At 38.2% G+C, this 57,671-nt stretch carries 54 protein-coding genes and 1 pseudogene (1 of these 55 running past the window's edge); 26 read left to right on the plus strand and 29 right to left on the minus strand.

Going from position 1 to position 57,671, the window contains the following annotated elements; all coding sequences use genetic code 11:
- Nucleotides 1-223: 223 nt before the first annotated feature.
- The 7 genes from IQ236_RS05580 to psb32 all read right to left on the minus strand — a co-directional run bounded on the left by IQ236_RS05580 (nucleotide 224) and on the right by psb32 (nucleotide 6,429).
- On the minus strand, nucleotides 224-832 hold the full coding sequence (locus tag IQ236_RS05580; protein ID WP_193868345.1) for a DedA family protein: 609 nt from the start codon (nucleotides 830-832) through the stop codon (nucleotides 224-226).
- 123 nt (nucleotides 833-955) lie between these two features.
- Nucleotides 956-2,233, minus strand: a complete 1,278-nt coding sequence (gene ahcY, locus IQ236_RS05585; RefSeq protein ID WP_193868346.1) for an adenosylhomocysteinase — start codon at nucleotides 2,231-2,233, stop codon at nucleotides 956-958.
- Between the two features lie 206 nt (nucleotides 2,234-2,439).
- Complete coding sequence (locus IQ236_RS05590) at nucleotides 2,440-3,348, minus strand: DNA cytosine methyltransferase (protein WP_193868347.1); 909 nt, start codon at nucleotides 3,346-3,348, stop codon at nucleotides 2,440-2,442.
- Between the two features lie 2 nt (nucleotides 3,349-3,350).
- The gene (locus tag IQ236_RS05595; RefSeq protein ID WP_193868348.1) at nucleotides 3,351-3,956 is read right to left on the minus strand and encodes an SRPBCC family protein; all 606 of its coding nucleotides are present in this window, start codon (nucleotides 3,954-3,956) and stop codon (nucleotides 3,351-3,353) included.
- Nucleotides 3,957-4,111: 155 nt separating this feature from the next.
- Nucleotides 4,112-4,420: a hypothetical protein gene (locus IQ236_RS05600; RefSeq protein WP_193868349.1), complete on the minus strand. Its 309-nt coding sequence runs from the start codon at nucleotides 4,418-4,420 to the stop codon at nucleotides 4,112-4,114.
- Nucleotides 4,421-4,558: 138 nt separating this feature from the next.
- A complete protein-coding gene (gene obgE / locus IQ236_RS05605; RefSeq protein WP_193868350.1) occupies nucleotides 4,559-5,596 on the minus strand; it encodes a GTPase ObgE in 1,038 nt (345 codons plus the stop codon).
- 110 nt (nucleotides 5,597-5,706) lie between these two features.
- Nucleotides 5,707-6,429 (minus strand): photosystem II repair protein Psb32, encoded by a 723-nt coding sequence (psb32, locus tag IQ236_RS05610; RefSeq protein ID WP_193868351.1) that lies wholly within the window; start codon nucleotides 6,427-6,429, stop codon nucleotides 5,707-5,709.
- A 122-nt stretch (nucleotides 6,430-6,551) separates the two neighbouring features.
- Between psb32 and IQ236_RS05615 the strand changes: the two genes are divergently transcribed.
- The 5 genes from IQ236_RS05615 to dcm all read left to right on the plus strand — a co-directional run bounded on the left by IQ236_RS05615 (nucleotide 6,552) and on the right by dcm (nucleotide 11,547).
- On the plus strand, nucleotides 6,552-8,216 hold the full coding sequence (locus IQ236_RS05615; protein ID WP_193868352.1) for an ABC transporter ATP-binding protein: 1,665 nt from the start codon (nucleotides 6,552-6,554) through the stop codon (nucleotides 8,214-8,216).
- Between the two features lie 3 nt (nucleotides 8,217-8,219).
- Entirely contained in the window at nucleotides 8,220-9,371 is a 1,152-nt protein-coding gene (locus IQ236_RS05620; RefSeq protein WP_193868353.1) for an FAD-dependent oxidoreductase, read from the plus strand.
- Between the two features lie 140 nt (nucleotides 9,372-9,511).
- A complete protein-coding gene (locus tag IQ236_RS05625) occupies nucleotides 9,512-9,880 on the plus strand; it encodes a hypothetical protein (RefSeq protein ID WP_193868354.1) in 369 nt (122 codons plus the stop codon).
- Nucleotides 9,867-10,265, plus strand: coding sequence for a DpnII family type II restriction endonuclease (locus tag IQ236_RS05630; protein WP_228041440.1), 399 nt, complete (start codon nucleotides 9,867-9,869; stop codon nucleotides 10,263-10,265). Before IQ236_RS05625 ends, IQ236_RS05630 begins: the two co-directional genes overlap by 14 nt.
- A 7-nt stretch (nucleotides 10,266-10,272) precedes the next feature.
- Nucleotides 10,273-11,547: a DNA (cytosine-5-)-methyltransferase gene (gene dcm / locus IQ236_RS05635; protein ID WP_193868355.1), complete on the plus strand. Its 1,275-nt coding sequence runs from the start codon at nucleotides 10,273-10,275 to the stop codon at nucleotides 11,545-11,547.
- 182 nt (nucleotides 11,548-11,729) lie between these two features.
- Here the strand turns inward: dcm and galE are convergent, their stop codons facing one another.
- The 5 genes from galE to petB all read right to left on the minus strand — a co-directional run bounded on the left by galE (nucleotide 11,730) and on the right by petB (nucleotide 15,991).
- Nucleotides 11,730-12,728 (minus strand): UDP-glucose 4-epimerase GalE, encoded by a 999-nt coding sequence (gene galE, locus IQ236_RS05640; RefSeq protein ID WP_193868356.1) that lies wholly within the window; start codon nucleotides 12,726-12,728, stop codon nucleotides 11,730-11,732.
- Between the two features lie 32 nt (nucleotides 12,729-12,760).
- Nucleotides 12,761-13,141 (minus strand): hypothetical protein, encoded by a 381-nt coding sequence (locus tag IQ236_RS05645; RefSeq protein WP_193868357.1) that lies wholly within the window; start codon nucleotides 13,139-13,141, stop codon nucleotides 12,761-12,763.
- Nucleotides 13,142-13,223: 82 nt separating this feature from the next.
- Nucleotides 13,224-14,414 (minus strand): glycosyltransferase, encoded by a 1,191-nt coding sequence (locus tag IQ236_RS05650; RefSeq protein WP_193868358.1) that lies wholly within the window; start codon nucleotides 14,412-14,414, stop codon nucleotides 13,224-13,226.
- Between the two features lie 242 nt (nucleotides 14,415-14,656).
- Nucleotides 14,657-15,136, minus strand: coding sequence for a cytochrome b6-f complex subunit IV (gene petD, locus IQ236_RS05655; RefSeq protein WP_190518089.1), 480 nt, complete (start codon nucleotides 15,134-15,136; stop codon nucleotides 14,657-14,659).
- A 186-nt stretch (nucleotides 15,137-15,322) separates the two neighbouring features.
- Nucleotides 15,323-15,991: a cytochrome b6 gene (gene petB, locus IQ236_RS05660; RefSeq protein WP_190518091.1), complete on the minus strand. Its 669-nt coding sequence runs from the start codon at nucleotides 15,989-15,991 to the stop codon at nucleotides 15,323-15,325.
- 499 nt (nucleotides 15,992-16,490) lie between these two features.
- Between petB and ctpA the strand changes: the two genes are divergently transcribed.
- The 6 genes from ctpA (at nucleotide 16,491) to IQ236_RS05690 (ending at nucleotide 22,574) form a co-directional block, all read left to right on the plus strand.
- Nucleotides 16,491-17,729 carry a carboxyl-terminal processing protease CtpA gene (gene ctpA / locus IQ236_RS05665; protein WP_193868359.1) on the plus strand — a complete coding sequence of 413 codons (1,239 nt, stop codon included), beginning with the start codon at nucleotides 16,491-16,493 and terminating at the stop codon, nucleotides 17,727-17,729.
- A gap of 78 nt (nucleotides 17,730-17,807) precedes the next feature.
- Complete coding sequence (locus tag IQ236_RS05670; RefSeq protein WP_193868360.1) at nucleotides 17,808-19,247, plus strand: dihydrolipoyl dehydrogenase family protein; 1,440 nt, start codon at nucleotides 17,808-17,810, stop codon at nucleotides 19,245-19,247.
- A 119-nt stretch (nucleotides 19,248-19,366) separates the two neighbouring features.
- Nucleotides 19,367-19,843: a pentapeptide repeat-containing protein gene (locus IQ236_RS05675; protein ID WP_228041441.1), complete on the plus strand. Its 477-nt coding sequence runs from the start codon at nucleotides 19,367-19,369 to the stop codon at nucleotides 19,841-19,843.
- Nucleotides 19,844-19,930: 87 nt separating this feature from the next.
- Nucleotides 19,931-20,581, plus strand: coding sequence for an HAD family hydrolase (locus IQ236_RS05680; protein ID WP_193868362.1), 651 nt, complete (start codon nucleotides 19,931-19,933; stop codon nucleotides 20,579-20,581).
- 29 nt (nucleotides 20,582-20,610) lie between these two features.
- Entirely contained in the window at nucleotides 20,611-21,726 is a 1,116-nt protein-coding gene (locus tag IQ236_RS05685; RefSeq protein WP_193868363.1) for an AAA family ATPase, read from the plus strand.
- Nucleotides 21,717-22,574 (plus strand): hypothetical protein, encoded by an 858-nt coding sequence (locus IQ236_RS05690; protein ID WP_193868364.1) that lies wholly within the window; start codon nucleotides 21,717-21,719, stop codon nucleotides 22,572-22,574. The genes IQ236_RS05685 and IQ236_RS05690 overlap by 10 nt, the downstream gene beginning before the upstream one ends.
- On the opposite strand, the gene IQ236_RS05695 is transcribed toward IQ236_RS05690, so the two are convergent.
- The 5 genes from IQ236_RS05695 to ureE all read right to left on the minus strand — a co-directional run bounded on the left by IQ236_RS05695 (nucleotide 22,564) and on the right by ureE (nucleotide 29,332).
- Nucleotides 22,564-24,528 carry an adenylate/guanylate cyclase domain-containing protein gene (locus tag IQ236_RS05695; RefSeq protein WP_193868365.1) on the minus strand — a complete coding sequence of 655 codons (1,965 nt, stop codon included), beginning with the start codon at nucleotides 24,526-24,528 and terminating at the stop codon, nucleotides 22,564-22,566. The two genes, IQ236_RS05690 and IQ236_RS05695, sit on opposite strands and share 11 nt — an antisense overlap.
- Nucleotides 24,529-24,642: 114 nt before the next feature.
- Complete coding sequence (locus tag IQ236_RS05700; protein ID WP_193868366.1) at nucleotides 24,643-28,380, minus strand: MHYT domain-containing protein; 3,738 nt, start codon at nucleotides 28,378-28,380, stop codon at nucleotides 24,643-24,645.
- On the minus strand, nucleotides 28,377-28,583 hold the full coding sequence (locus tag IQ236_RS05705) for a hypothetical protein (protein ID WP_193868367.1): 207 nt from the start codon (nucleotides 28,581-28,583) through the stop codon (nucleotides 28,377-28,379). The genes IQ236_RS05700 and IQ236_RS05705 overlap by 4 nt, the downstream gene beginning before the upstream one ends.
- Nucleotides 28,538-28,687 carry a hypothetical protein gene (locus IQ236_RS28425; RefSeq protein ID WP_456107200.1) on the minus strand — a complete coding sequence of 50 codons (150 nt, stop codon included), beginning with the start codon at nucleotides 28,685-28,687 and terminating at the stop codon, nucleotides 28,538-28,540. The genes IQ236_RS05705 and IQ236_RS28425 overlap by 46 nt, the downstream gene beginning before the upstream one ends.
- Before the next feature lie 201 nt (nucleotides 28,688-28,888).
- Nucleotides 28,889-29,332 (minus strand): urease accessory protein UreE, encoded by a 444-nt coding sequence (gene ureE, locus IQ236_RS05710; protein WP_193868368.1) that lies wholly within the window; start codon nucleotides 29,330-29,332, stop codon nucleotides 28,889-28,891.
- 129 nt (nucleotides 29,333-29,461) lie between these two features.
- Between ureE and IQ236_RS05715 the strand changes: the two genes are divergently transcribed.
- The 6 genes from IQ236_RS05715 to IQ236_RS05740 all read left to right on the plus strand — a co-directional run bounded on the left by IQ236_RS05715 (nucleotide 29,462) and on the right by IQ236_RS05740 (nucleotide 35,492).
- Nucleotides 29,462-30,139, plus strand: coding sequence for a response regulator transcription factor (locus IQ236_RS05715; RefSeq protein ID WP_193868369.1), 678 nt, complete (start codon nucleotides 29,462-29,464; stop codon nucleotides 30,137-30,139).
- Nucleotides 30,105-31,469: a sensor histidine kinase gene (locus IQ236_RS05720; RefSeq protein WP_190518116.1), complete on the plus strand. Its 1,365-nt coding sequence runs from the start codon at nucleotides 30,105-30,107 to the stop codon at nucleotides 31,467-31,469. Before IQ236_RS05715 ends, IQ236_RS05720 begins: the two co-directional genes overlap by 35 nt.
- A 237-nt stretch (nucleotides 31,470-31,706) precedes the next feature.
- Entirely contained in the window at nucleotides 31,707-32,150 is a 444-nt protein-coding gene (locus tag IQ236_RS05725; protein ID WP_190518117.1) for a hypothetical protein, read from the plus strand.
- Between the two features lie 481 nt (nucleotides 32,151-32,631).
- The gene (locus IQ236_RS05730; protein WP_193868370.1) at nucleotides 32,632-33,342 is read left to right on the plus strand and encodes a hypothetical protein; all 711 of its coding nucleotides are present in this window, start codon (nucleotides 32,632-32,634) and stop codon (nucleotides 33,340-33,342) included.
- 132 nt (nucleotides 33,343-33,474) lie between these two features.
- The gene (gene bioU, locus IQ236_RS05735) at nucleotides 33,475-34,488 is read left to right on the plus strand and encodes a (S)-8-amino-7-oxononanoate synthase BioU (RefSeq protein ID WP_228041442.1); all 1,014 of its coding nucleotides are present in this window, start codon (nucleotides 33,475-33,477) and stop codon (nucleotides 34,486-34,488) included.
- A gap of 491 nt (nucleotides 34,489-34,979) precedes the next feature.
- Entirely contained in the window at nucleotides 34,980-35,492 is a 513-nt protein-coding gene (locus IQ236_RS05740) for a DUF3122 domain-containing protein (RefSeq protein WP_228041443.1), read from the plus strand.
- A gap of 13 nt (nucleotides 35,493-35,505) precedes the next feature.
- Here the strand turns inward: IQ236_RS05740 and IQ236_RS05745 are convergent, their stop codons facing one another.
- The 8 genes and pseudogenes from IQ236_RS05745 to IQ236_RS05780 form a co-directional block, all read right to left on the minus strand.
- Nucleotides 35,506-35,838, minus strand: coding sequence for a hypothetical protein (locus tag IQ236_RS05745; protein WP_193868371.1), 333 nt, complete (start codon nucleotides 35,836-35,838; stop codon nucleotides 35,506-35,508).
- 153 nt (nucleotides 35,839-35,991) lie between these two features.
- A complete protein-coding gene (locus IQ236_RS05750; RefSeq protein WP_193868372.1) occupies nucleotides 35,992-37,068 on the minus strand; it encodes a coiled-coil domain-containing protein in 1,077 nt (358 codons plus the stop codon).
- A 79-nt stretch (nucleotides 37,069-37,147) separates the two neighbouring features.
- Entirely contained in the window at nucleotides 37,148-38,149 is a 1,002-nt protein-coding gene (locus IQ236_RS05755; RefSeq protein ID WP_193868373.1) for a coiled-coil domain-containing protein, read from the minus strand.
- Nucleotides 38,150-38,212: 63 nt separating this feature from the next.
- Nucleotides 38,213-38,578 (minus strand): hypothetical protein, encoded by a 366-nt coding sequence (locus tag IQ236_RS05760; protein ID WP_193868374.1) that lies wholly within the window; start codon nucleotides 38,576-38,578, stop codon nucleotides 38,213-38,215.
- 162 nt (nucleotides 38,579-38,740) lie between these two features.
- Nucleotides 38,741-39,295 (minus strand): annotated as a pseudogene (locus IQ236_RS05765) (hypothetical protein); the annotation flags it as partial.
- Nucleotides 39,296-39,397: 102 nt separating this feature from the next.
- Nucleotides 39,398-41,116, minus strand: coding sequence for a group II intron reverse transcriptase/maturase (gene ltrA, locus IQ236_RS05770; RefSeq protein WP_193868446.1), 1,719 nt, complete (start codon nucleotides 41,114-41,116; stop codon nucleotides 39,398-39,400).
- 587 nt (nucleotides 41,117-41,703) lie between these two features.
- Entirely contained in the window at nucleotides 41,704-41,865 is a 162-nt protein-coding gene (locus tag IQ236_RS05775; RefSeq protein ID WP_193868451.1) for a hypothetical protein, read from the minus strand.
- 107 nt (nucleotides 41,866-41,972) lie between these two features.
- Nucleotides 41,973-42,233 (minus strand): hypothetical protein, encoded by a 261-nt coding sequence (locus tag IQ236_RS05780; protein WP_190518129.1) that lies wholly within the window; start codon nucleotides 42,231-42,233, stop codon nucleotides 41,973-41,975.
- Nucleotides 42,234-42,551: 318 nt separating this feature from the next.
- Here IQ236_RS05780 and IQ236_RS05785 point away from each other — a divergent pair, with 318 nt between their 5' ends.
- From IQ236_RS05785 to IQ236_RS05800, 4 genes are all read left to right on the plus strand, one after another.
- A complete protein-coding gene (locus IQ236_RS05785) occupies nucleotides 42,552-42,890 on the plus strand; it encodes a helix-turn-helix domain-containing protein (RefSeq protein ID WP_190518131.1) in 339 nt (112 codons plus the stop codon).
- A complete protein-coding gene (locus IQ236_RS05790) occupies nucleotides 42,891-43,526 on the plus strand; it encodes an ImmA/IrrE family metallo-endopeptidase (RefSeq protein WP_190518138.1) in 636 nt (211 codons plus the stop codon). It begins immediately after the preceding gene.
- 149 nt (nucleotides 43,527-43,675) lie between these two features.
- Nucleotides 43,676-43,981: a hypothetical protein gene (locus IQ236_RS05795; RefSeq protein WP_193868375.1), complete on the plus strand. Its 306-nt coding sequence runs from the start codon at nucleotides 43,676-43,678 to the stop codon at nucleotides 43,979-43,981.
- Nucleotides 43,982-44,015: 34 nt separating this feature from the next.
- Nucleotides 44,016-44,231, plus strand: a complete 216-nt coding sequence (locus IQ236_RS05800; RefSeq protein ID WP_193868376.1) for a type II toxin-antitoxin system HicB family antitoxin — start codon at nucleotides 44,016-44,018, stop codon at nucleotides 44,229-44,231.
- On the opposite strand, the gene IQ236_RS05805 is transcribed toward IQ236_RS05800, so the two are convergent.
- Nucleotides 44,197-44,622: a DUF29 family protein gene (locus tag IQ236_RS05805; protein WP_193868377.1), complete on the minus strand. Its 426-nt coding sequence runs from the start codon at nucleotides 44,620-44,622 to the stop codon at nucleotides 44,197-44,199. The two genes, IQ236_RS05800 and IQ236_RS05805, sit on opposite strands and share 35 nt — an antisense overlap.
- A 20-nt stretch (nucleotides 44,623-44,642) precedes the next feature.
- Nucleotides 44,643-45,182, minus strand: coding sequence for a peptidoglycan-binding domain-containing protein (locus IQ236_RS05810; RefSeq protein WP_193868378.1), 540 nt, complete (start codon nucleotides 45,180-45,182; stop codon nucleotides 44,643-44,645).
- 151 nt (nucleotides 45,183-45,333) lie between these two features.
- On the opposite strand from IQ236_RS05810, the gene IQ236_RS05815 reads away from it, so the two are divergent.
- Both IQ236_RS05815 and IQ236_RS05820 read left to right on the plus strand, forming a co-directional pair.
- Nucleotides 45,334-46,557, plus strand: coding sequence for a DUF1501 domain-containing protein (locus tag IQ236_RS05815; RefSeq protein WP_193868379.1), 1,224 nt, complete (start codon nucleotides 45,334-45,336; stop codon nucleotides 46,555-46,557).
- A 96-nt stretch (nucleotides 46,558-46,653) separates the two neighbouring features.
- On the plus strand, nucleotides 46,654-47,874 hold the full coding sequence (locus tag IQ236_RS05820) for a glycoside hydrolase family 10 protein (protein WP_193868380.1): 1,221 nt from the start codon (nucleotides 46,654-46,656) through the stop codon (nucleotides 47,872-47,874).
- A gap of 39 nt (nucleotides 47,875-47,913) precedes the next feature.
- Here IQ236_RS05820 and IQ236_RS05825 read toward each other — a convergent pair whose 3' ends face one another.
- The gene (locus IQ236_RS05825; RefSeq protein WP_193868381.1) at nucleotides 47,914-50,439 is read right to left on the minus strand and encodes a GAF domain-containing protein; all 2,526 of its coding nucleotides are present in this window, start codon (nucleotides 50,437-50,439) and stop codon (nucleotides 47,914-47,916) included.
- Nucleotides 50,440-50,667: 228 nt separating this feature from the next.
- Here IQ236_RS05825 and IQ236_RS05830 point away from each other — a divergent pair, with 228 nt between their 5' ends.
- The 3 genes from IQ236_RS05830 (at nucleotide 50,668) to IQ236_RS05840 (ending at nucleotide 57,273) form a co-directional block, all read left to right on the plus strand.
- Nucleotides 50,668-52,581 (plus strand): AAA-like domain-containing protein, encoded by a 1,914-nt coding sequence (locus IQ236_RS05830; RefSeq protein ID WP_228041444.1) that lies wholly within the window; start codon nucleotides 50,668-50,670, stop codon nucleotides 52,579-52,581.
- 39 nt (nucleotides 52,582-52,620) lie between these two features.
- Nucleotides 52,621-56,097: a GAF domain-containing protein gene (locus IQ236_RS05835; RefSeq protein ID WP_193868382.1), complete on the plus strand. Its 3,477-nt coding sequence runs from the start codon at nucleotides 52,621-52,623 to the stop codon at nucleotides 56,095-56,097.
- A gap of 558 nt (nucleotides 56,098-56,655) precedes the next feature.
- The gene (locus tag IQ236_RS05840) at nucleotides 56,656-57,273 is read left to right on the plus strand and encodes a PEP-CTERM sorting domain-containing protein (protein WP_193868383.1); all 618 of its coding nucleotides are present in this window, start codon (nucleotides 56,656-56,658) and stop codon (nucleotides 57,271-57,273) included.
- A 193-nt stretch (nucleotides 57,274-57,466) separates the two neighbouring features.
- Here the strand turns inward: IQ236_RS05840 and IQ236_RS05845 are convergent, their stop codons facing one another.
- Nucleotides 57,467-57,671 carry the end of an ABC transporter ATP-binding protein gene (locus IQ236_RS05845; RefSeq protein WP_193868384.1) on the minus strand. Its footprint extends 668 nt past the window's final position, so 205 of the gene's 873 nt are visible here — the last part of the coding sequence; its start codon lies beyond the right edge, outside the window — the gene reads right to left on this strand; the stop codon is at nucleotides 57,467-57,469.

Genomic DNA, 57,671 nt, shown 5'->3' on the forward strand with positions numbered 1-57,671 from the left:
ATATTTGGGGTGTTGTTTGGGCGGGATGGATAATCACCCAATTTTAGAAATAAGGGTTATATTTGGGGTGTTGTTTGGGCGGGATGGATAATCACCCAATTTTAGAAATAAGGGTTATATTTGGGGTGTTGTTTGGGCGGGATGGATAATCACCCAATTTTAGAAATAAGGGTTATATTTGGGGTTGGGTTTGGGCGGTGAGACCCCGCCCCTATGGGGTAGATTATTCTGCATTTTTTCTCATATTTCTACGCAAAATCCATAGTCCAAACCAAATGACTAAACTTAATAACACAATTTTAGAAACGGGCCCTAAATATTCATCAACTAACTCATAATGGTCGCCTAACAAATAGCCTGCGCCTGTTAAGAAACTCACCCAGAGAGCAGTGCCAATGGTAGAATAGATAATAAAGGGAATTAACGGCATATCATTAAGTCCCGCAGGTAAGGAAATAATAGTTCTAACCCCAGGAACTAAACGACATAAAAAAACGGCTCTGCCGCCATATCGAGTAAACCAATTATTCGCTTTATCGATATCTGCACCCGACACTGTAATCCATTTTCCGTATTTATCTGCTAACTGTCTTAAGCGTTCTTCTCCAACGAATTTACCTGCATAATACCAAGGAAATGCCCCTAATATTGTTCCGATAATTCCTGCTAAAATAGCAGGTATCATTTCCATTTTTCCCTGGGAAACCGTATAACCGGCTAAGGGCATAATTAACTCAGACGGAATGGGGGGAAACAGATTTTCTAAAAACATTAATAAACCAATTCCCAGATATCCCAGGGAAACCATTGTATTCGTAATCCATTCAGTCATAATCTTTTTTTAAAAGTGTAGTTGCTAAAATTAGAAACCGGGTTTCTGAAGGAAAACTTTGATTTCATTCCCTAAATAACTCAGAAACCCGGTTTCTTCGGTGAAATTCACCTTAAAATCAATTTATGTTCCCGATGTCCAAGAATTGATATATTCAATTTGTTCGGCGGTGAGGCTATCAATTTTAATCCCCATAGCCACCAGTTTCAAACGAGCAATTTCTTCATCAACATCCTTGGGAATGGAATGAATACCTGCTTCTAATTCGCCTTGATTTTTGACTAAATATTCACAAGCTAAGGCTTGGTTGGCGAAACTCATATCCATCACCGCACTCGGATGTCCTTCGGCGGCGGCTAAGTTAATTAAACGTCCTTCTCCTAACACAACAACGGATTTACCGTTTTTGAGTTTATATTCTTGGGTGAAGTTACGAACTTCTTTAATTTCTGTTGCTTTAGATGCCAAAGTTTTCAGGTCAATTTCAATATCAAAGTGACCGGAATTACACACCATTGCGCCATCTTTCATGACGTCAAAATGTTCACCGCGAATAACGTGCTTATTGCCTGTAACGGTAATAAAAATATCGCCTAAAGGTGCAGCTTCTTCCATCGGCATCACTCTGAACCCATCCATCACCGCTTCAATAGCGCGAACCGAGTCAATTTCCGTTACAATCACGTTAGCACCTAAACCCCGTGCCCGCAATGCTGTACCTTTTCCACACCAACCATAACCCGCAACTACAATATTTTTACCCGCTAATAAAATATTAGTGGCGCGGATAATTCCATCTAAAGTGGATTGACCTGTACCATAACGGTTATCAAAGAAATGCTTGGTATCAGCATCATTAACGTTCATGGCGGGGAAGGTTAACACGCCATCTCTTAACATCGCTTTTAAACGGACAATTCCGGTGGTGGTTTCTTCCGTTGTGCCAATAATATCCTTAATTTGATCTTGACGTTCTTGAATTAAGGTCGCCACCACATCACTACCATCATCAATAATAATATTAGGACGATGATCTAAAGCTTTCTGGACGTGACGAGTATAGGTTTCGGCGTCTTCCCCTTTAATGGCATAAACCGGAATTTCGTAGTCAACAACTAAACTTGCTGCAACATCATCCTGGGTAGACAAAGGGTTACTGGCAATTAACACCGCATCGGCGCCACCCAATTTTAAAGCAATGGCTAAATGGGCCGTTTCTGTTGTAACGTGGCAACAGGCGGCTAACCGCAGACCAGCAAAGGGTTTTTCTTGGGCGAAGCGTTCTTGAATGAGGCGCAGCACGGGCATTTCACGTCCTGCCCATTCAATGCGTTGTTTTCCTTTTGGCGCCAGGGAGGGGTCTTTAATTTCGTAGTTAGTACGGACAGTTGTTGCAGTCATGTAGTTGTTTCCTAGACAGACAAATCGTTTCCAGTTTCAAGAGGATGCTAAACTTGAGCACCCTGTTGCTGACGTCCCTATGCAACGCAGGGTTCCTCGTCAGAATTCGCACAATTGTTGCAATTTATTAACCTAAAGCCTAGCGCGAAAGGTGTCATTCGGCCATAGGTCATCCAGAAACCGGGTTTCTCCAAGAAACCTGGTTTCTATTGATTTAACAAACAATTCAACACAAAAATAACACAAGGAATGCTTACACTATTCCCAATTAACCGACGGGCGGTTGAATAGGAAGTCACCATTTTAAACTCATCGGGAAACCCTTGCAAACGGAGCATTTCTCGTTCCGTTAACCGTCGTTGTCCATTGACTAATAAATAATTATAGGATGCTCCGGCTCTTAAGGCACAAGAATAAGGATAAGCACTAATATGACCTGCTTTATTTTCGTGCCAAATTGTCGGTTCAGTATCGATTTTTCCTTGATATTTTACTAAACGATTGTTACGAATTTTTTCAGACGCATAATAAAAGTCTGAAACTTGCGGTTCTAAAATATCGCTTAAGGGTTTCATCGGTATTTTTTGAACATCCCATTGAAACGGTAACGGTTGACGATAACCGACAATAAAAATCCGTTCTCGCTTTTGGGGTAATCCACAATCTAAAGCATTTAACACTTTATATTCAACAGTATAACCCAATTCTTCTAAAACTTCAATAATAGCTTTTAAGGTTTTTCCTTGGTTATGTCCAACTAATTGTTTAACGTTTTCTAAAACAAAGTAATTAGGTTTTTTAGACGCTAAAATCCGAGCAATGTCAAAAAACAACGTTCCCCTGGTATCTTCAAACCCTTTCAGTTGTCCACAAATACTAAAGGGTTGACAAGGAAACCCCGCCAATAAAATATCATGCTCAGGAATATCCTCTGCTGCAATTTGGGTAATATCTCCGGCGGGTTGTTCCCCGAAATTCATCTGATAGATGTTTTGAGCATCAGCATCAATATCGCAAGAAAAAACACAGACTGGATTAATATTCCTAGACTTTAAGGCTTGATTAATGGCAATTCTAAATCCACCAATTCCACAAAACAAATCAATATATCTCATTGCTAATTACGACGCTCAGATTCTTTTTTTATCGCCTCCAGAGTATTTTTTAAGCTACTTTCATAAACATTATAAAATAAAGTTCGGCTTGGAGTTGAACCTGGCTCAACATTAACTTGATGCAGAATTCGGACTTGTTTTGCAGAAATGGGTTCAATTTTCCAACTTCCTTGTAACCCTTTCAAATCTCCTTCGACTAATTTAAAGTCAATTTCTTTAGGATAAATTTCAGTAGCAGATATACGCAGTCTTGTGGTTTGATTAAAAACAAATGCTTCAATTTTATACACCTGTTCAAAGACTTTTTGATTTCCTTGAGACTTTAATAAATGGCTACTAATCACATTCGGTAAAAAATGATAAAAATTATTATAATCTGTTAAGACTTTCCAACTGGTATCCGCCGAACTATTAACAATAATTTGAGCCGTATATTGTCCATTTTTTCCCGTTAAACTTGCCCCTTGAGGTTGACTAGCAATTAAGGGGGAAGGAACCCATTCTGCTAGAGTCAGAGGACTATTAATTAGAGTTAGACTTAAACCAACCGCAGCAACCCATGTTGTTAGAAATTTCTGAGGTTTTTGGAGATCAAGTTTAAAAGACATGGGTGAGTTACTGCGATGTAAAATCGCGTTTAGGATAAATGTTAACTCAATAAATTATAACAAATTTCTATTATTTGTACAGTGTCTAGTAGCTTTATGATCCAGAAAGAAATGCACCCTCAACTCAATTCAATTAACTATTAATAGATTTAACTTCAGTATTGACAAACATAGACTAACATCTGTTGAGTTGCATTACTTTGGGGCGAATAAGTGGTATCATATTCTAGGACATACCAAGTATTGTTATTACAATTTGCGGCTGCATGAAGGGTTTCATTTCCAATGGTATAAATAAATCGCTTTCCTTCTTTTCCAGCATAAATACTATCTGCGTCAACGGAAATGTCTTCTCCAGTATCTGCTTTCCCCATATAAACCCAATTTTCAGCTAGGGCTGGATAGACAGCAGTAAAAATACTCATCATTCCACTAACTAAGATGCTAACTCTCGCTTTATTCATCAGTTTTCCTTTTGTGGTTAGACTGTCTGTATAATAGCTGAACAATAGAGAGAAGTTGGCTAAATTTTATAGAAAATTAACCTTTACATCTTTTAATTCAGCCTTTATTATTGTTAATATATCAAGTTGATAGTCAAGTCAAAATTGACTGACTTGTAACTGATTTTTTTCTGAAGCCGAAAGTTGATCTAACTGTTGCCAAACCTCTTGTAATAAGCTATCTAAACCTATTCCAGCTACCGCAGAAATCATGAAAATAGGGCTTTGATGGAATTGTTGCAATTGGGAAGTTAGTGCTTGAATTTCTTCGCTGTCTACATCCACCGCATCCACTTTATTAAATGCGACAATTTGGGGACGTTCTCCTAATCCTCTGCCATAAGCTTTTAATTCCTCTTGAATGGTATGATAATTTTCAATCGGATTACTATCGGTAATATCAATTAAATGCAATAATACGCGAGTTCGTTCAATATGGCGTAAAAATTCATGTCCTAAGCCTGCCCCTAAATGAGCACCTTCAATTAACCCCGGAATATCCGCAAAAACTGTCCCGTCTCCGGTGGGTTTTCTCACCACTCCTAAGTTAGGAATTAAGGTGGTAAAGGGATAATCTGCAATTTTAGGACGTGCTGCCGATAACGCCGAAATTAAGGTAGATTTTCCGGCATTCGGTAAACCAATAATTCCAACTTCTGCTAATAATTTTAATTCTAATCTTAACCGTCGATTTTCTCCTTCTAAACCGGGTAAAGCGTATTCTGGAGCGCGATTTCGATTACTTAAAAAGTATTTATTCCCTAACCCTCCTTTTCCTCCGGCTGCCACACAAAGCTGTTGATTTTTTTCAACTAAATCCCCTAAAATTTCATCGGTATTGGCATCATAAACAACGGTTCCTAATGGCACTTGAATCAAACGATCTGTTCCATTCGCCCCCGTCATATTTTTAGGGCCGCCTCTGGTACCATGACCCGCTTGAAATTTATGATTATATTGAAAATCTAACAAGGTTTGTAAATGTTCAACGGCGACTAATATTACTGAACCCCCTTTCCCACCATTGCCACCCGCCGGCCCTCCAGCCGGAACATATTTTTCCCGTCGAAAGGCAACGACTCCATCGCCTCCTTTTCCGCCTTCGACTTCAATTTCAACTTGATCAATAAATTGCATTTTATTCTGAAATAAATTTAGATAGGAAGTTAAACTGATAACTGATACAGACGCGCCATGGCGCGTCTCTACACTGATGACTGATGATGCGGCTACTTGATAACTGATTATTAGCTGCGATTTCCTTGGAAATAATAATAGGTTGCCATGGGAACAACCGTTGCTACGATTAACAGAACCACAACAATAATTGTAGCACTGGTATCGTTGGTTTCTTCGGCCGATTTAAAGGTACTGTCAACGTTAATATTATCTTCTTCTAGGGGTGCACCTGGATCAGGTTCTCCTGATAATACAGTCGCAATACGATCGCTGGCTGCAATAAACGCTTCATTATATTTATCTCCTTTACGAAGGGGATATTTTAAGGTTTCTTGGGCGACGCTTTTAGCAATTTCATTCGTTAATAAGGATTGGGTTTTTTCTCCAGTTTGAATTGCACTATTATTGTTGATTGTATCCAAAACTAACAAGGTTTGATTGGCAGCCGTTTCTGGAGTCGGAAACCATTTTTTAAACACTTGTTCAGCAAAACTATCAATAGTTTCTCCATAATCTAAACGATGAACCGTTAAAAATCGAACTTCATAGCCTGTTTTTTTTGCTAAGTCCGATAAGGTATTATTTAAACGTCCTTCCGTACTGCGGCTGAGAACGTCGTCCATTTCCACAACCCAAGTATCACTGGGCGAGGATAACGCCGGAACTTGATAAACCCCTGTTGCTAAAGCTGGAGTTGTCCAAAATCCAACGATAACCGTTAAAAATAGGGAAATCATGAATCCCGGTAATAAGTTTCCCCAATTTAATCTTGTTTTAAGCTGTTGTATCATTGTCAAAATTGATGATATAAGTGCAGGGTTCCCCATATTAATTATACAAGACAATGGTTGTCCGTTGTCCCTTGTGAGAGAACTCTCAACCACCACCAGCCAACACTATCCCCAGTAACCTTATGCCAAATTTGTTTGATGTTGAACAGTTGAGGGTTGCTTATCCCCACTCCCGAACGCCGCAAAGTTGGGCTGTGAATGATGTCTCCTTTTCCCTACAACCGGGAGAACGTCTAGGACTGGTGGGAGAGTCTGGTTGTGGGAAGTCTACCATTGGACGGGCGGTGATGCGGTTGTTACCCACCACCAGTCAAATTGAAGGACAAGTGAGATTTGAAGGACAACCCGTGTTTGATATGGATGCAAAACGGTTGCGTCAGTTTCGCGGGGAAGCGGTGGCTTTAGTTTTTCAAGATCCCATGACTCGCCTTGACCCGTTGATGACCATTGGCGATCATTGTTTAGAAACGTTAAAAGCTCATCGTCCTCAATTATCCAATTCTCAAGCTAAAAATAAAGCTTTAGAAATATTAGAAGCGGTGAAAATTCCTGCAAATCGTTGGTCACAATATCCCCATGAATTTAGTGGCGGAATGCGTCAACGGGTAGCGATCGCTTTAGCTTTATTATTAGATCCGAAATTAATTGTTGCGGATGAACCGACCACCAGTTTAGATGTCACGGTTTCGGCTCAAATTTTAAAGGAATTAACTCGACTTTGTGAACAACGGGGAACCGCAATTTTATTAATTTCCCATGATTTAGCAATGGTCGGGGAATATTGCCATAAAATCGCCGTGATGTACCAGGGAAAAATAGTTGAAATGGGAGCATCTCAAACGGTTTTTCAATCTCCCCAACATTCCTATACCCAATCTTTATTAAAATCGGCGTTACATTTACAGGATATTGAAAATAAAGAAGCAAATCCGACTTTAGAAACGCCTGGTTCCTCTCCTCAACCTTTATTATCCCTGAAAAATGTACAACAATATTATACCCTAGAATCAAGCTTTTTACAACAATTGTTTTCCCAGCAAAAGAAATCTGTGATTAAAGCTGTTGATGGGATCAATTTAGAATTATATCCAGGGGAAATATTAGGCTTAGTCGGAGAGTCAGGGTGTGGAAAAAGTACCCTCTCCCGAACGATTTTACAACTAATTCGGGCAACGAACGGCAGTGTCGAATTTTTAGGCACGGATTTAACTCAATTATCCCGTGAACAGGTCCGAAAATATCGCCGTCAAATGCAAATGGTATTTCAAGATCCCCATGCTTGTTTAAACCCGATGATGACCGTTGGCGAAAGTATTGCTGACCCGCTTTTAATTCATCAATTAGCCACACCAGAGGAGGCAAAAACACAAGTTTTAGCCATGTTAGACCGGGTAGGATTAACACCAACCCAGGAATATTATCAACGCTATCCGGGGGAATTATCCGGCGGACAACAACAACGAGTTGCGATCGCGAGAGCCTTAATGACTCATCCCCAATTATTAATTTGTGATGAACCTGTGAGTATGTTAGATGCCAGTGTTCAAGCCCAAGTTTTAGAGTTAATGTTAGAATTAAAACAAGAGTTTAATTTAACCTATTTATTTATTACCCATGATTTGTGGGTGGCGAGGTTTTTATGCGATCGCATTGCGGTAATGAATCAAGGTAAAATTGTTGAATTAGGGGCAACAGAAGACCTGTTTACTAATCCTCAACATCCCTACACCCAAACTTTATTATCGGCTGTTCCTTCCCTTTCTAAATTAGAGCAGGAAATTATTTAAAAGATGAAAAAATTAGTCTTAATTGGTGGAGGACATAGCCATGCGATCGCCCTGAAAAAATGGGGGATCAATCCTTTATCAGAAGTTGAATTAACCTTAATTACAAATGTTGTAAAAACTCCTTATTCAGGGATGTTACCCGGTTATATTGCCGGGTTTTATACCTTTGATCAATGCCATATCGATTTACCATCCTTAGCTGAATTTGCCCAAGCTAAACTTTATATTGATCAAGCCATTAATTTAGATTTAGAAAAAAATCTAGTGATTTGTCAAAATCATTCTCCTATTCCCTTTGATTTTGTATCGATTGATATTGGCAGTACCCCCGCAACCTTAACCATTCCCGGCGCAAGAGAACAGACTATTGCTGTTAAACCCATCTCCAAATTTTTGCAACATTGGCAGCAATTAATTCATGAAATTCAACAAAATCCTCAGCAAAAAATCCGGTTAGCCATTATTGGAGGAGGTGCGGGAGGAGTAGAATTAGCGTTTAATATTCACAGTCATCTCACGCAAATTTATCAACAAGCAAATCAACCCTTAAATCAGTTAGAATTACATCTGATACATCAAGGTGAACGCTTATTATCTGAACGTCACCCGTCCTTAAGTCAAAAAGTAGAAACGATTCTAAAAAATCGGAATATTTATTTACACTTAAATCAAACCGTTGATCAAGTTGAAGCAACTCAAAATTCGATTAAAAAAATTAACTGTAAATCAGGATTAACCTTAGACTGCGATCGCATTTTTTGGGTAACACAAGCATCAGCATCCCCTTGGTTAAAACAAACCGGACTAACAACCAATGAACAAGGATTTATTCTAGTCAATGATAACTTACAATCTATTTCCCATCCCCAAGTTTTCGCCACCGGAGATATCGCCACAATGGTTAATTATCCCCGACCCAAAGCCGGAGTTTTTGCAGTCCGTCAAGGTCAACCCTTATTAGATAATTTAAAACGAAGTTTACAAGAAAAACCGCTTAAACCCTTTATTCCTCAACAGGAATTTTTAATTTTAATTGGGACAGGAGATCAAAAAGCGATCGCCTCTAAGGGATGGTTTAATATAGGGCCGAATTCGTTATTATGGCGATGGAAAGATTATATTGATCAAAAGTTTATGGAACAATTTAGGCTGTAATATTAAAGTTTAAACTGTTTCATGGAATAAAAAATTAAATTATAGTAATAATGCTAATTTACAACAAACTTTATGATATATTAACAGTCACACCAAAGAATATAATAATAAGTTCAAAATAGAGTGAGGTAAACGCCAGAGTGAGCAAATATAAACGTAGTTTAGTAGAACTTCAAGAAAAAGCCGTTTTATACTGGCCAGGAGAACTACTTGATCAAGCAGGTGAAGCGAGTGTCCTTCCTCTATTACTCAAAACACAAGATAAATTTATTAGTATTCTAACTCTTGCTGATTCTGAGCCTGAATCTTGGCAAAAATTTGTTGATCTTTCTCTGGATATCCCAGGAAACGTTTTTCTTAAACATTTGATGGTTTTGAGTGATTTAGGTGGAGAATCTTTAAATAAGTATCCGCCTATTAGTAAGTATTTTAAAAATAATCAGATGGATTATATATGGAAAACAAAAAATTATTCCTATCAATTCAAGGTTGTTTTTGAAATCAACTAAACTGGGGGGTCTAGTCGAAAAATTTGTTATCCGTGTTTTAAAAGAAGAATTACCGGATACTTTTGAAATCACTAAATCCAAAGAGATAGAAGGCAAAACATTTGATATTGTTGTTTCTAGTCCCAATAATCAATTATTTGGTATTGAAGCGAGTTTTCAGTATACAACAAATAGTACAATTGAACGGAAATCAAGAGAAGCTGAAAATCTGGCAAAGTTATTACATAATGCTGGTCATTTCATTTGTTATGTTATAGATGGAGCCGGCAATATTAACATTAGAAAAAATGCAGTAAGTACAATTTGTCTTTCTAGTGATTGTACTGTAGCTTTCTCAAAGGAAGAAATTCAACTATTAGCCAACTTTATTAAAGAAAATTCATAATATTACAATGAAAACCCTTAAATTTATTGATTTATTTGCCGGAATTGGGGGAATCCGACTTGCTTTTGAAACAGCAGCTTCATCATTAGGATTTCAACCTCAATGTTTACTGAGTAGCGAAATTAATCAAGATTCAAGATGGGTTTATCAAGCTAATTTTAAAGAAAACCCTTTAGGTGATATTAGAACAATTGAACAATTACCGGAACATGATGTTTTACTGGCGGGTTTTCCTTGTCAATCTTTTTCTTATGCAGGTAAAAAAGAAGGCTTTGGGGATACGAGAGGAACATTATTTTTTGAGATCATGAGATTAATAGATACCAATAAACCTCAGATTATAATATTAGAGAATGTACGAGGAATTCAGACCAATGATCAAGGTAAAACCATTCAAACGATAGAATATGAAATTAAAAAAAGAGGCTATAGTTTTCAATTTTTTTTATTGAATAGCTGCAATTTCGGTTTACCTCAAAATCGATTAAGAGCTTATATGATTGCAGTCTTAGGACAAGCCCCAAAATTAAATATTATCTCTGATACAGGGCCACAGGATTCTCATTCTTATATCCAGCAACTTTCTCTATTTCAACACCATCAATTTTCCAGCGTCAAAACAATTTTAGAAGATGATCCTGATCCTAAATATGATTGTTCTCCTGTTTTTATTGAACAGTTAAAAAAACATTTGAAAGGTGATTTAGAAAAGCTACATGGAAAAAGATTAATTGATTATCGCGGAGGAAACTCGATACACTCTTGGGAATTGGGTTTAAAAGGAGAATGTAGTCCCCAGGAAATTGAGTTAATGAATCGTTTTATTTTGAAAAGACGGAATAAAGAGTTTGGGGAGGAACAAGATGGAAAACTTTTAACGAAAGCTCAAATCGCTACGTTTTTTAATCCTCCTGATTTAGATGATATTCTTCAATCATTAGTCAATAAAAAATATCTTAAAGTTATTAATCATCAATATAAACCTGTTAGTGGTAATTTTTCGTTTGAGGTATATAAATTTTTAGATCCTGAATCAATTGCTGTGACTTTAGTAGCCAGTGATGCGAATAAGTTAGGGGTTTATCATAATCATCGTGTTCGTCGGATTACGCCGCGTGAAGCGGCTCGTTTACAAGGTTTTCCCGATCATTTTTGTCTACATTATCATGATGATAAGGCTTATTATCAATTGGGAAATTCTGTTAGTATTAATGTAGTGGAGTTTATTGTTAATGAAGTTTTGCTAAAGGTATTTGTTGGTGCGATCACCTCACAAACATAACCTATAATTCTTAACCATTGATAATAACCTGACGGTTTCTCTAAAAGGTTTAGTAAGGTTTGAGTATCCCTATTGGCTTTAATTTAAAAGGCGTTCTGTAACTTGTTTCAATGTCCATAAACAAAACCTCTATGAGACGATATGACTGTTGAAAAAAAAGCCCTTAAGGGCTTTCTAAAAGATTAACTGTGTCGTTTTTGATGCCAATTCCAAGCGTGGCTGATAATATTTTCAATGTCAGGATATTGAGGATTCCACCCTAATATTTTTCTAGCTTTTTCTCCACTTCCAACTAAACTGGGTGGATCTCCAGGACGGCGATCGCATTCAACCGCTTTAATTTCTTTTCCAGTAACTTTTCTCGCCGTTTCAATCACCTCTTTAACGGAAAAACCCTTTCCATTCCCTAAATTAAATACATCTGTTTGTCCCCCTTCTAATAAATATTCTAACCCTAAAATATGGGCAGTTGCTAAATCAGTGACATGAATATAATCCCGAATACAAGTTCCATCGGGTGTGGGATAATCTGTTCCAAAAATAGAAATAGAATCTCGTTTTCCTAATGCCACTAATAACGTTAAAGGAATTAAATGGGTTTCAGGATTATGATCTTCTCCTAATAACCCGTCTGGGTCTGCTCCAGCCGCATTAAAATACCGAAATCGCACAGATTTGAAATCATAAGCCACATCAAAATCTGATAAAATCCGTTCTACCATTAATTTAGTCGCGCCATAGGGATTAATCGGCTTTTGGGGATGGTCTTCAGGAATCGGAACAACATCTGGAACCCCATAGGTAGCGCAGGTGGAAGAAAACACAAACTTATTAATTCCAGCCTCTTTCATCGCTTCTAACAGTGTTAACGTTCCAATCACATTATTGCGATAATATTTATCCGGGTGGGTGACCGATTCCCCGACATAAGCGTAGGCTGAAAAGTGCATAACCGCATCAATTTTCCGACTGGAAAATAAGTCATCCAGCAACGGCCGATCATTAGTATCCCCAATAATTAATTCAGTTTTTAAGACCGTTTCTACTAAATCTTGATGCCCATAAACTAAATTATCGAGAATAATGACATCATAACCCGAACGTTGCAGCGCTAGAACAGTATGGGAACCAATATAACCGGCTCCTCCGGTGACTAAAATAGAGGTTCTCTCTTCAGCCATAAATTTATTCTCCTCTGTTGTCTTCAATGAATTTACTCTTCTAGCGTTTGAACGGAAACATCAACCGCTTGCACATCAATGGTTCCTGGGGGTGTTAACCGACTAAAATGTCCCTCCTCAACTTTTAGCAGTTCTCCACAGTTTGGACATTGACATTGGGTGGCATTCAAAGCGGGAAATTCATGGCTACAAACGGGACATTGACCTTGAATGAGATTACGTTTTAACCACCACTGGACACCCCAGATCACCAAAATAGGACTAATGACAATCACGGCAATTAAAATTAGAACACCCTTGACTAACCAGCCTAGACCAATAGAGACCAGAATGCCAATTACAGCTAATGTAATCAGCCAGTTACTCAACCCTGAAAATTTGATTTGTAGAGTTCTGAACCGCTCTTGGTTCACAGCTATCTCCTTAATTATTCAAGCCAGAATATATCTGATGGGAATCTTAAAAAGTTAATGTTGACATCATCTTTAACTTCTATCATAATACTACTTTTTGTTGGAGCAACTGTTGCACTCGGTTTTGAAACGCAGGTTTGCCAAAACTGGCTAAACTTTGCTGACGTAACCAAGGCCCATTGCAGCGTTGATCTTCACCCTTCAGCAGTTCAATACAAGCTTGAGCAACGGCATCTACATCCCGATGAGGGACTTGCCAGCCTAATTTACCATCCTGTAACGGATCAGCCGAACCATCCCTATCCCCAGCAATAACGGGTTTTTCACAGGCCATTGCCTCTAAATAAACAATTCCAAACCCTTCTTGAGACGGCATCACATAACCCTCACAGACGCGGTAATGCTCGACTAATTCTTCCGTGGGAACAAACCCCGCAAATACAACGCGATCGCTTACCCCTAAATCTTGAGCTAACTGTTGGAGTCTGGGTTGGTCATCTCCTCGACCAATGACTAAATATTTAACATCGGGAAACACTTGAGCAATTTGGGATAAGGCGCGAATGGTGACATCAACACCTTTATAGGGATCACCTTTCCACAGTCGGGCGACGGTCATTAACACCCGTGCATCTTGTAACCCATAGCGTTCAATCAAGTGTTGCGGTTTGGGGCCAGGGGTAAAGTGTTCCCCATTGACCATACAAGGTAACATTTCAAACTGCTTAGGATTGAGGTGATTGGCAAGACACGCTTGATCTCGGCTATAGCGACTAATTGTCCAAATTTGATCGGCGTTTTGGAGTGCCTTTTGATACTTCGTTGGTAAAGGTTCCCACACTTCTTTGCCATAGGTTAAGACGGTGTAGGGAATTCCTAACGGTTGGCAGATGGTTTGTACCAAGTGGGATAAATTAATATGACCACATAACACGCGCTCAGGTCGTTCTTGGAGTAAATCTAGGAGTAAAGCTTTTGCTAATTGCAAGCGTCCCCAGGTGGGAAATTGGGATTTAAAATATTGAAATTTAAACAAACTTGATGGGGTTTCTAAAGGGTTAAAAGATTCAGGAGAATCGCGTAAAATTAAAACCTGACTCTCTGGATTAATAGGTGGCTTTGTCAGTTCATCAAGTTGATAAAAATCTTGATAAGCCGTTAAGATATCTTTAACATAGGATTGAATTCCACCTTCACAAGAAAAAACGGCTAAAAAGCACCACGTTAAACGAGAATGAGTTTGTCCTAGTTTGGGGTGTTTCTGTAATAGCATAGCTGGGTTTCAAAAATAATATTTTTTAGACACAAAATCCAAAATTGCAAGCTAATCTGGTTCAAAATTAACGGTTTTGTACGCTCTGGGCGTAATATCCTATATCAATAAGTTATACCAACCCCTGTTTCTCTGTTTACAAAAAACGATACCTGTGATAGTCCCCAAGATTTAGCCTAACACGCTATCCTGGTAAACTCACAGGTATCCGGTTGAAATAATCGAAATAAAAATCCGTTGGTTTAGAAGCCTAACGTTAAAGACTTGTCGATGGGAAGGGCGGCGCCAATTCCTAACCACAGCGTTACTAACGTTCCAAATAAGAAAACCGCACTAGCTACAGGACGACGGAAGGGGTTTTGGAATTTGTTAACACTTTCAATGAAAGGAACAGCAATTAAGCCCACAGGAATCGAAGACATTAACATGATTCCTAAGAGTTTATTGGGGACTACCCGTAAAATTTGGAAAGTCGGCCAGAGATACCATTCCGGCAGAATTTCTAACGGCGTAGCGAAGGGATTAGAAGGTTCTCCCATCATTGCCGGGTCAAGAACAGACAGGGCAACGATTAAACCGAAAGACCCCAAAATCACCACAGGGAATGTATATAACAAGTCATTGGGCCAAGCAGGTTCACCATAGTAGTTGTGACCCATGCCTTTAGCCAATTTAGCACGAAGAACTGGATCACTGAGATCCGGCTTTTTTAAGATGGACATGATTAAAAGTGCGCTCCTTTTTTGAGGAATCTAGCAAATCGTTGCTGGCTTTTCATTGTGGCTGCAACGCTCTAAATTCAGTGTAGCAAGGGCTACTCCCAAACCCGAAATTTTAGATTTTGGATTTTAGATTTTGGATTAAAAATCACAGGAGTAGCTGAAAAACCCAAGCCCTAGCCTGTTAACTTACAGGGGGCCAGAAATGCCTTGCTTCCGAATCATCAGGAAGTGGGCTAACATAAAGACGGCAATCAGCCAAGGCAGCACAAAGGTATGTAAGCTGTAGAAACGGCTGAGGGTGCTTTGACCCACGGCCGTACCGCCCCGCATGAGTTCCACAATGGTAGAACCAACAACGGGAATGGCTTCGGGAACCCCAGATACAATTTTCACAGCCCAATAACCGACTTGATCCCAAGGCAGAGAATAACCAGTTACCCCAAAGGAAACGGTAATCACGGCTAAAATCACACCCGTGATCCAAGTTAATTCACGGGGCTTTTTGAAACCGCCGGTCAGATACACGCGGAAAACGTGCAGGATCATCATTAACACCATCATGCTGGCAGACCAGCGATGGATAGACCGAATTAACCAACCAAAGCTTACATCCGTCATAATGTACTGAACGGAGTTGAAGGCTTCGGTGACGGTCGGTCTGTAATAGAACGTCATTGCAAATCCAGTGGCAAACTGGATTAAAAAGCAAACTAAAGTAATTCCACCCAAGCAATAGAAGATGTTGACATGAGGGGGGACATACTTACTTGTAATGTCATCCTCAAGGGCTTGGATTTCCAGCCGTTCATCAAACCACTTAAAGGTCTGAGAGTCTTTTATTCCCTTAGAAAACATGAAGCTAGAATTCCTAACAATGAATTGCTGTCAGCTATTGTTTTGCTTTCAGGAACCTACGATAATCAGCAAAATATTTGATGATCTGTCCTGTACTTGTTTTGTCCTGATGGTGTCGCCACGGATCAGTTCACAAGCTTTGACGAACTCAAGCTAAGTCCGAAACGCAATGGCATGATAGAGATGCGTTTAAGTCTCTAGGATTGATATCCTCTGCCGATTAATCGGGGGATGCCTGAGAAATTTGGCTAACAATCAACCATCACCCAGAGAAACAGGGGCTTCGGTTTTTATCCGATTGACAGCTTAGGCTAAAAGCCCGGTGTGTTCTCCCCTTTGATCAAAAATGTAACATAACTTTAACTCAATTTTCACAAAAGTCGTGAATCAACATCTGATGCTGAGAGTCCCTAACGGTCTTGGTTTAAAATCAAGTGGTCAAGGTTCCCCAGGGATTGATCTCGAACCCGAATATTAAAATAGCGATTAAATCACCACCATGTACAAGCGAGTTTTTCAGATAGCCTCTCTCATTATTCTGCAAATAGCCTTAATCTGGAGCACTTGGGTCACTCCGGTTTCGGCGTTGACTGAAGATCAAAAGATTTTTAGCGAAAGTTGGCGAATTATTAATCGCGCTTATATTGATGAGAGCTTCAACCATCAAAATTGGTGGTCTATCCGCGAGAAATGGATGCGACAACCCTTCAAAAACCGGGAGGAGACCTATCAAGCCATTGAGAAGATGTTAGCCACCCTGGATGACCCCTTTACTCGTCTGTTACGACCGGATCAATATCGCAGTCTACAAGTTAATACCTCTGGGGAACTCATGGGCGTGGGGTTACAAATTGCCCTGGATGCAGAAACGGGCGATTTAACGGTAATTTCCCCGTTAGAAGGTTCTCCGGCTGAACAAGCGGGAATTCAACCCCGCGATCGCATTTTGAAAATTGATGGGTTGCCCACTGCTAATTTAACTTTAGATGAATCTGCCGCTCGGATGCGAGGGCCCATCGGTAGCCGGGTGACATTAACGGTATTACGGGAGGGTAACACGGTTGCCGAAGATTTGGTTTTAATTCGCGATCGCATTGCTCTTAACCCAGTCACCGCAGAATTACGGTCTGATTTGGGAGAAACGCCTCTGGGTTATATTCGTTTAAGTCAATTTAGTGCCAATGCAACTGAAGAAGTCGCCCATGCAATTCAATCTTTAGAAAAACAAGGAGCAAAAGCTTATATTTTAGACTTAAGAAATAATCCAGGGGGATTATTACAATCGGGGATAGAAATTGCCCGCCTTTGGTTAGATGAAGGTACAATTGTTTATACCGTCAATCGTCAGGGAGTTCTCGGTAGTTTTGAAGCATTCGGTTCAGCTTTAACTCATGCTCCTTTAGTGGTTTTAGTCAACCCAGGAACGGCGAGTGCCAGTGAAATTTTAGCCGGAGCTTTACACGATAATCATCGAGCGATTTTAGTGGGAGAAAAAACCTTTGGAAAAGGGTTAATTCAATCTCTATTTGATTTATCCGATGGGTCAGGATTAGCGGTTACGGTTGCCAAGTATGAAACACCCAATCATACAGATATTAATAAGTTGGGGATTATGCCAGATCGGGTGATTCCAACAGAATCTTTACTGCTTCGCAGTCAAGTCGCAACTGCATCGGATCAACAATATCAAGCGGCTTTGGAATTATTGTCCTCTCAATTGATGATTGCCAAGAACTGATGAGATTACGGGAATGGGAAACAAGGAAAAGGGTTTTATTGGATTCTAAAATGCTGTTCAAATGCTCATTACCTGACTATGTTAGATTATGATTTGGTGATTTTAGGAGGAAGTTTAACGGGACGCTATGCTGCCTTATTGGCGTCTCAAATGCAGGCGCGGGTCGCTTTAGTTGAACCGCAAGAACTGACTTTAATACAGGGATATCAAGGGTTATTTCCGATTGTAGCTTCTCTCCAAAATCAACATCAATTTTCCCTTAGCAAGACAACAGATTCTGAAAGTAATTTTAAGGGAAAAAAAATCAAACAGTGGTTAGATTTAGTCAGAGCTAACCAAACAGAAATTTATTCTCCACAACGGTTAGCCACTGGGGGAATTGATGTGATTGTGGGGGAAGGAGAGTTTATTGATTCTCCTCGTTTAACGTTTAGCATTAATAACCGAATTTTGCGATCGCGAAATTATTTATTAGCCTTAGCACCCCAGCCGAAAATCCCTGCTATTGAAGGGTTATTATCCACAGGATTTATAACGCCAAATACCCTCGATTTGTTTTTAGAAAAACAGCCGAATTGGTCGGAAACGGTTTCTCAACGGTTAGCAATTATTGGAGGCGATCCCGCAGGGGTTGAGTTGGCTCAGGTGTTCACTCGTTTAGGGGTGGAGGTAATTCTAGTAGTGGAAGGAACGCAAATTTTAGCTCAAGAAGAGCCAGAAGCAGTACAGTTAATCCAAGGACAATTAGAAGCGGAAGGGGTAAAAATTTTAACTCAAACTCCAGTCATTCAAGTTAAAAAAATTGAGGATAAAAAATGGATTCAAGCGGGAAATACCGCCCTAGAAGTTGATGAAATTATCCTAGCTTGTGGGTCTAAAATAGATTTAGAATCCTGGAATTTTAACTTAATTAACGTTAAATTTAAAAACAATCATTTATGGGTGAATGAAAAATTACAAACCACAAATCCTAGAATTTATGGGTGTGGAGAGATTTTAGGGGGGTATTCCTTTGAACATATCGCCCAATATGAAGCCCAAATTGCCCTTAAAAATGCCCTATACTGGCCTAAGTTTACGGTCAATTATCAAAGCATTCCTTGGGCTATTTTTTCCCACCCCCAATTTGCCAGAGTCGGCTTCACAGAAACCCAAGCCAAAAGACGGTATGGAACTCAAGTTATTGTTGAAAGACAATCACTCAAACAGATCACTCAAGCTCAAATTTGGGGAGAAATAACGGGATTTTGTAAACTTGTTGGCTTATCTAATGGTAAACTATTAGGGGCTACGGTGGTGGGTTCTCAAGCGAGTGAGTTAATTCATACCCTTGCTTTAGCAATTCGTCAAGGGGTAAACTTGAAAACCTTAGCAGAATGTCCTGCTATTTTACCGACGTTTTCCGAAGTTTATCATCAAAGTGCGATCGCCTGGATTGATCAACGTCGTCGTCAAAATACAGTATTATTTGATGGAATTGAGAATCTATTTCATTGGCGACGATATTGGGGAAATTAAGCCTGAAAATGTTTAGGATCAGATCTCAACAAATGCTACAATCAAATTCTACTTTTTTATCGATGTTTTCAATCTCAAAAAATTTTAAATCTCTCCGGTTGATCAACGGATATCAATCCTTGACATTAATTAGTTTAGCTCTCCTAATTTTAACGGTTTCAGGTTGTCAAAAACCAGCGGCTCAAGTACAGTTAGGTCAAGATCAAGAATGTTTTGGATGTGATTTTAAAGGTAAAAGTTTACAAGGGCAGAATTTAGAAGGAGCTAAACTCAATAATTCTAACTTCAGTCAAGCGGATTTGAAAGGAGTTAATCTCAAAGGGGCGTTGTTAGATAATGTTGATTTTACGGGGGCAAATTTAGCCGGGGCTGATTTAAGCGGAGCCGCCTTAACTCAAGCTAATTTAACCAATGCTAATTTGAGTCAAGCTAATCTTACAGGTGCATTTATTCGAGGTGCTAAACTCAATAATGCTAAACTCAATGATGCTAATTTGAAGGATGCTGATTTGAATTCAGCCGACTTAACGGGAGCCAATACAAAAGGAGCTAATTTTCAAGGGGCAATCATGCCGGATGGTACAATTCAAAAGTAACCTTAAAAACAGAAATCGGGTTTTTATCTTTAATTATCTGTATAATTAGAGTAGGTTAAAATCCCGGTTTCTATACTCTATTTTATCATGCTTAAAGCAATTTTATTTGATTTAGATGGAACTCTTACTAATACTGACCCCTTCCACTATCAAACTTGGGCAAATGTTTTAGAAACTCATCAAATTACGATTGATTCAAGCTTTTATAAAACTCATATTAGTGGCAAAACAAACACTGAAATTGTCAAGAATTTATTTCCTCACTTTTCCGAAAAAGACGGATTAAAATTAGCTAATTTAAAAGAATCTAAATTTAGAGAATTAGCCGTTAATTTAGAACCCTTACCCGGATTAAACGATTTTTTGGGATGGGTCAAACAACAGTCTTTTAAAACAGGTTTAGTGACGAATGCCCCCCGTGAAAATACAGATTTTATGCTGGAAACCCTGAATCTATCGAATTATTTTGATAGTGTTATTTTATCCGATGAAATTGGAATCGGAAAACCAGATCCGGCTCCTTATCAATATTGTTTAAATCAATTAAATATTCTAGCAGAAGAAGCGATCGCCTTTGAAGATTCTCCCTCTGGAATTCGGTCTGCAATTGCTGCGGGGATTAAAACCATTGGGGTTGCTTCCACTCATGAGCCTAAAATTTTAACAGATTTAGGGGTGGCATTGGTGATTGAGGATTTTACCCATTCTGACCTTGAAAAAATTTATGCTAGAATCTAAGAGTATCTTGAGTCTGAGGAGATAAAAAAATGAAAATAGAATCTATCTCGATTCAAAATTTTAAAATATTTGAAAATCTTGAAGTTTCCTTCAAAAATAAAACCTTGGATGAAGTGAGTGATCGATTTTTAATTTTGGGTGATAATGGCACAGGAAAAACAACTCTCCTTCAAGCTATTGCACTTCCTTTAGAACTCGCCACCCAAAAAATTCAGCAACCCTCTGCTTTTAATTGGTCAGGATTTTTGTATAATCGATTTTTTCGCTGGGGAAAACCTAGAATTGAACTTAACGTTTCCTTTAGTGATGAAGAATTAGAAGCGACTCGTGAAGTTGCATTGAGATGGTATTATGGAACTTCTGATGAGTTCAGACCAAAAGATTTTATAAAACCCGGTAACAGTCCTTTAGTTAAAGTTATCCTTGAAGGTGGTAATTGGAAAGTAGGAAATACACTAGAGGAGCATTTTCAGTTTCAAGGACGTTACTATGCTAGAAAAATTATTCAAGAAAGAGGAGATCAGTCTGTTCGTTCAGAGTTGGGCAAATTACCGGGAATCTTTTGGTTTGATCAATTTCGGAATCTTGTTTCAAACCCTAGTAGATCCTCAGAAATCAGTGATGAAAATGGACAGGAAAAAAATATTAAAGATTTCTCAAAAATCGGTGTTGGTCGTCTGCGTCAATTTCTCATTAATTGGCGAGAAAGACAGGAATCTGGATTTCCTCCTTATGAAACCGATTATTTAGTAGAGTTAGAAACATTATATACAAAAATTTTTCCTGAACGTTCTTTTTGGGGTTTAGAGAGTTTGCCTAATCTTAATTCTCCTACAGAACGAGATACTTATTTCCTATTAAAATATAAAAATCGTACCTACGATCTAGTAGAAATGTCAGCAGGAGAACAGGCAATTTTTCCCATTTTATATGAAATTGTCAGACAGCAAATTGCTTATTCAGTTGTTTTAATTGATGAAATTGACTTGAACCTTCATCCTCCGGCATCTCAATTTTTAGTTCGCCAACTTCCGAGAATTAGTCCGACCAGTCAATTTATTTTTACCACCCATTCTGATGCGGTTAGAGATGTCGTTGGTGAAACAGAAACTTACCGATTGAATCAGGAATCATTATGTCTGTAAATGTAAAGATTCTCTACTGTGAAGGGAATTCACAAAGTCCTGATCTGCGAGTAATTTCTCAAATTGTTCCTAGAGAATGTAGAATAATTGGTATTGGAGGAAAAACATTTAATTTTGCTCTGAAAGTTATTAGCGATAGAATCACTAACCCTCGATTAGCTGGTTTGGCAGATAGAGATTTTCATGATATCAATTTTATTCCTGATCAAACTCCTTTGGAATGGTCAGAGCAAGGAACTTTCGTAGGTTGGGTTTGGGAGCGGAAAGAAATAGAAAATTACCTCCTAGATTCGGTTGTGGTTCAAAAGGCTTTAGGTCATAAAGCACCGCCTATAAAAGAATATGAAATAGCATTACAAAAAGCAGCTGAGATTCTAGCAAATTATACAGCTGCCAGAGCTACACTATCATACTTCTATCTTCAAAATTCTTGGGGAGAGCAGATCAGTAAAACCTATCGATTTCCAGGGTTATCAAGCTTAGGGAAGGATAAATGTCGAGAAAACATAAAACAAATTTTTGATAAAAAGGTAGGAGATAGAATTTTAGATAGGGATCAAATTTTAAATAAATTTGATGAATTTCGTAAACAATTGCGTCCTGGAGGTGAAAAATTTCAATATTACTTAACTTTTTTTGCAGGCAAAGATTTACTATATCTCATGAAAGAACCCTTAGAAAAATTTGGTTTTTGTTCTAAAGATCCGAGAGCCGAATTCATTGAACGAGTGTTAAAGGGTCTGGAAAACAGTCCAGAAAATGTATGGACTTGGCTACCAGAATGGAAAGAACTTAGAAAACTGATCGAAAATACGCAGTTTGATCACAATGGCTCTATCAGCGAGTAAAAATGGTAGCTATTGCTTGCTGCTGAATTAACCAATAAGTGGTCATTTCTCCTTTCCCTTTGACTTCAACTTGTCCCCGTTTTTCAAAATTATAGCGATGTTTTAACCGTTCATAGGTATTTTCTGTGACTTGAATTTTACCCGGTAAACCCGATGATTCCATGCGAGAAGCAACATTTACGGCATCTCCCCACAAATCATAAATAAACTTTTTCACGCCAATAACTCCAGCAACCACTGACCCTGTATTGATGCCAATTCGCATTTGTAAAGGTTCCTGATATTTAGCTTGAAAATGAGCGATCGCTCCTTGCATATCTAATGCCATTTGAGCAACAGATTCCGCATGATTTGTATTTGGAAGAGGTAATCCACCAACTACCATATAGGCATCCCCAATGGTTTTAATTTTTTCTAAATTATGCTTTTCTGTCAGTTCATCAAAAGCCGAAAAAATCTCATTTAAGATATTAACTAATTCATCGGGTTTAACACGCATGGATAGGGGTGTAAAACCAACAATATCAGCAAATAAAATCGTGACTTCATCGAATTGTTCAGCAATAGCACTGGTATCTGTTTTTAAGCGTTCCGCAATAGTTGCGGGTAAAATATTAAGTAATAATCGTTCTGAGCGTTCCTGACTTTCTTGCAAGGCTCTATCGGTGATTTGGCGCTCTAATTCGGCTCCGGCTCTAGCTGCAAAAATTTTTAAAACGAGTTCTCTAGTTTGGTCATCTTGCATCGGATTTGTATCTAAAACTGCAATATGACCAATCACAATTCCCGTTGAATCAATTAAGGGAATTCCTGCATAACTGCGGGCTTTTAATTCGACTAAATCTTGATCTTGGGGAAAGCGATTAATAATACCATCAGAATAACAAGAATATTCCTTATTGGCAATAACTTCATGACAAGGTGTTCCTTTTAAGTCATACTCGATATTATCAATAAAGTTATTCTGAAGCCAAAATGCTAAGGTACGAACTCTCGTTTTTTCGGGCGTAGAACATTCAGTCACAACAGTATAACGAACGCCTAAAATTTCAGCCAAACCTCGAACACAGGAGCGAAAGAATTCATGACCTGTTTTAGAAGCCGTCCCTTCCACAATTAATTTTAAGGCTTCTTCCCGACGTTTACGCTCGCTAATATCTCGGATAACACAAAGAACTGAGGTAGAAGAAATCGGGGAAAGATTCGCACATAAATCAGTTTTCTTATGATTAAGAGTTAAACGATATTCTACCTCGATTTGGGATTGAGTTTTTATGGCTTTTTGAATACCCTCTAGCAAAATATCGGCTTGTTTTTGAGGTAAAATTTCATGGATTTTTTTGCCAATTCTGTCTTGGTCTGGTTTATATAATAACTTCGTATTGGGGGTAGCAATTTTTAGATAATGTCCTTCCCCATCAAACACTAGAATAGATTCCGTCATGGCTTTAAATAAAGCTTGAAGTTCGGCTTCAGATTGTTCTAAATTTTTAGTAACTGTTTGCAGAGAAGTGACCGTTTGTTGCAAGGCTTCATTTTGATTTTGTAGTTTTTTCTGGAGAAGTTTAAGTTGTAATTGAGTTTGAATACGAATCAAGACTTCTTCGAGTTGAAAAGGTTTTGTAATATAATCTATTCCCCCAACTTGAAAAGCTTTTACTTTATCTTTAACCTCATCTCCAGCACTTAAAAAAATAATCGGAGTCGAACGGGTTTTTTCATCTTCTTTGAGTTTTTGACAAACTTCATAACCTCCAATTCCCGGCATATTAATATCGAGCAGAATCAGGTCTGGAATCACGGTTCTTGCCGCCATTAAACCCACTTCTCCATTAATAGCTTTGCGAACTTGATAACCTTGCTGGGTGAGGAAATCTGATAAAAAACGAATATTATCAACATTGTCATCAACAATCAGAATATCCCCGATAAATTCCTCTTGATTAATATTCATAAAAACTCACTTTCTGATCAAATAGGATAGAGTGAATCAATAACAAAAGCTTAAAATTTTATCTGTTAATTTAATCCCCTGAAGATTAATATTGTTTTGGGTTGATGCCGGCTTTTATGATTTATAAGCTTCAGTAAATTTTAAAATAATTTGAAATTGAAAATTTTCAGTTAAATCCTTCAATTTTTCAATTAGCACTTGATTGTCTGGGGGAATTTGCTCAATTAAATCTAATATTTTTAGATCGCTTCCTTGAGCAGCGGCACAATAGAGATGACTTTGCCACTCTGGAGACATTGTGTTCAGAAGATCACCCAAATCCTCTGCTGAACGTTGAGGATGTTTGGGAGCCGATGTTTCCAGTGGCAATTCATCCTGTTGATACAAATATTTTACACCTAAATGTTGATTAATTTTATCCAATAAATGATCAGCTTTGAAGGGTTTAGCAATAAAATCCTCACAACCCGATGTTAAAATTTCTTGCTGATTTTCCTCAAAGACACTCGCGGTTAAAGCAATAATTTTAGTTTGTTTTCCGAGAGATGTTGCTTTGATTAAAGCTGATGCCGTTAACCCATCCATCACGGGCATTCTGACATCCATTACAATTAAATCAGGTTGCCAAGTTTCCCAACAATTGATGGCTTCTTGACCATTTCCAGCTTGTTGAATTTTAAACCCAATTTCTGATAATAATTCGCTTAATAATAAACAGCTATCCAAATTATCATCTACAATTAAAATTCGATATTCAGGTTGATTGGGAGCCAGGGAAATCACCTTAGATTTATTAGCATTGCAGGAAAATTCACAGGAGTCTAAAAAATGAATCGGAATTTCAAACATAAATAAACTTCCGGCTCCGAGTTGACTACTAACATGGATATCTCCTCCCATGAGTTGTATATATTTTCGACTAATGGCTAAACCCAATCCTGTTCCTTGATTAGAATTCCGTCCTGATTCTGTTTGCTTAAAGGGTTCAAATAGTAACTGTATTTCTTCAGAGGAAATTCCTAATCCTGTATCTTCAACTTCAAATAAAATAAACTCCGATTTTTCCTGAGAAGAGGAATTAACTGAAAGATTTTTCAGGTCAATATTGGCTGAATTTCCCTCCTCTGAGTTAGGAGATAATGAAGATTCAGACTTAAAGATTTGATATTCACGTTTTACTCTTAATGTAACTTGACCTTGGGTTGTAAATTTAATCGCATTGCTTAATAAATTTAATAAAACTTGTCGCAATTTTCCTTGATCCGTTTGCAAATAACGGGGTAAGTTAGGTGCATATTGAAATTGTAATTGTAACCCTTTAGATTCTGCTTTCATCTGCAACATTTTTCTTAACCCCTCTAAAAGATTAATTAAATCAAACTGATGTTCATTAAAGGTTGTTCTTCCCGCTTCAATTTTAGACATTTCTAAAATGTCATTAATCAAGGTTAATAAATGTTCACCCGCATGATTAATAATTTCAAGATACTGATGATGCTTGGGAGATAGAATTGTATCTTCATTCATCAATTGAGTAAACCCTAAAATGGCATTTAAGGGAGTTCTTAACTCATGACTCATATTGGCTAAAAATTCCGATTTGGCTTGATTAGCCGCATCAGCAGCCGCTACTGCTTTTTGAAGTTCGATAGATTGTTTTTGGGTTTTTTCTAATAATTCAGCTTGCTGTAAAGCTACCCCTAATTGATTACTAATTTGCACTGCAATATTAATTTCTTCCTGTTTCCACTGACGGGAACTAGAGTTTTGATAGGTGGCGAGTAATCCCCATAATTGATGGTTAGAAAAAATGGGGACGATAATATAAGCTCTGGCTTGTAAACTTTCTAATAACTGAATGTAACATTCGTCAAAATTAGCTTGATAAATATCAGGAACAGCCCGGTAATTGACTCCCTGACTATACAACCCTCCTTGGGTGGTTTGAAGATAAGTATCTTGGATGACAGGGGATAAATAATTAGGCTTGGAGTTACTCTCAAATAATTTAACAGTACACCGTTCATTCGCAATAGCATTTTCTTGAAGTTTAGGATGATAATTTTGTTCTTCAAATAAAGAAATCCATCCCGCATTAACAGATTCTGCAATGAATTCCCCACTCCAGTCAGGACGAAAACGATACACTACAACTCGATCACAATTAATCACTCGTCTTAATTCTGAAGCGGTGGTGGAAAAAATGGTTTTGATATCTAAGGTTTGGCGCATCCGTTGGATGGCTTTTGCTAACGCTTGTTCTCGTTCTAAACTTTCTTGTAATGCAATTTCAGTATTTTTGCGATTGGTAATATCTTCAGAAATACACAGCATATGAGTGGTTTTTTGATGGTTGATAATGGGGATTTTTAAAGTTCTTAATAAAATGTCACCCTGAGCAGGAGTCTGAATTAAAATTTCAGGAATTTCTATCGGTTTTTGGTGAGTTAAAGCCTCTAAAATATGGGAACGAAAATGCTGGGCTTGTTTTTCAGGTAACAGATCATAAATGTTTTTTCCTAAAATTTGCTCGCGGCTAACTCCAAAGATTTTTTCACTGGCTTTATTCCAAAGAACAAATTGAAAGTCACTTTCAACATTTTTAACATATAAAGCCAAAGGAATATTCTCAATAATCGTATTTAAAAATTGTCGTGATTTTGCTAATTCTTGATCCAGGTTTTTGCGTTCTGTGATATTATTAAAGGTACAAACAATCCGTTCTAATTTTTGGTCTTCATTAAACTCAGGATCAATATTCAACAATAACCAATGAAGGGTTGCAGAAGACTGCTGTTGATCTAGCCCAATAATTAAATTGCGGATGGGTTGACCTTGGGCGATCGCTTGATGAATGAACTCCATTTTTTCCCCCAAGGGTTTGCCTTCTTCATTGAGAAGTTTCACGGGTAATGAAAATAGATTTTTTCCCTCTAATTGGGGTTCAATGGGAAATAACAAATTTTGAGCAAATTGATTACTCAAAATAATCTCTCCTTGGGGCGTTAACAATAACACGCCCACTGGCATTTCTCGAATCAGAGAACGAAAGCGTTTTTCACTTTCTTGCAGGGCATTTTGATATAGTAATTGAGCGCTATAACGTTGATCTAACAAAGACGTAACTAAAGTTCCCACCAATAGCATTAAGGTCACGATTCCTATTTGCAATGCTAAACCGGAATGGGCAGAAATTTCCTCAGAATTAAACGTAATAGAAGACTGTTCAATAATTTTAGTCGCCCACATTCCTGTGTAGTGCATTCCACTGATGGCAATCCCCATGACCAGGCTACTGCCTCCCTTAATCCAATTCAACCCAGAGGTACCTGAATGTCTTAAGTAAAATGTCATCCCCAAAGCAGCAATTGAGGCAAAAATAGCGATGGCAACAGACATCAGAACACGGGCTAAATTGTATTCCATCACAGCGCCTGGAATCATCATGCCTGCCATTCCCACATAGTGCATGGACACAATGGCTAATCCCAAGACCACCCCACCGGAAAGCACTCCGATGAGTTTAGGTCGATTCCATAACAGCAACGCCAGCCCAGAGGCGAGCACACCCACCCCCCAGGATAGGATAGTAATCTTGAGATCGTAGGCCACCCGGAGAGGAAGTTGAAACGCCAACATCCCGATAAAGTGCATTGACCATATCCCTGTTCCCATCGCCAGTGACCCTCCCCAGGCCCAGAGGAGACGCTTCTTGAGGGGGGATTCGGGTGTTACCCGTCCGGTTAAATCCAAGGCCGTATAAGAGGCAATCACCGCAATTAAAAAAGAGAGAACCACTAAAGACGGTTGATAATGACCTTGAATCACCGTCATCATGAATAAAGATTTCATATTTGAGTTTTTGAATAATTGATGACTAACGGTTGACTAGAAACAGTCAAAGCTGAATCTAAGCAGTGTTGATTAAAATGGCAAACGGGAAAGGGAAGGGTTTCATGGTGTCCAAAGGCATACAGGGGAATGGAAATCATAAATTCTGTGCCTTTTGCTAACTTAGAATTACAGTATAAATAACCTTGATGAGTAATGCCCAATCAAAGGGTACATCCTGACGCTTTTTAACAATATAAATCAGTTCAATTGAAATCAAAAAATAAGCCCGACTAATCGCACTATCTGATATAATATGCAAGCTCACCCGTTCAGGCTTCTCTAAATAGCGTAGATAAGATCATCCTTCGAGGGAAAGTTTTGCCCAAGCAAAGTGTAATTTTGTTCGAGATTATTTAACCATCATCGGCTTAGAATGTAAGACCTGATGATGCTCATCTATTGAATTAAATTGATTTGTGCTTTCCTAAAGCTAATCGTTCTTGAATTGTTCTGGGAAGGCTGGATATCAAGATGAATGATGATGTCCATAAGCCCCTCGTTCAGGATAAAAAGCGGCCGTTTCTTCTTGAAGGGTTAATCCCATTTGCACTAACATTGAAGATAATACTCCATCGGGGGAAAATCGTAAATAGTCCGAGGTAATTTCTAAAGGAACATGACGATTTCCTAAATGATAAGCCGCTTTTAATAAATCGAGGGAAGAGTTTGCCCTCACGGTAATAATGGGTTCTGGTTTAGCAATGACTTTAGCCCAACAATCTTGAGTATCCGAGGTTAATAAATCTCCTTCTTTTAAAACTATTCCTCTAGGTAGACGAATATAATAGGTTTCACCCTCTAAAGTTTCAATATACTGACGAGCTTTGGTTCGTTGTTCAGCCGTTAAAGGTAGATAAACGTTAACGCATTGATTGTCATTGGCTAGATGGGATTGGGTAAAAATAATCATAATAGAATTTAATTGGAGCTTGTTCTCAATTCAGAATCAATGTTATTATATTAGCTTTATATTATCAAGTCTAATTGTTTGATTAACATTGTAAAATTAAAGTATACCCTTTGGATGATGAGTCAATCCATGAAGTTATTGCTGGTTGAGGATGATGAGCGAGTCACGGAAGCACTGGTTGAATATTTGACGGATCAACATTACTCAATTGATGTCGCCCACGATGGAGAAATCGGTTTACAAATGGCAGAGAGTTCTAATTATAATCTAATTATACTGGATGTCATGTTACCGAAACTCGACGGAATTACAATTTGTAAACGTTTACGAGAAAAAGGTTATAACACTCCCCTGTTAATTTTAACAGCAAAAGATACTAGAACGGATAAAATTCTAGGCTTAGATGCAGGGGCGGATGATTATGTGGTTAAACCCTTTGATTTAGAGGTTCTCTCAGCGAGAATTCGAGCCTTACTTCGTCGATGGGGAGAAAGTTTACCTCCAGTTCTTCGATGGGAACATTTACAACTAGATCCGACTTCTTGTGAAGTGACTTATCAAGGTCAACTTCTCTCTTTAACCCCAAAAGAATATCGATTACTTGAACTTTTTCTCAGAAATGGTCGTCGTGTATTTAGTCGCAGTGCAATTTTAGATTTACTTTGGTCATGGGAGGAGATTCCGACAGAAGCAACGGTTAAAACCCATATTAAAAGTTTACGATCTAAACTCAAAGCGGTTGGTGCTCCGGGTAATTTAATTGAAACAGTCTATGGTTTGGGATACCGACTTAAAGAAAACTCGTGATTTTAATTTTAGATATTTAAGATGGCATTTATTATTGTCTTATTTAACGGTAATGGCAGCCATTTTATTCTTGTTTGCCCTCGGCGTTTATCTATTTTTTAGTTATAGTTTTTATCAGCAATTAGATGAAAAACTTCGAGTCTTAGCCCAATCTGCTGCCCCTTCCTTGAGGGAAGTAGAAAAACGAGGGAATGAATATTTAGATCAAATGTCTGTTTTTCCTTGGCGAGACTTATTTAACCGTGATCAACAAAGTTTAGAATGGTTTAATGCCAAGGGAGAATTATTAGCTCAAAGAGGAGAATTAGTCTTGTATTTTCCTCCTCAACCCGGCGTTTCTAAGATTCACTTATCCCATCATCCCTTTGCCATTCATACCTATACCATTTCTGTCTTTACAAATTCATCCAATAAAAAACCCATTTTAAAAGGGTTTATTCGCGCTAGTCAATCGACTGAATCGATTAAAATTTCTCAAAAACAATTATTATTCTGGTTAGGAATTGGGGGATCTCTAGCGTTAGGATTAGCAGGAATTGGCGGGTTATGGTTAACACAAAAAGCCTTAAAACCCATTGAACAAAGTTATAAACAACTCAAACAATTTACTGCCGATGCTTCCCATGAATTACGCAGTCCTTTAACAGCCATTAAAACCTCTGTGGATGTGATGTTAACTCATTTAGAACGCATTCATCCCAAAGATCTCAAAAAACTCTCCGCCATTAGTAGTGCTACCGTTCAAATGAATCATCTCGTCGATGATTTATTATTTTTAGCGCGAACAGATGTTTCAGCCTCTAAACTTTCTCATGAATGGCTACCCATTAAACTCCATGAACTTTTGCAAGATGTGATTGATTTAATTGCACCTTCTGCTCAAGCTAAACAAATTCGCTTCATTGCCCATGTTTCTATCAATTTAATGATTTATGGAGAGCCCACTCGCCTCAGTCGTTTATTTTCTAATTTATTAGAAAATGCCATCCAATATACCTCAACCGGGGGTAAAATTACCGTATTTTTAAAGAAGCAAAATCGCTTTGCTGTCATTACCATTAAAGATACAGGAATTGGAATTGCAGAAGAACATCTACCCTTCATTTTTGACCGTTTTTGGCGGGCAGATAAAGCGCGTTCTCATCGGGAAGGAGGCACCGGACTAGGGTTGTCCATTGCTCAAGCGGTGGCGCTCCAACATGGAGGTAAAATTACGGTCGCCTCTAAATTAGGAGTCGGGAGTTGCTTTTTTGTCCATTTACCCCGTATTTCTTCAACCATAACAGGGGCCAATTTCCCGAAGAACTCTGACTTCAAGTCTTTAACTTAAGTTATCTTTCCCAGATCTTCACTTTTTCGGTTTAAGTTAAAACTAAGTATCAACAATCGATGAATCATTGTTAAAAAAGTTTATGAAAATTAAATTTTTTTTACATCACCTCTGAAATTTGGGTAAGCACCCCGACTGGGACTTACCCCCCACTCTCCTCTTTTCTACGGAGAAAAGTTTGCAAGTTGCCTTTCCTGTATCGGTTATCCGTCCCCCTATCTGGCTTTTAGTTATCCTATGAATACTGTCGTTTCCGTCAATTGTAACTGTCAATTTCATCAAGAAATTTATGTTTTAATCAGCCAACTTGAACACAAAATTAATACGATCAACTCTGGGAATAAATTACAGATTTCTTGGCGAAATCAACAGGATAGAATGACTACAGAATTAGCAAAAGTTCGAGAAATATTGGATTTATACAAGCTTCAATGCGTTGAGAAAAACCTAGAAAATAATGAACAGTTTATTCAAGGCTACCAAATGGGAAAACAATGTAATCAAGTCTTATATGATGCCTCTCAAATTCCTATTCAAGAAGTTAAAATGGCATTAGCTTTAGATCTCAACCAAAATCCGGTTCCGCCTTATCTAATGGGAATTCAAGTGGGGTGGAGATTGGGAGTTGTCGAACAAAGTTTAACTCGATTTTTACCCGATGAGAAAACGAATATTGCTTGACTTCGCTTATCATCAACCGAAGGAACGGGTGTGAAGACTTGATTTCAATTAGAGTGTTATGGGATATCTAATCATGAGCTTGATTATTGCTAAAAACCTTGACATATTAAGGGTGTCAACGATTTTAAAGTTTATTTTTAATTTAAAAAATGATTTCTGGATTTTATTAAAAATTAAACCCTTTCTAAAGATAGATAGAATCTTCTTTCTCCCGACAGATTAAGTGTTAAAAGAATTTTGGATATCTTTAAAAAGATCGGGTTCAGGGTTCATAATCTTTAGGTTTAAAAAACAAGGTCAGCAAAGGAAATTAACCCTTATTATTGTTTCCTTTGGTTTTTACTATCCTTATTTTTTTGCATTTTAAGAGCAGTGTTTATTCCTTTAACCTTTAGAGCAAACCCAAGGGATAACCCATCTATTCCCGATCAGTTCATCTAAATCATTCATTTTTAATTAAAATGAACCTGGGGAGAAATGTATGAATAATCAAACTCGAAATAATTCCTATTCTAATCGGAATACTCCTTCTGAACACGGATATACTTCTGAACCAGTACGGGATGAATATATTCGTCAAACCGAAAGAACAAAAGCCAACAATGAAGCGGCATGGGGTACTTTAATTGGCATTGGAATTGCTACCTTATTAGCATTAGGAATTGGTTCTCTGGTTTGGCCGAGTTTATTTAAACCCAATGACCCTCAAGCTCCCACCGTTGGGCCAGAACAAACCGAATCCAATATCCCTAACAATGAACCGAGAACCCAAGAACCTCAGCGAGATACGGTGATTATTGAGAGGAATCGGACTCAAGTGGTTCCGGTTCCCGTAGAAACCCCCCAAGCTCCTAGCCCTCAACCGACACCCAATGTTGATGTGACCGTTCCCCCTGCGGCGCCTCAACCTGCACCGAATGTTGATGTGACCGCTCCCCCAACGACACCGGAAACCTCGCCGAATACCTTACCTAATACCGATGGAACGTTATTAGATACCAATCCTAGACCCACTTCTGACCCATCAGTCCAACCGCCCAGAGCTTCTGACACCGAGGGGTCTGGGGAAACGACCACCCCCGCAGAACAACCCCAAAGTCGTCTCGACTCCACTACCCCTGATGAGTTAGTGAGTAAAACTCAAACTCAAACCGGAAATTCATCTGGGTTATTCCAGGGTCGCCGTGATTAATCGTTGTTTTCTCCTGCGCGTAGAATAACCTCACCCCCCCAGCCTCCTTTGCGGCAAGGACATGGGGGGTTATTCATTGCGGATGCCTGAATCCTGAGATAATAGAAGATTGTCTAAATTTAATCAGATGTCATGAGTTCAGTAATGGTTAATTCAGGTTTGTCTCCGATTCGGATTGGCATTTTGGGGTTTGGCGGGTTAGGACAAGCCGCAACACGGGTTTTAGCTGGAAAACAGCAAATGCAGTGGGTGGCCGTAGCCGATCAAAAAGGATATGCTTATGATGCCCAGGGGCTGAACCCGAATCGCTGTATTGAAGTTTACCAATCTCAAGGATCAATCGGGTATTTAGAACCTAATGGTGTTCTCAGTCATCAAAGTATTGAAGAGTTAGTAAAAACCGCCCCCAACGTCGATGGCTATTTTCTGGCTTTGCCGAATTTACCCAATGATTTTATGGCGAGTGTGGCTAAAACCTTTATTCGCTTGGGGTGGAAAGGGGTGTTAGTCGATGCGATTAAACGCACCAGTGCTGTTGAATTATTATTAGATTTAAAAGAAGAGTTACAAGCCGCTGGAATTACTTACATGAGCGGTTGTGGTGCGACACCGGGGTTATTAACCGCAGCCGCTGCTTTAGCCGCCCAAAGTTATACGGAAATTCACAGCGTTAAAATTACTTTTGGAGTCGGAATTGCTAATTGGGAAGCGTATCGCGCCACCATTCGAGAAGATATTGGTCATTTACCCGGTTATACTATTGAACAAGCCAGAGCTATGAGTGATGGGGAAGTGGAAGCTTTATTAGATAAAACCAATGGGTTATTAACTTTAGAAAATATGGAACACGCCGATGATATTATGTTAGAATTGGCGGGAATTTGTTCACGCGATCGCGTTACAGTAGGGGGGATTGTTGATACTCGCAACCCGAAAAAACCCTTAAGTACAAATGTTCAAGTTACAGGTCGGACATTTGAAGGAAAAATTTCTACCCATACCTTTACGTTAGGGGATGAAACCAGCATGGCGGCTAACGTTTGCGGGCCAGCTTTTGGATATTTAAAAGCGGGAATTCAACTCCATCATCGCGGGATTCACGGTTTATTTACGGCGGCTGAAATTATGCCTCAATTTGTTCGTTAAAACTGAATTCTAGTCCCAGAAACCGGGTTCCTGAAGGGAGCTTAATAGATGATAATTAACCTTAAAGAGAAACCCGGTTTCTAAGATTATAACATCCCTTCTTTAACCTTCATCCTAACGCTCAACTATGCCTCTATATGAACGAGTTTTACTACTGATTATTTATACTTGTTTGACCTCTTTAATTGTGGTGTTTTCTCTCTGTTTAGGTTACGCCATGATACATTTTACCTTATTTGGTTCCTTTCGCTGAAGAATTTTAGGGCTGTGAGCGATCGCAATGTTTTTAGGATACTAAAGCGCGTATGAATCTTTAAGTTTATCGGCGGTATAAAAACAATGTTGCAAATATATTAGCAAGCAAAACTAAAGTGATGAGTTACTTGCAGATTCATTGGATGTCAACCCAACTTGACAAATATAACTCAAAAGATATATAATAATTTAGCGACATAAAATCATTGCCTATTTTTTTAACTCAAAATAATAAAATGATGTTTAGATTATTAACCCGAACTCTAGTGATTGGAATCACTTTATTTTTCCTAATATTAGGAAGTAATTTTTTAATCCCAGAACCAGCCAATGCTGCCATTCTCAAACAACAAGAATCCCCCGAACAAATGTTGTATCAATCCCGCCATAGTTTACGGGATGAAACTGGAAAATCTTGGCAAGTTGTTCTGTTTAAACGAGTGAAGGATGGAGAGGTTAACACGATAGATTTACGCCTAGTAGGATTTCCTGATCAAGCTGTATTTCTTCATCCTAAAGGATTAGAAATTATCACTCGTCAAGGCAGACTTTTTCAAGCTGAAGATCAATTTGCTAACAATGCACCTGCTCCTAATGTAGGTGAATATAACCTCAAGAAAATTTTACCCCAACTCTCCTCAACGGAACAGGTTAAATTAAATTTACCGTTAAAAGATAAACAACACAGTTTAACTCTTCCTGCTCCTATCATTTTAGAGTGGAAAGAATTGATCAACGAGGAGAACTGATAAAAATTGATCTTCAAATATTAGGGGGGTTTAAAAAATGTAAATCCAAAACTTTTTTAATCGAATCACTTAACAGTTGAACTTGATTTTCTCCCAAGGTTTCACTTGAATTTAATTCTGGTTCTGAAACCATTTCTGTTAGTTGAGAATGAATTTCAGGATTAACATCACAAAACTCGATAATCGCTTCTGTAACCGATTCAATACGTTCGGGTTCGGGTTCTGTTTCTGAATCATCCAAAACCGTTTCTAATCGAGTTAAATCCTTTAAAATTTCGCCTTTAAATAGTTCGGGTTTATGAGTAATAATGTCAGAAAAAAAGGTAATAACTTGTTCGGATTTCATGGGAGTGAGCATCCTTACTAAAATTGACAAACATTTATTGATACTAGATTAGCAAGATTTAGCTGAAAATGGCAATAAAAAATGATTTTGTTTCAAAAATCAATATCCTCGGTAGAGACGTGCCATGGCACGTCTCTACAGGTGAATTCAGTTTTATTTCCCTTTATTGGGGTTTTTAGCTTGTTCTAAGGCAATTTCTTTGACGGCTTGGAAGGAACTGACGTTAGAAGCACCTTCAATGGCTTTGACCGCTAAGTCTTGCACCTGTTTTAACGCCGAATCTAATTGTTTGGATAAAGTTTGTAGACGAGTATCTTGACTTTGAATCGTTTCCATTAAGGACTTAACGCGCAATTCATAATATTGTTTCTGACCCTCCACTTCCTTTGCAAATAAATCGGCTTTAATTTTAGCTTGATAATTCCCAATATTTCGTCCTTGATCTTTTCCGCGTTTGATATTTTCTTCTAATTTTTGAGGGAATTCTTCTACTTTAGCTTTAACCTCAGAATAGAGTTTTTCCCGTTCAGCAATCATTTTTTCCCGTTCATTCCATTGTTTTTCCTGTTCTTCTTGCAAATCTTCAACCAGTTTATATAAGTTTTTCTTCGTTTGTGAATAGGTATCGTTATCGACATCTCGTTGTAGTTTCAAATTATAATCATAGGTTTCCTGATCTCGCAACTGCGATTTTTTATAAGTTTCATTTCGTTCTTTAACAATGCGTTGATGTTCTTCCTGTTCTTTTTGCCATGCTTTTTGTTGTTCTTGAATTTCCTGTTCTAAGGTTTCTCGTCGTACACTTAATTCCTCATCAAAGGTTTTAGCACTTTCTTCATAACGTTGAACTAAATTATCTAATGTATCATCGTCAACGGTTTCTAAATCATGTAATTCTTCTAATTGTTGCAATTCATGAGTAACGGTTTGTCGCAATTCTCCCAATTTCATAGCTTCTGAAGTTAACGCTTCTGATAATTCACTCACCGCACTTCCAAACCCGGTTTGTAATAACAATAAATTCTCAATAGTTTGCTGCATTTTTGGCTTTTTAACAGCAGATGTAGTGGTCATTGGTTTAATTTCCTCCTTACGGGTTTGTGGAACTTCATTGCGAGTAGAATTAAGTTTTTTAATCTGTGCTTCTAACGCATTTTTTTCTTCATTTAATTCTTGATAAGCTTCCAAAATTTCAGCTTTTGTATTGCGGTCATTCATTTTTTTTGTCATAGTTTATGCTGCCTTTTTTTGTTTCTATTTGTAGAAAAATTGTGCTTTTGCAAAATACCAGAATATTGATTTTCAATCTCTATTTATTGCCAGTATTAGCAGTGGTTGAACTGGAAAACGCCCGCATAGCTAGATCTTGAGCTTGTTTTAATGTTTCTTGTAACTGAGTTGAAATTTGGGTAATTTGTTCATTTTGTCGTTGAATGGTTTGTTCTAAAGATAGAACTTGTAACTCATAACCCTGTTTTGTAGATTCCCATTCTTTTGTCAATAAATCAGCTTTAACCTTCGCTTCTCGTGTTGCTTCTTGAATAGCCTCTTCTTTAGCCGTATTAAAGGCTTGTTTTAGTTCTTCTTCATATCCTGCAACTTGCTGTTGATGTGCTTCAAATTCCCCTTGATTTGCTGTTAAAATTCGTTCCCGTTCTGTCCAATTTTTCTCTTTATCTTGATTTAATTCTTGTAACTCTCGTTCTAACTTCCGTTTCATGTCTTCATATTCATCAGTTTCAATGCGTCGAGTTCGTTCCAGTTCATAATTATAATCGGCTTCTGCTTGTTCACGACTGCGCGTTAAACGTTCTATTTCCTCTTCAACTAATATCTCAAATTCCTGTTGTTCTTTTTCCCAAATTTTGTGTTTTGTTGTTAGATCTTTCTGCACACTTTCTTGCTGAAGCTTGGCATTATGTTCTAATAAACTTAACTTTTCCTGATGTTCTTGGGTTAAAATATGAAGAGAGTCAGCAACAATGCGAATTTTATGAATTTCTTTTAACTGTTGAGTCTCAATTTCAATTCCTCGTTTTAACTCCTCTAACTTTGTAGATTCCGTGCGTAATTTTTCCGTTAATTCTGTTATAATAGAACCAAAATCAAGTTGTAAATCCGCTAACCCTTTAACAATACTATCAACCGTATAGGTTGCTGCGGTTTCTAAGATTTGTTTACCTTTTTCTTGTTCCGCTTCCTGTTCCTTCGTGGCAACTTTCGATTCAATTCGCTTTTGTTCAGCTAAAATTTGTTGAAAAGCGGTTAAGAGTTGGGTTTTGTTACTAGGGACAAAAGGGGAATAGGTCATGTTAATTTTCTCCATTTACAGAATAATTTAGATTAACTACAATTCTGGATATCCAGTTAAAGGTTAATTCCGTTTTCGCAGTTGGGTAACAATATCTTGATATTTTTCAGTAGATTCGGAATCAAGATTTGTTGAGTTTTTAGCAAGTTCGTGCAAAATCTTTTGACAATTTTGACACCGATTTCCTTGCCAACAATAGCAATCTTTAACCAAGTTTAGCAATAAATTTTGCAATTGTTGATTTTGATCTAACAACGCTTGATAATTCCGTTGAACCGATTGAATCACTAAGAATAAATGCTTAAAGTCTTCCCCGATGTTTTCCAAATCCTGCATCGTATCTTGACGCACTTGATTTGTTAATTCACAGGTTTTCATTAATTGATGCTCGATGGAATCAGGAGGGTTTAACTTGATGGTTTTTTTCATGTTTTCCTAAAACGAAAAAATCAAAGTGATGATACCCAACTTTTAAACATCGGGATGTTCTATAACACCTGTTATAAAAACCGATATTGTAAGGACGGGAGAATTACCTAAATTGATATAACCCGTCCTCACCTGATATAGGGGTAAATTCCCCTACAATACTTACGCAGAAACTTGAGTTAAAGCCGGAGGTAATGCGATATCTTGTCCTGAATTTAACCTTAATTCAGAATGTTCTTCTCCTTTCGCATAAGCCGCCATTAAACAGGCAATTTCATGGGGAGGTAAGTTATCTAAACACACCATTTTTCGGGTTCCTTCCAAGTCAATCATCCGCGATAAATTACTCGCATCAGATAAAACTGCCGCCGCTTGTTCCACCACAGACCAATCAGTCCGTTCTTGCCAAGACCATTTTAAGCTATAATAATTAATCGGTTTTACGACTCCATTTTCATCGGGTTTTTGACCGGAATGCTTAGTAAATTCAGGAACAAAAATTCCCGTTGCAGGTTCAACTCCTCGCGCTTGAACAGAAGCGACTAAACGGTTAAAATCACTCAACCCCCGTGATTTTAAATAGGTCACCATCACGACCCCTTTTGGCAGTTCTCCTGATTCTGCGACAAACCAAATTTGACCCCATAAGGTGTGTTCCGTTTGTCCTAAACTGCCAAAAAATTTGCTAAACTTAAGAATGGTCATGGAACAGTTAGAGTCGATTAGGAAGTTACCTTCTTAACCTCTCCTTCAGAACCGTGCATGAGACTTTCACCTCACACGGCTCCTTGATAATTCCACCTTTGTTACAGGTACGATTCAAAACGGTTTATTGTTATGATTCTTAATTAAGGAACCATCATTAGCCGTTTTTGTGTCGTGACAATGTTTGTGTAGAAGTTGTAGGTTATCATAGGTGTCTTTCCCGCCTAATGATGTTGGTTTGATATGGTCAACTTCTACAATGTCTGTACTTGTAAAGTACAGACCACAGTGAGAACAAATACCTTTCTGTTTCTTAATTAATTTTGAAACTCTATTGGGAGTTTCCGGGTATTCGCCTCTTCGTTTACTCCAATAAGTCCAGTCTCCATCAAACGGACTAGCTTTGCTTTTAACCTTTGTATGCCTGACAATTTGCGTACTGGAATGGGTTAATAGTTCTATTCCGTCTTCTGTACTGAAACACCAACTTTTTTTTCCTACTGTTCTCCAGTATTTGTCTTTATTGATGTTCCCTTTTCCCCTCGTTCTTGCCCATGCTCTTAGCTTATCGTAGATTAGATTATCTACTTTGGAGAAACTTTCTTTGCTAATTACTGTTGAGTAATAGTTTGCCCAACCTCTAATAATTGGATTTAGCTTGCTAATTAAGGCAGCTTGAGGTGCATTTTTATGGCTATCTATTACTTCAGCTATTTTAGCAAGGTGAGCTTTAGTTTTTGTTTTTGAGGGTGTGATTAATGTTTTAAAACCTAGTGGGATTCCTTCAGAACTATAGGCACTTCTGTAGTTTCCTACTTTGTGTTGTTGAATATGGAATCCTAAGAACTCAAACCCAACATTTCCATCAATTTCATTGAGGGTGTGAGTTATTTTTGTTTTACTTGGTTTTAATTCCAATCCCATATCACTTAACCAGTCTGCGATTATCTCTTGACATTCTTTGACTACGTTTAAATCCTTATGGATTATTACGAAATCATCGGCGTATCGGATTAGACTCAGGGATTGGCGATTATCCCGCTTTTTCCCTTTTAGAGTTTCTGCATATTGCATAACTCTTTCTTCCAGACCATGTAGGACTATGTTTGCAAGTAAGGGTGAAATTACCCCTCCTTGTGGTGTACCTTCATTAGTAGGAAAGAGTTCTTTTCCGTCACAATATCCTGCTTTGAGCCATGCTTTAATTTGACGGCTTAATGTGGGATATGTGTGTATTTTGGAGAGTAACGCTTTATGGTTTATGCAGTCGAAACATTTTGAAATATCAGCATCAAGTACATATTTGGGTTTCTTATTGATACTGATATATATTGCTTCGATTGCGTCGTGACAGGAACGTCCTGGTCTAAAACCATAACTGTTTGGCTCGAATTTAGCCTCCCATTCTGGTTCTAACGCTAATTTGACTAACGCTTGTAATGCTCTGTCGTGTATCGTGGGTATTCCCAATGGACGGGTTTCAGTTGTTCCAGGTTTAGGAATCCTAATTCTACGAGTAGGTTTGACCTTACCTGTTAACTTTAATCGTCCTACAAGGCTCATCCGTTGTTTTGGGGTTAGAGATTTAACTCCATCCACTCCTGCGGTATTTTTGCCTTGATTATCTTGTGTTACCCGACGTACAGCGATACATTTTGCCGACCAGGAATTAATCAGGGTCTTTTGGAGTTTGCGAACTGCTTTAACATCACCTCGTTCACTCGCTCGAAATATGCGCTTTTGCAACTTGAACGTCAATCTTTCAGCTTTACGCCAATTGATTTGGTTCCATTCCACCGTCTGATTTTTATTCAGCGTTTTAGACATATACATTGCTACTTGTTCTATTTCTTTGGAATTACCGAGCATCCGTCAGCATATCCCTTGCATTACCAAGGGCATTCGCTTCTGATACCATCCCTCCCCTAACTATCATTCGTTAGCTACTTACTGGTTATCGACCTTTTGCCAGAGATAATTAGAGGTTAATTCGTTCCGATTACACATTTGTTTGAAGTCTTTAGCGCGATGCTTTCCACCGGGTTTATTGGGCGGTGCTTATAAGTCAGTCCAAAAACTGCTTATGCCCTATCCTTGCCTTTTGGCTTGGTGTTTTCAAGTTTTTACCTTGATTTAGCCATTACACCATTCTTATGTAACGATGGTTCGGACACATCTTTGCTTACGCTACGCATGGACTTCTTGCTCGATAGTTACCAGATTTGGCTTCTAGTATTTCTACCTTTTAACCCCGCTTTAGCTTAATAGTTGCTACCCAGTAAACTAGGGGTTATGCTTTCACCTCAGCACTTGAGGGATGGGACTTAATTCACAGAATTTCACCCATAAATGTAATCAGTTATCACTAACTGTTTGAGCAGTTAGGCTAACCGTCCCATAAGCTTTTGGCTTATTTTAGGTTAAACGAATCGCACTTTAGAACCATAATCCGTATCCCCGATTGTCCACTGTCCCGCCTGACAATTATTGCGAACTGAAATAGGAATTTCAGGAACTAATAAAGCTTCTTTGGGTTTGGCTCCAAAAACGGTAAAAGTTGCTTTTTCTAATGTTTTTGTCATTTTATTTTCCTTTATTTTCTAAATTTTAGACGCAATTTTTCTCGATTAGGGTGAGTAATTCGATTTTGAATTTCTTCACCCTAATTGTGCTTTAATTCGGTAATAGTCTATCGAATTAAATGGGATTGTTTTTCCGGTTCAGGATAAGAATAAAATGCCTCTTGTTGAGCTTTAAGAATGCGTAAAGCTGCCAACAAATGCTCTAACAAATGGGTATGAGCGGTGGTAAAATGAATACTAAATCCTTCCCCATCCCGTGCATAACCCGGACATATTAACGATGCTGAACCTTGTTCTTCATGGGTAGTAATATAAAGCCAATCATCGTCTTCTAATTTGTAGTGGGTATCTGTCCAAGTTCTGAGCATGGCAGTTTTCCTCCTGTATGGATTTTGGGCTTTTTATTAAAACCTCAATCCCAAATTGATTGGGTTCGTACACCACCCGATCAAAGTTGAATGATCTGGCTTTTGCAACAAACGCTATGGGAGACGTTTGGATATTGAACTTTTGTTCAACTAACCCTATCTTAGTCAATGTTGACTCAATCGTCAAGTCTGAGAGCAAAATTTTTTACCTTGATTTTCCAATCTCTACCTTCTTACGGCGTGTAAGCAGTAGACTGGTTGTAGCGGGTTGAAATTTTCTTCAAACCAGTTTATTATGGGAGTCAGGAGGAATGTACTGTGGAACAAACCTTTGGAAAGCTAATTCGTCAGGCTCGTAAAGAGAAAGCCTACTCACAGCGTCAGTTAGCGGCGTTGTTGCAAGTGGATTTCACCTATTTATCGAAGCTGGAGAATGATCGCGCGGACTACCCACCCAAAGAAGACGTGATTCGGGGGTTGGCGCGGAATCTGGGTTTAGATGAGGAGGAGTTAATCTTCTTAGCTGGGCGAATCCCTCAGCATTATGAGGCATTTCTCAAAGAAAATAATAAGAGCATGACGGCATTATTCCGCCGAATGCAGGAAAATCCCAACTTTGCCCAACAAATTTTTGAGGCTGTCCGGGAGGTTGAATAAGTGAGTATCCTGAAGCCGTACCGCTTTTATCGTCGAGAGTCGATTGAGCGTCGGGCCAATGATCTCTTGCGACGGATGCAAACCACGCCAAATTTTGCCCCAGAGTGGCCGTTTGAGGCTTCTTTTGTGGCAGATTTCCTCGATTTAGGGGTGGTTTGGGATTGCATTCCCCCCGATGATCACGGGGCGATCGCGGCTCGAATCTTGCCAACGGAACGACTCATCGAAATTAATGAGGAAATTCAAGAAAAACCCAAGGGCTTTATTGAGTCTACCATTGCCCATGAAATCGGTCATTGGGTATTACATATTAATCATGATCAATTAGAGTTGGGAGCATCAGAATCTTCGGACAATCAATTGGATGAACCCTTTGTTTGTCGAGGTGCTACGATGGAATCTCATCTGGCTTCAATTGAATGGCAAGCGCAATATTTTGCCAGTTGTTTATTAATGCCTCGCCATGTTTTAGATGAAAAACGCCAAGGACGAGATTTAACGCAATGGCGACACCTTTATAAAATTAAAGATGAGTTGGGGGTGAGTATTTCTAATTTAACGAATCGTTTACAAGAATTGGGTTGGATTTCTATTCCCAAAGGGGAACGTACAATCTACCCCGGAAAAGCTGCATAAACCCTCGTTCCAAGGCTCTCGCCTTGGAATGTTATTAAGGAGGCTCCGCCTCTTTTTCGTGGGTGGTAAAGTTATTAATACTTATGTATAGGCGATCGCACCAATTTAAGTTAATATAATTGGCATCCAGAATAGGGAGCATATCAACAATGGCTCGAAAAGTATTAGGGATTCATTTGGTTTGTAGAAATGGGCTTAATATTGAAGAATTAGGAGACGGTCGATTTAAAAGTGGGTATTGGAAAGTATCGGAACAAGCTGCTGATACCGCACTCTATTTAGCACTTCACGACGCGAAAAATCTTGACTCTTATAAACAAGGCATAATTGAAAGTTGGGAACACGATGACGGTGACGGAGGCAGAATCATTTTTTATGTAAAAGAATTTGATAGACCCCTAGAATGGGTGGGTGATGGAACAGGAGAAAAAGGATATTGTTGGTCAGAAAAGTAGGGGTTAGTCATTCCCAAAATAAGGACAATATTTTATGAGTCAATTTTTAGAACATTTAACGATTGAGACAGAACAGGAAGAGGATGGACGCTGGATCGCAGAAATTCCTGAGATTCCAGGGGTGTTAGTCTATGGTGACTCTCTACAAGAGGTAACGGTAAGAGTTCAGGCGTTGGCTTTACGGGCGATCGCAGACAAGCTAAAGCATAGCAAATTTAACCCTCTAGTATCAACCCTAACGCTCGATTAATAATCTCTTGTTTATTAACCATTTTTTCTAATTCTTCCGATTGATAACGTCCTTCTTCGACTTCTAAAGAAGCTTGATCAATCGCATCAGGATAAGCTGCTTCTAACGCTTCGGCTAAATCTTCAGAATTAAGGTAATACCCTCCTGCTTTCCGACGTTTATTTTTTCGTTGAATTTGTCGAATCGAATTGCGGATAGAAATATCCCAAGAGCGAGTTGTTCTATTTTCCGCTTGTTGTTTAATTAAATGCAACAATAAAATAATACTATAACTGATAATATTATTAATTTTGTCATCTCGGCTCATTTCTTCCAATTCTTCAACAACAGCTAATGATCCAGCAATATCTCCCTTGAGGAGAAGAGCTTTTAAGGTTAAGAGTTCTTCCATAATTATTAATTTAATCTGAATTAAACAACAGGCTCAATAAATCGTTGATTGGCTCGAATAAAAAACGCCCCTCCTTGATAAGAAATGACTAACCAAGGTTTACCAACTTGATCAAATTTAATCGGATAACGATATTCAGGATGGAGCATTAACACCGTATTTGTGGGAAAAGTCATATCGATAGAATAGTTAAATCCGGGGCCACTGCGAGCATTTAAGGTTTTAGAACAAATGACGCGCCATTGTTGCCAATTTCCATTGAGGAAATCTCCTAATTCATTAGGGACGGGACGAAGTTTATGTTCAGCAGAATAGCCAGAATTTTGATTAACATCCGTAGAATTTTCAATGGCGGTTACGGCTTCTTGAATTTTGAGACGAGTTGCATCCCCAATGATCCCATCAATGGGTAATTCCATTTCTTCTTGAAAGGCTTTAACCGTTGCTTCTAATTGTTCATCAAAGGGCATTCCAAACCGCCCAATATTATAACCTAAGCGTTCTAACTGATATTGAATTTCTCGAACATGAGCCCCTAATGCGCCTGGTTTTAAAATCATGCTTAAATTCTCCTTTCAATCTTCCGGTTTTATGTTAGGCTATGGGAATACTAAACAACAGTTAACACGATTTTCTCTATATTAAATCATGAGTCCAACCTAGTTAATCAAAATTATCTTAATTTTTGCGATGATCAATGAGGTTAACAGCATGGAAAGACGACGATTTTTAAAATTTGTGGGTCTTGTCGGAACATCAGCGATCGCAACCTTGGGAACTCAGGGATGGGTTGCAAAAAGCTTTGCAGTTTCCGCCTCTCCAAAACGGTTAATTGTGATTTTTCTTCGGGGTGGAATTGATGGGTTAAACGTGGTGGTTCCCTATGCTGAACCGGAATATTATGCCGCCCGTCCTGTCATTGCCATTCCCAAACCCGGAACCGAAAAAGGGGTCTTGGATTTAGATGGTTTTTTTGGGATTCATCCGGCTTTATCCCCCCTAATGCCTCTCTGGAAACAAGGCAGTTTAGCTTTTATTCATGCGGTAGGTTCTCCGATTTCTAATCGTTCTCACTTTGAAGCCCAGGATCAGTTGGAAACGGGAACCCCCAACAGTCAAAAAACCCCCGATGGCTGGATGAACCGTTTATTAGGGGTGTTACCCGGACACACTCCTGTTGAAGCCGTCAGTGTGGGAACTGTGATTCCGCGAATCTTATCGGGTTCTCAATCCGTTGCCAATATTACCCTCAATTCTAATAGTACCCGTGAACTTCCCATTGACGGAGAGCAAGTGAAGGCTGCCTTTGATCAACTCTACGCCAGTAACGATGCTCTGAGTTTAGCTTATCGAGAAGGCAGAAGTGCCCGTGAACACCTGCTCAAGGAATTAGACGCGGAAATGGAAGCCGCGAACCAAGGCGCCCCCTTACCCAAGGGATTTGCGGGGGAAGCCCGACAACTGGCGAGTTTGTTAGTTCGAGATCCCAGTATTCAACTGGCGTTTATGGCTTTGGGAGGATGGGACACCCACATTAATCAGGGGGCAGCTACCGGAGTCTTAGCGAATCGTTTAAATCCTTTAGCTGAAGGGTTAGCGGTGCTAGTGGAACGGTTGGGAGAGGTTTATCGGGATACAACCGTAGTGGTCATGTCAGAATTTGGGCGCACGGTTCACGAAAATGGCAATGGGGGGACAGATCATGGCTATGGGAACGTGATGTGGCTGTTAGGGGGGGCAGTTCAAGGGGGAAAAGTTTATGGTAAATGGCCCGGTTTAGGGAAATCCGAGTTATTTGAACAACGGGATTTAAGGGTAACAACCGACTTTAGAGAGGTAATTGCTCAGATTTTATTGAGTAATTTTAAACTGAATTCCGAGCAACTGCTTCGAGTTTTCCCGAACTTTACCTTCTCTCAACTGCTAAACTCCTAATTCAATGTTAGAAGATCAGCAAAATTTGGTAAATTATTAAAATATTCTAAAAAACACAGGGTTCTCTGCTGAATTGCTGATTTCTTCTATACACTTATGCAATTGGATTTCATGGCGAAAAGTTCGTGGCGATCGCATTTTTCTAAACACACAGTACGAATCCTCAAATCAATTTCTTTGATGGTTTTTGGCCTAGGGTTAACAATTTTATTATCCGCCTATCCAGGTATTGCGATTCCCCCTCAATTGTCCCCAGAAATTCGGGGCGTTTGGATGACAACAAATGATAGTGATATTGTGCGAGATCATGCGAAATTACAGGAAGCGGTAAATCAATTAGCCCGGTTAAATTTTAATACAATTTATCCCGTAGTTTGGAATTCTGGTTATGTGTTTTATCCGAGTGGAATAGCTCAAGCAAAGGGGTTTCAACCCTTTATTCGTCGAGGGTTACAGGGACAGGATGTTTTAGCAGATTTAATCACCCAAAGTCATCAAAAAGGGTTATTAGTAATCCCTTGGTTTGAATTTGGATTTATGGCACCTCCCTCATCCGAATTAGCTTTAAATCATCCCCAGTGGTTAACCAGTCGCCAAGATGGAAGTTTAACCTGGGAAGGCGTAGCGGGAGAAGTGGTTTGGTTAAATCCATTTCATCCCCAGGTACAACAATTAATCATTGATTTAGTGGTGGAAGTGATGACTTTATATCCAGTGGATGGAATTCAATTTGATGATCACTTGAGTTTACCCATTGAATTTGGTTATGATCCCTATACGATTAAGTTGTATCAACAAGAAATGAAAGCATCCCCTCCCAGTAACCCGAAAGATGAAGCTTGGGTGCGTTGGCGGGCGAATAAAATTACAGAATTTGTTGAAAAATTGCGTAAAGCAGTGAAAGCTAAAAATCCGAAAGCAATTTTTTCGATTGCTCCCAATCCCTATCATACTGCTTATAATAGTCATCTCCAAGATTGGGTGGGTTGGGTGAAAAAAAATCTAGTTGATGAGTTAATTGTGCAGATTTATCGTCCAGATTTACCGAGTTTTGTTAGAGAAATGACGAAAGCAGAAATTAAAGAAGCCCAGCGTAAAATTCCAACGGGAGTGGGGATTTTAACCGGGTTAAGAAATCGGCCCATTGGGATGAATCAAATTCAAGCGAAGGTACAAGCCGCCCGTCAAAATGGCTTAGGATTTTCGTTTTTTTTCTATGAAAGTTTATGGGATGAAGCACCGGAACCTATACAAGAACGACAATCTAAATTTCAAACCCTATTCTATTATCCGGCTTCGAGGGCATTTTTGAGATAAACTGTTCAGTTTAAACTCATTAAGACTCCTGAATCAAAATTACTTTTCTGTTAAATTTTCTACTCCATCCCAATGAGCAGGTAAGGGGGTTTTTAACCAATGTTGACAGCGTTGAATATGTAGGGTTGCGGCGGAATCTTCGGGAGTCAGGGATAATACGGCTGCAAACTTACTTAATGCGGTCGTAAAATCTCGATCCAAATAGGCTTTGCGTCCCGTTTCATAAAGGGCGATCGCTTCCAATTTTTGATCAGAAATAACAGCCGATTTTTCCCCAACTAATTCATAGAGAGAAACAGGTTGGGTTTTGCCTTTAACCCGAACAATATCTAACTCTCGAACGATTAATCGATCCGCACAAAGCTGATAGGTACTGCCACTAATAATAATATCACAATTATAGCGTTTAGTTGTCCCTTCTAACCGAGAACCTAAATTAATATCATCCCCAATGACTGTAAATTCCATCCGTCGAGAATGACCAATATTTCCACTAATAGCATTTCCTGAATGAATCCCAATTCCAATGCGAATAGGGGGTTGTTTTTGAGCTATTCTTTGCTGATTAAATTGAATTAAAGCTGATCGCATATCTAACGCAGTTTGTACCGCTTTCCAAGCATGATCTTCTAAGGGAATCGGTGAACCAAACACCCCCATAATGGCATCCCCCATATATTTATCGAGGGTTCCTTTATGCTTAAAAATGGGTTCAACCATCACATTAAAATATTCATTTAGCATTCCCACAACGGCTTCTGCATCCATACTTTCCACAAGGTTTGTATAGCCTCGAATATCGGAAAATAACACAGAAACTTCTTTGCGATCGCCTCCTAATTTTGCATCCCCACTGGCTAATAATTGTTCAGCTAACTCCTGGGTCATATAGCGATACATCGTACTTTTGAGCCGTTTTTCATCGCTAATATCATCCATCACCACTAAAGCACCATAAATATTCTGTTGATTCCCCGCATCGGCTATAGAATTAATCGATAAATGCACACTAGATTCTGATTTTTGACCCGAAATTAAAGTTTGATCAGGATAAAATTGTTGACGAGATTTTTCATTTTTTCCGGTTAACGCTGTATTAAACCAATAGGGAAAATCAGCCCCTTTTAAGCGGACTAATTCAAAAATTGATTTGCCTTCTAACGAATCAGTTTCACTGAACCCTAACAACCGATTTGCGCTGGGATTAGCGGCAATAATTTCACCTTGGGAATTGGTTGAAATCACACCGTTTGTTAAACTGCGAAGCATATCCCGTTGCATTTGTTCTTGTTGTTGAATTTTGGCATATTGTTGTTTAACGGTTTCAAACAATTTAGCATTTTGAATCGCCACTCCCGCTTGAATATTAAACGCTTCCATAAAATCTTGATCACTGCGATTAAAACTGGCTTTAAAACATTCAGGAGCATTCGGCCAATTTTCGGGATTATAATCAGGAAAATCCCCCTGTCTCCGTTTATTCACTAACTGCGTTACTCCAATTAATTCTTCATCCGCATTAAAGACAGGCATACACAATAAACTGCAAGTCCGATAACCCGTTGTTTGATCAACTTTTTTAGAAGTATTTGCATCAGGATGATTGTATAAATCAAAAGCAATATTCACAGGTTTACCCGTTTGGGCAACTTTTCCCGCAAACCCTTGTCCGACTTGCACCGTAATCGTTTTTAACGTGCCATCCTGTTGAGGAATTTTAGCCCATAACGCCGTTTTTTCATCATTTAATAACCAAATGGTACTGCGGTCAGCATTCATTAATTTTTTAGCTTCATTCATCACCCGTTTCAGGGTTTCTTCCAAATTTAAACGACTGGAAGCTAAACAACGAGTTGCTTCTAATAAAGCTTCCGCCGCCCGTTGTTTTTGAGTGGCATCATAAAAGGATTGAGAACTTTCAATAATTAATTGAATTAACGGTGAAAACTCAGCAAATAAGGTTTCATCATTGACCGTAAACCCAGAAAAATCTATTCGTTCTTGTAGAGGTAAACCCGCAGGGCTATCTTTTTTGAGTTTATTTAACAGTTGCACAACCGCAACTAATTTTCCTTGATCATTTAACAAGGGTAACGTTAACATTGTGTAGGTTCGATACCCGGTTTCTTGATCTAATGCTTTTGCAGAAGCCGCTTCTGGATATTCATAAAAATCAAAGGGAATATTAATCTTTTCCTTAGAACGAGCGACTTTACCCGCAATTCCTTGAGTCAGAGGAATTCTAATTTCTAAAGAGCCTTTTCCTTCATCTTTAGCAATTAATGACCAGAGTTCATTTTGGTCTTCATCCAGCAAGAAAACCGTTGTCCGATCTGCCCCTAAAAGTTCTCCAATTTTTAGGGTAATTGCATTCAGCATTTCATTGAGAAAAGCTTCAAAACTATGATTACTCACCCGCAACATTGCTAAAGTTTGGTACACCGTTTTAAGCTGTTGCTCAACGGACTTCATTTCCGTGCGAAAATTGCTGGGTGTCAGAGGTGCAATAAACTCTGAAATCCTCAAGGTTTGTGGAGATAAAGCAACTTGAGTGGAAAGGTTCATCGTTTTGCCCTGATTAATAAAAAATAAAGAGGTAAATGGAAACTATAGCTCATCTCTCTAAATCTAGTATATTGACATTTTCCAAAAATAAAAGCCTAATCCTTCATCAAAAAAATCATAAAATTCAAGATTTTTATCACCAGATTCCCCTAATTCTTCATAAAATTCATAAAATTCATAAAATTCATGGTATTTTAAAAGAAAAAGGGGAAGCAAGAGGGCCTGATCATGGATGTAGAGGTCTTAGAGCTAATTCAATTTGCTAAACATCTGGTTATTAATCGGACTCAAAATCCTTTGGATCAAGTTCAAGAGGCGATCCTCAGACAAGCACTGCTTGGTGCTAAACTCAAGGAAATTCGGATTATCGGGTATAGTGAAAATACGGTTCAAACCATTTTAGCTCCCAATTTATGGAAACTACTTTCAGACGCAACGGGAGAAAAAGTTGGGATTAAAACGGTGCGGTTAATTTTACAAGAATTATTCAAAAAACAAGATACATTTAATTCCTCAAATCAACCCTTAGAAAAATCTCAGGAAACCCTAAATTTTGAACTAGAATTACCTGGCGGTCAAGTTAATTTATCTTCTCCTTTTTATATTGAACGTCCTCCGATTGAATCTCAAGCCTATGAAGAAATTGTCAAACCCGGAAGTTTAATTCGCATTAAAGGGCCAAAACAGATGGGAAAAACTTCTTTAATGGCGAGATTATTAAACCATGCTCAACGTCAAGGTTGTCGTACCGTTGTTGTGAATTTTGAGTTAACAGATAATGAAGTTTTTGCAGATTTGAATCGATTTTTACGGCGTTTTTGTGCAATGGTGGCGGATGATTTACAACTCCCCATGCAACTGAATCAATATTGGGATGAAGAATTAGGCAGTAAAAATAATTGTACGAACTATTTTGCTCGGTATTTATTACCAACATTAGGGCAACCGTTAGTTTTAGGGTTAGATGCGGTTGATCGGATTTTTCAACATGAAAAAATTGCCGATGATTTTTTTGGTTTACTGAGAGCTTGGCATGAAAAATCCAAACAAATTGAGATTTGGAAACACCTGCGTTTAATTATTGCTCACGGAACAGAAGTTTATATTCCGTTAGATATTCATCAATCTCCCTTTAATGTAGGATTAGATGCCAAACTCCCAGAATTAAATACCCAACAAGTCCAGGAACTTGCTCGGAGACATGGGTTTAAATTAACGCCTTTTGAAATAGAGAAATTGATGGAGATGCTGGGAGGACATCCCCATTTATTGCGGGTTGCTTTTTATAAAATGGTGCGCGAAAAAATGAGTTTAAAACAAATTTTAGAAGACGCTCCCAAGGATACAGGAATTTATGCGGATTATTTACGATTACATCTTTGGAATTTAGAAAAATATCCTGAACTCGCCCAAGCATTTAGAACCGTTGTGGAATCGGAACAACCTATTGAGTTAAAATCAAAATTAGCCTTTGATCTCAATAGTATGGGGTTAGTTTATTTGCAAGGAAATCAAGTAGAAATTAGAAAAACCTTATATCGAGAATATTTTCGAGATCGTTTAAAATCTTCCCTGCTCACATTGCCTTCAACAGAAAAACGATTAGAAAACCTAGAACTTATTCCTGAGCAGACGAGAAATATTTTAGCGGCTATTATGTTTACTGATGTCAAAGATTCCGCACAAAAACATCATCAAAATCAAGAACCTACCTTAGCGGCTGTTTTTAGAGATTTGAATTTAATGACGCGATTATGTCAACAATTTGAAGGACAGGTCTTAAAATCAGTTGGAGACGGGTTACTTATGTATTTTGTTTCGGTGGTAAAAGCAGTTCAATGCGCGCAAGAAATTCAAAAAACATTGATAACCGCCGCCTCTGAATTACCCTCTGATGCGGTTTTAGAACATCGAATTGGCATTCATCTCGCCGAGGTTTATTTTAATGGGAATGATGTCTATGGAGATGGGGTCAATATTGCAGCACGTTTGCAAGTTGAAGCGTATCCGAGGGGAATTTGTATTTCTTCAATGGTTTATGAAGCTGTTAAACGTCATCTGGGTTTGAATATTATTAAGAGTGAATTTAGAGAGTTAAAAGGCATTGGTTCTATGCAGGTTTATCGGATTTCAGTAGAATAAAGGTATTGATTTTTAAATTCAAGTTGAGGGAGGCAATGTATGAATTATGAATATAAAGTTGGTGGCAGTTTACCTCCCGATTCTCCGACTTATGTTTGGAGAAAAGCTGATCATGAATTATATCATCAACTTATGGGAGGAATGTTTTGTTATGTGTTAACTTGTCGTCAAATGGGGAAATCTAGTTTGCGCGTTAAAACCATGCGTAAACTTCAAGAACAAGGGTTAGCTTGTGCGTCTATTGATTTAACTGCCATTATTAGTTCCGACTTAACTCGCAAACAATTTTATGCAGATATTATTGATAGTTTAGCTGAGAACTTTAATCTTTTAGAATCCATTGATAGTTTTAAACAAGGCTGTCGAGAATCTGATTTATCCCCGATGAATCGCTTTAATAAATTTATTCATGATATTTTATTAAAACATCCTTTATTAATTGAAAAAAATATTATCATTTTTATTGATGAAATTGATAGCTTATTGAGATTACCAGACTTAGCGAATGAATTTTTAGGATTACTCAGAGCTTGTTATAATAAACGCGCCGATCTCCCCGAATATAACCGTTTAACCTTTGCCATTTTAGGGGTCGCTTCTCCCTATGATTTGATGAAGGATGCCAACTATAATAGTTTACCGTTTGATTGTGGTTATGGCATTGAATTACATGGGTTTCAATCCCACGAAGCTCAACCCATTGCGGAAGGATTAAAACTGAAATCCGAACATCCCCAAGCGTTATTAGATGCGGTTCTCAGTTGGACATCAGGACAACCCTTTTTAACCCAAAAAATTTGTAAATTAATTGTTAAGTCTCCTGATAATATTCCTCCGGGTTCCGAGGCGGAATGGGTCGAGAAATTTGTGCGATCGCACGTGATTAATAATTGGGAACACCAAGACGAACCCGAACATTTAAGAACCATTCGAGATCGGCTCCTTCGCCAAAAAAATCGCAGTATTGACTTATTAAAATTATATCAAAAAATTAGAGAAAAAGGGAGAATTTTAGCCGATAATAGTCTGGAACAAATGGAATTACGGTTATCGGGTTTAGTGAGTAAACGAGAAGGTAAATTAGAAATCAGAAATCGGATTTATAAAGAGGTATTTACGTCGAGTTGGTGTCAAAAAGCCTTAGCGGAGTTACGGGATGAATTAGCGATTATTGAACCCGAATTTATCCAAACCCTGGCTAAACTCAAAGTTCAACTGTTAGAAACCCAAATTTGTCGAGTCGCCGAGGGAACCAGTTCCGATGAAGTCATTTATGAAGTATTACGGCAAATTACCCTAAAATTAGGAGATTTATTAAAAGCAGATCGCGCTACCATTTATCTATTAAATGCAGAAAAAACCGAACTGTGGTCTTTAGTCGCTGAAAATCAAAGTAATGAATTTCTCAATATTCAAGTTCCCGTTGGAGAAGGAATTGCTGGACAAGCCGCAAAAACCAAAAAAATTATTAATATTCCTGGCAATGTCTATGATGATCCTCGTTCTAATTTAGTCAAATTAGCCGATCAAAAATATGGCTATCACACCTATAATGTTTTAGCTTATCCTATTTGTAATCACGCCAAAGAAGTTGTTGCTGTTATTCAATTATTGAATAAACTGAAAGCTAATCTGTTTGAATCCGAACCTTTAGCTAAACGGGTTAAAGAAGAAGGATTTAACCAAGCCGATGAAGAACAATTAACCCGATTTGCGCCTCATATTCGACGGTTTTTAGAAAGTTGTCAATCCTGTCGTCAAGCCAGCCGCAAATTACAAGCAACCGCCGCTTTAGCAGAAGCCACTCGTTCTTTAGATGGGAGTCAATTAGATACTAAAGAAATCTTACAACGGGTGATGGATGCGGCTAAAAACTTAATGAATGCTGACCGGAGTACCCTGTGGTTAGTCGATGAAGAAAAACAGGAACTCTGGACAAAAATTCGGCAAAGGGATGGCACATTAATTGAAAAACGAATTCATATTAATGAAGGCTTTGCAGGTCAAGTGGCGCGAACGAGAGAACCGATTATTATTCCCTTTGATGTTTATCAACATCCTGATTCTCAAACCTCCAAAGAAACGGATTTAGAAACGGGATATCGTACCTGTAGTTTATTGTGTATGCCTGTTTTAAATCCCGATGGGGAATTATTAGGAGTAACTCAATTAGTAAATAAATTAAATCTGGGTAACTATCCCGATTATAACCCGGCTTTATGGCCCCAAGCACCGGAAAAATTTAAAGCCAGTTTTGATAAAAATGATCGTCAGTCCATGCAGGTTTTTAATGAACGAGTCGGGGTGATTTTACAATATGCAAAAGTTCATGAGCGCTTAAAAAAATTAGCCGAATTTCAATCACAAAAAGTCGTTTATCATACCTTAGCCATGTTAAGTCAAGCGGTGGGAAGCCAGAAAGATGAAGAACTTTATAGCACGTTATATAATATTTTAGAATTTATGATGCAATCTATTAGTAAATTGCTCAGGGTTGCTCAAACGGATATTTTTATTTTTAATAGTGATAAACAGGAGTTTTGGTCAATTATTCCCGATAGCAATAATTCTAACCTTCTGATTGAAGTGATTATTGAGGCTGATGTTAATTTAGCTGAAAAACTCCTTAATTCTAATTCTAGCTTAGTTCTGAACTCCATTTCTAACTTAGATGATCCTTGGTTTCAAGTTGGGGTGCGATTTGATTTACGCGAACAGTTACAGAATGCTTTATTTTTTCCGTTTATTAATTCAGACGGCCAAGTAATTGCAGTTATTCGTTTACTCAATAAATTAATAGATTCTCCCGTTTTAAATTCTGAACAGATTAATAATCAGGGATTTACCGCCGCAGATGTCCAACAACTTGATAAACGCTCAGAATTTATTATTAAAGTCTTAGAAGGATGTCAATCTTTTCATCAAGAAATTAGCACCCTGCAAAAACAACGGGCTACAGATACTTTAAGATCGGCGATTAATTCCGTGCGCCAAATTGGGTTTGATCCTGAAAAAATTCTGTATACCGTGATAGAATCTGCTAAGAAATTAACCAATGCGGATCGCAGTACCTTATGGTTAGTCGATGCTCATGATCCTGATAAACTCTGGACAAAAATTCCGAGAATTGATGGCACATTAGAAACCTTTTATATCTATAAAAATGAAGGATTTGCGGGAAAAGTTGCCCAAATGAAAAAACCGATTATGATTCCCTTTGATGTGTATGATCATCCTGAGTCTCAAACGGCTCAAGGAACAGATCAAGAAACGGGTTATCGCACCTGTAGTTTATTATGTATGCCAATATTAAGTTTTGATGGGGAATTATTAGGGGTAACGCAATTACTGAATAAACGCAAACCCGGAAATTATCCCCCTTATCATCCGAAAGATATTTATGATATTCCTGATTATTTAAAAGTCAGTTTTGATGAACGAGATTTAAGATATATGGAGATTTTTAATAATCAAGTCGGAATTGATTTACCCCACATCCTAAACAAAACCCCGTAGGGTGCGTAAGCACAGCGCACGCACCACTAAACCTTATCGAATATACAAACTAAACAATAATTGTTACCAGACTGTACTTTACAACCGAGAATTTACTGATCAAAAGGAATAGTTTCATAAAAATTCTGTAAATATGACCTAATTTGATCCGTGTTTATACTATATAAACTTCACTTATATAATTTTTAAATTCCATCGAATTCAGCAACAAATTATTGAACTAAATTTTAAAAAAAGTCATCCTTTTGATAGAGTGAATTCTACCTTTTTTAAATCCACATAGAGAATATTTTTCAACTTTAAAAACCCCTCAATTGACGAATCAGAAAGAATTTTAGATATTTGTATTTCAAGCTAAAAGATCATTTTAACCATAAGTTAATTTAATATTTTATTGGAGCCAACTTAAATTAAAGATTTAGTAAAACCCTCAAACTTGTTAACACCTCCTCATAATTTCAATTTAGGATGGTGTTCAGACAACAAACAAATCACATTAGATTAAATAAAATACTGATCTAATGGTAGATTTTTTTTCCCCTTTAGTAGGCTACAGCAATGAATAATTTCAATAAGTTTACCTTAACTACTGCATTCGTTTTATCTGCATTAATTCCAGGTAAAGCTTTCGCAGCAACCCTGATTTCGGATGAGGTGGTAGGAAGTTCTACCCCTGAAGTGACATTTGGGACTTCTTTGCAAAACGGAGATTTTACCCTTCTACCAAACAATTCTAAAATATTAGGGGATGGAAAGGATGAAATTACGGAGTGGAATTTTAATTTTGGTGTTGAGTCTATTAAAGGTACACTAACTAAAGCCTTAGTCAATCTGGACGTAACACCGTTTATGTACTCTAAAAATGATAACTTTTGGATCACAGGAATTGGTTCCTTAAACGCCAATAAATTTTTAGATTTTAATTCAGTTGAGTACGGCAAACAGCAATCCGTTGAAATCAATTTGTTTAATTTTTTCAGTGCTGACAAAATTGCAACAGCTTTTAACAATAGTCAGGGAAACTTAGAAGCTGGCTATAGCGATGATGCGATTGTCTCTTTCGCAAAAATGACTTTAGAATTTCAACCAGCTTCTGTACCCGAACCAAGCACAACATTAGGTTTATTGGCTTTAGTTGGACTAGGAAGCCCCCTTTTAAAGAAACGTAAATCCTAGTTTAATGGGTATTAACCTCCAGTATAATTTCATTTTTTATTCAGGATAGTGTAGTCTTACAAACTTAGGAATATAAAAAATTAGGTGTCTTAGGCGAGGAAGCTTTGTTAGGGAAACTTCTAGCAAGCAGAACCACCTAATGCACCTGATTAGTTAAAATATTATTCAAGTTAAAATTCATAGGGTCTTAATCCTATTGAGCAACTTTAATCGGCCCTTCAATACTCCCACTAAAAAATTGTTGTACAATTGCACTATCCGTTGTGTAGGCTTCTTGAATTGTGCCTTGCCATTGAACCAATCCTTGATACAAAAACACAATCCGATCCGCCGTGCGTCGAATGGTACTATCTTGATGCGTTACAATTCCATAGGTACTACATCCTTTTCCGCTATGT

This window comes from Planktothrix mougeotii LEGE 06226, from assembly GCF_015207485.1.
GTDB lineage: Bacteria > Cyanobacteriota > Cyanobacteriia > Cyanobacteriales > Microcoleaceae > Planktothrix.

What these genes read in the sequence shown, in the direction of transcription:
- IQ236_RS05685 (WP_193868363.1), top strand. Translation starts at nt 20,611, where the DNA reads ATGAAAATAGAATCTATCTCGATTCAAAATTTTAAAATATTTGAAAAT.
- IQ236_RS05780 (WP_190518129.1), bottom strand. Translation starts at nt 42,233, where the DNA reads ATGCTCAGAACTTGGACAGATACCCACTACAAATTAGAAGACGATGAT.
- IQ236_RS05590 (WP_193868347.1), bottom strand. Translation starts at nt 3,348, where the DNA reads ATGAGATATATTGATTTGTTTTGTGGAATTGGTGGATTTAGAATTGCC.
- IQ236_RS05840 (WP_193868383.1), top strand. Translation starts at nt 56,656, where the DNA reads ATGAATAATTTCAATAAGTTTACCTTAACTACTGCATTCGTTTTATCT.
- IQ236_RS05620 (WP_193868353.1), top strand. Translation starts at nt 8,220, where the DNA reads ATGAAAAAATTAGTCTTAATTGGTGGAGGACATAGCCATGCGATCGCC.
- IQ236_RS05830 (WP_228041444.1), top strand. Translation starts at nt 50,668, where the DNA reads ATGGATGTAGAGGTCTTAGAGCTAATTCAATTTGCTAAACATCTGGTT.
- IQ236_RS05670 (WP_193868360.1), top strand. Translation starts at nt 17,808, where the DNA reads ATGTTAGATTATGATTTGGTGATTTTAGGAGGAAGTTTAACGGGACGC.
- petD (WP_190518089.1), bottom strand. Translation starts at nt 15,136, where the DNA reads ATGTCCATCTTAAAAAAGCCGGATCTCAGTGATCCAGTTCTTCGTGCT.
- IQ236_RS05805 (WP_193868377.1), bottom strand. Translation starts at nt 44,622, where the DNA reads ATGGAAGAACTCTTAACCTTAAAAGCTCTTCTCCTCAAGGGAGATATT.
- IQ236_RS05810 (WP_193868378.1), bottom strand. Translation starts at nt 45,182, where the DNA reads ATGATTTTAAAACCAGGCGCATTAGGGGCTCATGTTCGAGAAATTCAA.
- ctpA (WP_193868359.1), top strand. Translation starts at nt 16,491, where the DNA reads ATGTACAAGCGAGTTTTTCAGATAGCCTCTCTCATTATTCTGCAAATA.
- IQ236_RS05700 (WP_193868366.1), bottom strand. Translation starts at nt 28,380, where the DNA reads ATGAAATCTTTATTCATGATGACGGTGATTCAAGGTCATTATCAACCG.
- ahcY (WP_193868346.1), bottom strand. Translation starts at nt 2,233, where the DNA reads ATGACTGCAACAACTGTCCGTACTAACTACGAAATTAAAGACCCCTCC.
- IQ236_RS05740 (WP_228041443.1), top strand. Translation starts at nt 34,980, where the DNA reads ATGATGTTTAGATTATTAACCCGAACTCTAGTGATTGGAATCACTTTA.
- IQ236_RS05680 (WP_193868362.1), top strand. Translation starts at nt 19,931, where the DNA reads ATGCTTAAAGCAATTTTATTTGATTTAGATGGAACTCTTACTAATACT.
- IQ236_RS05600 (WP_193868349.1), bottom strand. Translation starts at nt 4,420, where the DNA reads ATGAATAAAGCGAGAGTTAGCATCTTAGTTAGTGGAATGATGAGTATT.
- ureE (WP_193868368.1), bottom strand. Translation starts at nt 29,332, where the DNA reads ATGATTATTTTTACCCAATCCCATCTAGCCAATGACAATCAATGCGTT.
- bioU (WP_228041442.1), top strand. Translation starts at nt 33,475, where the DNA reads ATGAGTTCAGTAATGGTTAATTCAGGTTTGTCTCCGATTCGGATTGGC.
- IQ236_RS05795 (WP_193868375.1), top strand. Translation starts at nt 43,676, where the DNA reads ATGGCTCGAAAAGTATTAGGGATTCATTTGGTTTGTAGAAATGGGCTT.
- ltrA (WP_193868446.1), bottom strand. Translation starts at nt 41,116, where the DNA reads ATGTATATGTCTAAAACGCTGAATAAAAATCAGACGGTGGAATGGAAC.
- IQ236_RS05755 (WP_193868373.1), bottom strand. Translation starts at nt 38,149, where the DNA reads ATGACCTATTCCCCTTTTGTCCCTAGTAACAAAACCCAACTCTTAACC.
- IQ236_RS05695 (WP_193868365.1), bottom strand. Translation starts at nt 24,528, where the DNA reads ATGAATATTAATCAAGAGGAATTTATCGGGGATATTCTGATTGTTGAT.
- obgE (WP_193868350.1), bottom strand. Translation starts at nt 5,596, where the DNA reads ATGCAATTTATTGATCAAGTTGAAATTGAAGTCGAAGGCGGAAAAGGA.
- IQ236_RS05595 (WP_193868348.1), bottom strand. Translation starts at nt 3,956, where the DNA reads ATGTCTTTTAAACTTGATCTCCAAAAACCTCAGAAATTTCTAACAACA.
- IQ236_RS05775 (WP_193868451.1), bottom strand. Translation starts at nt 41,865, where the DNA reads ATGACAAAAACATTAGAAAAAGCAACTTTTACCGTTTTTGGAGCCAAA.
- IQ236_RS05820 (WP_193868380.1), top strand. Translation starts at nt 46,654, where the DNA reads ATGCAATTGGATTTCATGGCGAAAAGTTCGTGGCGATCGCATTTTTCT.
- galE (WP_193868356.1), bottom strand. Translation starts at nt 12,728, where the DNA reads ATGGCTGAAGAGAGAACCTCTATTTTAGTCACCGGAGGAGCCGGTTAT.
- IQ236_RS05615 (WP_193868352.1), top strand. Translation starts at nt 6,552, where the DNA reads ATGCCAAATTTGTTTGATGTTGAACAGTTGAGGGTTGCTTATCCCCAC.
- IQ236_RS05800 (WP_193868376.1), top strand. Translation starts at nt 44,016, where the DNA reads ATGAGTCAATTTTTAGAACATTTAACGATTGAGACAGAACAGGAAGAG.
- IQ236_RS05720 (WP_190518116.1), top strand. Translation starts at nt 30,105, where the DNA reads ATGGTTTGGGATACCGACTTAAAGAAAACTCGTGATTTTAATTTTAGA.
- IQ236_RS05650 (WP_193868358.1), bottom strand. Translation starts at nt 14,414, where the DNA reads ATGCTATTACAGAAACACCCCAAACTAGGACAAACTCATTCTCGTTTA.
- petB (WP_190518091.1), bottom strand. Translation starts at nt 15,991, where the DNA reads ATGTTTTCTAAGGGAATAAAAGACTCTCAGACCTTTAAGTGGTTTGAT.
- IQ236_RS05750 (WP_193868372.1), bottom strand. Translation starts at nt 37,068, where the DNA reads ATGACAAAAAAAATGAATGACCGCAATACAAAAGCTGAAATTTTGGAA.
- IQ236_RS05725 (WP_190518117.1), top strand. Translation starts at nt 31,707, where the DNA reads ATGAATACTGTCGTTTCCGTCAATTGTAACTGTCAATTTCATCAAGAA.
- IQ236_RS05580 (WP_193868345.1), bottom strand. Translation starts at nt 832, where the DNA reads ATGACTGAATGGATTACGAATACAATGGTTTCCCTGGGATATCTGGGA.
- IQ236_RS05715 (WP_193868369.1), top strand. Translation starts at nt 29,462, where the DNA reads ATGAAGTTATTGCTGGTTGAGGATGATGAGCGAGTCACGGAAGCACTG.
- IQ236_RS05745 (WP_193868371.1), bottom strand. Translation starts at nt 35,838, where the DNA reads ATGAAATCCGAACAAGTTATTACCTTTTTTTCTGACATTATTACTCAT.
- IQ236_RS05825 (WP_193868381.1), bottom strand. Translation starts at nt 50,439, where the DNA reads ATGAACCTTTCCACTCAAGTTGCTTTATCTCCACAAACCTTGAGGATT.
- IQ236_RS05760 (WP_193868374.1), bottom strand. Translation starts at nt 38,578, where the DNA reads ATGAAAAAAACCATCAAGTTAAACCCTCCTGATTCCATCGAGCATCAA.
- IQ236_RS05690 (WP_193868364.1), top strand. Translation starts at nt 21,717, where the DNA reads ATGTCTGTAAATGTAAAGATTCTCTACTGTGAAGGGAATTCACAAAGT.
- IQ236_RS05835 (WP_193868382.1), top strand. Translation starts at nt 52,621, where the DNA reads ATGAATTATGAATATAAAGTTGGTGGCAGTTTACCTCCCGATTCTCCG.
- IQ236_RS05815 (WP_193868379.1), top strand. Translation starts at nt 45,334, where the DNA reads ATGGAAAGACGACGATTTTTAAAATTTGTGGGTCTTGTCGGAACATCA.
- dcm (WP_193868355.1), top strand. Translation starts at nt 10,273, where the DNA reads ATGAAAACCCTTAAATTTATTGATTTATTTGCCGGAATTGGGGGAATC.
- psb32 (WP_193868351.1), bottom strand. Translation starts at nt 6,429, where the DNA reads ATGATACAACAGCTTAAAACAAGATTAAATTGGGGAAACTTATTACCG.
- IQ236_RS05730 (WP_193868370.1), top strand. Translation starts at nt 32,632, where the DNA reads ATGAATAATCAAACTCGAAATAATTCCTATTCTAATCGGAATACTCCT.